The organism is Paenibacillus sp. FSL L8-0502 (assembly GCF_038593055.1).
In the GTDB taxonomy this organism is placed as follows: Bacteria; Bacillota; Bacilli; order Paenibacillales; family Paenibacillaceae; genus Paenibacillus; species Paenibacillus polymyxa_D.
Window position 1 is genome coordinate 5,295,858 of record NZ_CP151958.1, and the last position, 57,671, is coordinate 5,353,528.

The window sequence follows — 57,671 nt, forward strand, 5'->3', positions numbered from 1 at the left end:
GCAAAATCCAGGACATCGTAGTGGAGGGATTACGATTCTCCGTAAAAATAATCAGACTGATGGAGATCACTGTCAGGGTGGAAAAAATACTGATGACAGTTCCTTCATTTTTGCCGATGTAATTAAACAAGCCAAAATAATAAATAATAAACACCATAGCCGCGATCAATACGGCTAGTAAGCTTCGCCTCATAACTAACCTCACTTCCAGTGGACTGCATTCGACAAGTATTCTTCATTATATTGTACATGAGCCCCTTATTTCTTCCCACTTTTTTATTAAAATGTTGATAAAAAAATCCAAAGAAAAGCTTTATACAAAACACAATGATGCTGGGTTGACACTTACTTTTTTTCGTGCAAGAATAAACTAACGAACGTTAGGTAGGTGACAATAATGGGAATGGAAGAGATTCGAAAGGCCGCTCTTTTTCAATTTGCCACCAATGGGTATGAAGGAGCATCCTTGAGCAGTATTGCCGCTGAGGTCGGTATCCGAAAACCGTCTATATACGCGCATTTCCAAGGCAAAGAGGATCTGTTCCTACAGGTAGCGAGGTATGCTTTTCAAGAGCAGAATCTACGTATTTTCGAGTACTTTACGGAACGTAAAGATCAGCCGCTTAAGCATACCCTGCATGACTTCTTGTTTTGGATGGGACAGGAATATGAGAGCAACGACTCAGCCAAGTTTATGCTTCGCTTTTCCTTCTTTCCGCCTGTATCGTTGTATAACGAGGTGCTGGATATTGTTAATCCTTTTCTGGACAAAATGGAGCGAAAATTAACTCGTCACCTCCGTAATGCACGGGATCGGGAACCCTTTGGGCATATGGAGCCAGTGGATGTGGCTTTAGCCTTTATGACACTGGTGGACGGAGTCATGGTGGAGCTCCTGTACAGTGGAAGCGTCAACTACCACCGAAGACTGGACGCTGCATGGCCTATTTTTTGGCGTGGGATTACGTTAACCTCACCTCATGAAGCATGAAGCCGTCGAACTTATAAAATTTATTTTTGAGGAGAATATTCATCATGAATCGCAGTTGGATTTACGTCTTTGTTGGCGGCCTGATTGAGGTCGTATGGGTATCGGGTTTGAAGCATGCGGATTCTATACTCGCCTGGGCTGTAACCGTGCTGGCTGTGGTGGCCAGCTTTTATTTGATCATGAAGGCCGCGAAGCGTTTGCCTGTAGGCACGGTATATGCTGTATTTACTGGACTAGGGACAGGGGGAACGGTCGTAGGCGAAATGCTGCTATTCGGGGAACCGTTTCAATGGTCCAAAACGCTGTTAATCGCCCTTTTGCTGGCAGGTGTGGTCGGCCTGAAGTTAGTTACCGACCGTGATGTTCAGGAAGGGAGTGGCGCATAATGGCTTGGATTGCTTTGGTTATCGCGGGATGCTCGGAAGTATTAGGAGTCATTGGTATGAAGGGAGTTACGGTGGGCAAAGGCTGGAAGTCCTTAGTGCTTATGGTCTTATCCTTTGTTCTTAGCTTTTCCCTGCTCAGCTATGCCATGAAAAGTTTGCCTATGGGAACTTCCTATGCCGTATGGACAGGCATCGGAACGGTTGGCAGCACGATTACAGGCATGTTCTTGTACGGTGAGCAAAAAAGCGTACTGCGTGTTTTATTCATCGCCATGATTCTTGCCGCAGCATTGGGATTAAAGCTGATATCTTAACATAAACGAATGGCATCAAATGTTGCAAATTGCTGATCTTAAAGGAGTGATGCCTTGTGATTACCACCGTAACGCTTAACGCGGCTGTGGATAAAATCTACACGGTTGCAGGCTTCGGTTTGAATGCCGTCCACCGCATTGAAGGCGGCCTGACGGTACCGGGCGGCAAAGGCGTGAATGCCGCCCGCGTCATCCGCTCGCTAGGCGAGCCAGTACGAGCAACCGGGTTTGCTGCCGGACACACCGGACGGCTGCTCATTGACGGGTTGAGCGCGGAAGGCGTAAGCGCCGATTTCATTGAAACGGCACATGGGGAGACCCGTCTCGCCATTACCGTGCTCGACCCGTCCGCGCGCACGCAGACCGAGCTGATTGAGAGCGGACCGACCGTTGGGCCGCTTGAATTAGCCGCACTGCGGCGCAAAATCGAGACCCTTGCCGAGGATTCGGCTTGGGTCGTATTCTCCGGCAGCCTGCCACCCGGCTGCCCGCCCGATCTATACGCCGAGCTGTGCACGCTAGCGAAGGCGCGCGGCGCGCGGGTGGCGCTGGACGCGAGCGGTGAGGCGCTGCGCTTGGGGATGCGCGGAAAGCCCGACCTCGTGAAGCCTAACGAGGACGAGGCCGCCCACTTTGCGGGAATCGACGCAGCGCGCCCGGATGCCGCTGAAGCGGCGGCAGCGAAGCTGCTGGACGCCGGAGCGCAGCTGGCCGTTATCTCGCTCGGCGCGCGCGGGGCGCTGGCGGTAACGCATGATGCGCGCTACCGCGTGAGCCTGCCAGACGCGGACATTGTCAGCGCGCTCGGCAGCGGTGACGCCATGGTCGCCGGCCTGGTCACCGGCGCGGCGACGGGGCTGGATCTCCCTGCCATGCTACGGCAGGGAGCGGCCTGCGGCACAGCGGCAGCTCTGCACGCCATGGCCGGGAAGATTGAGCTCCAGGACGTGAAGCGTCTGGAGCAAGGCATTACGGTGACGCTGTTGTAATTCAGCGTCACTTTTTTATTTCATCTACACATTCGCTCATTTTCATACCACAAACACAGTTGTTCCGATTCCGAATGTTCTATATTCCAACTATGCGCTTTTCCGATTTACAATCCATCCAACCCTCGGGACGCCCGAATTGCAGGCGGTATAAATGGTGCAGGCTGTCTGGCCTTTATGCTATTTTTGATCGGTGTTCCCTTTGCTTTGAGCGGGGTGTTCGCTGTATTGAAGTATTTCCTCTAACAAGGATTGGGTCACATACTGGTAATGAAATTTATCGCCATATAAATGGCCAAGCCTAAAATAATCAGTGCCGATATTTTATTGAGCACAGTCCCAAACTTCCCTTCTGAATCCATACGTCCCACGAGACGCCCCGCCGTTGCCAGACCAATAAACCATATCCAAGATACGGACACGGCGGCTAGACCAAAGGCCCAGCGTTCCCCACCGTCATATTGAAGGGAGCTGCTTCCAATTACGCCAACCGTGTCAAGTATGGCATGTGGATTCAATAGCGATACGGAAGCAGCAAAAATCATCTGTTGTTTCGGCCGCATTGGCTGACTTTCTTCCGAGGAAGCTGCCTTCGATCTCCATAAAGTCCAGGCCATATACAGCAGAAACAAACAGCCCGCCGCATAGAGTACGTTCGTGAGCCATAGAAATTGCTGCAAAATAAGAGATACGCCCCCAACCGCAAGCGTAATCAGGATTGTGTCACAGACACCCGCTGTTATGACAGCAGGCAATGCATTGCGAAACCGCGACTGGCACGCCCCTTGATTAAACACAAATACATTTTGTACCCCCAAAGGCAAAATCAAACCCAGCGCCAATAAAACAGCATGGATACTAGCTTCCAGCATGTTATGTACTCCCCTCAAAACCATTACACTTCTTCTCTCTCATCTTTCGTTATTTCTTTCCGTTTTTGAGGTGGTTATCGTTCTGGATTTTCCATACTCTGTGCACGTTCGATACCTTTTTGTATACCCCTTAATTGCTCCACTGTAGTCTGATAATCTTGCGGGTAGTTCATATTAAACACAGCTTGCCGCCACATCTCTAAGCTCGCACCTGGCCAATCTCCCGCTGTCTCATAACGAACGTTCAATGAATCTAGCCAGTCAATCAGACGAAGACGGTCACTACGCAGACATTGCTCGGCAGACGGCAACACACTTTGATGATATACACCTAGCAGCGGATGTATACGTCCATCCACAGAGGCGATCACTGCCTGTAATGCTGGTTCTGCTGGCTGGGGCAATGAGCCTTTTCCTGTCAAGGTTGCATGATCTCCTTGTACTTGTTGTTTTCCTTGTTCACTGCTTGTCTCTTGCGCCGCTGTCCAGTTCGTTACGCGAGTAAGCAAAGCGCACAATATCTCTGGCTGCACGAAGGGCATATCGCAGGCAACGACAATGCCCCACTCTGTTCTGGAAGCAGAAAGTCCCGCATGAATGCCGCTCAAGGGGCCTAAGCCAGGATACAGGTCTTTTGTCGTTTCCAGATCAAGCTCCCTATACTGCTGCGTATCCCGAGTCACTACAATAACCCGTTTTGCTACCTGCCCTAGCACAGCTGCTATTCTCTCCAGTACCGTAACGCCTCCCAGCTGAAGCAGCGCCTTGTCCTGTCCCATTCTGTTAGAGCGTCCGCCTGCCACGATAATTCCAGTCACCTCCACCATCACCATCGCACCTCCTTTTTGCTAGACAAATTCTATCATTAAACACGGATACATCTAATAATATCATCTATCTAAAGTATAAAAAAATGGCGATCCACCTGGATCGCCAAAAAAGAGGGAGCCTATTCGTCTAGTTCATTACTTTTAATTCGTGAACTTAATAAGTTGCAAAAATCGTTTTATTATGGAAGTAGCCTCCGCCCGGGCCGCCTGCTGTTTGGGCGCAAGCAAGTCGGGAGAGACACCCTTAATTAAGCCTTGCTCTGTAGCATGCGCCATAGCATCTTGAGCCCAAGGAGAAACAGCGGATGCATCGCTGTAAATCTCTTTATATTTCTCATTAGTAGGATCAGCATTCAGTGTTTGAGCGTAATGTGCAGCCTTTTCGGTAATAACCACGATTTCTTCACGCGTAATTAATCTTTCTGGCCCAAATGACTGATTCCCGTAACCACGGATCAAACCAGCTTCTACCGCAGCTCCAACACTACCAGCATACCAGGCATTTTCTTTCACATCTGTAAAGGGCTCTGTTAGCGGCTTCTCCTGCATACCAAGCCCGCGCACAAGCATTGCCACAAATTCAGCTCTTGTCACCGCCCGATTCGGTTCAAAAATATCAGGCTGAACACCTTGGACAATCAGCTTGTTTGCCAGCATCTCTACATCTTTTTGCGCCCAGTGATTTTCTAGATCCTTAAACTTTTTATCTGCTGAGACTACTGCATAAATGCTGTTATGATTTGATTTGATGATTGCCTCCAATTTCCCATCCACATTCTGAATCAACACGGGAACAGACGACAATACACCTGTCTTAGGATCGAACCAAACGGCCGCTATATGCTTAGGATCCACTTCACGATCGAGAATGAATTTCCGTTCCACGTAATGCCCGAAAAATTCAGTGATCTCTTGATCTCCAGCCATAAGCTTAAAATCAATCGGTTTTACCACAACATTCACTAAACCCGTGTCAGCAATAGCTTGTCGCACTTGTGCACCGTTTTCGCCTGACAACGCTGAAATTTCGATGATAAGGTTATCTCCAGGATATAATGAGACCAATTTGTTAACCAATTCAGCAGATAGAGTAAACTGGGCTACTGCTGTGTGAATGCTAATCGGCACCTTTGTATTTTCTTTCTCATATTTCTTTAAAAAGTCAGAAGGTATACTCACTTTTGCTGCTTTGCTGTATTCCGAGGCATCAACTACCAGTTCTTTCTGGTCAACATTTGTAACATTCAGGGCTTGGCTGGCGTCTCCATCATTTAAATCGATAAACTGAATAGTACCGCACTTACCTGATGCTGTCTTAGCGTCTGTTAATTTGGCACCAGTCTTTGTCTCCGTTTGTGAAGCCGCAGACGAAGTATCCTGAGCTGACGTTTCTTTATGCTTAGAACGATGTGAGCGCTCATCTCGTACGCGGAACGCCCATTCCTCTGGCGTATGCATCCCCGCATACGGATTCATCGCTATATCCGTCAGCGCTCCTGAGGTGATTTCAAGATAGTACGGCTTTCCTTCTTCCAACCCGCCTGATAGCTCAATGTACGCTATATTTTCCTCGCCTTTTAACGTAAAGTTCGATTTCCCTGCACCCGATATCCGAAGTTCGCGAACCACTGCCCCACCTGAGGCTTCGTGGAGCCTTACATAACCTTGGTTCCACTTCATGGGCTCATTAAACTCCAGCATAAAACCGGCATACTGGCCTACTCCACTGAGTTCCAAGCCTTCAGGCGTTCTTCTCTTCACCAGTTTCGGCGCGGTGGTGTCTGCTGTCCGAAAGCTCCACATATTCTCGTCCCAAATCGCATTTGTCCCCTGACCCGCACGGTCTACAAACATACCCGAGCTAACCTCTACATAATACTGGGTACTGTCTTCCAGTGGATGATCCAGTTCCATCCGCACATGCTGACCACTGATATGTACCGTGCCACCTACGACCGTACCTCCGCTCACGTTAATCCGACCTGCTTCACTTCCATCCTTCTGGTGCACCACCAGATGGCCTGTACCTAGCTGCACCTCTTCGCTGAATGCCATGCCCAACTCCGGTGCGAGCGTCCACACATTGCCGTGAGGGGACATATAGGTATAATAGGGCCTCTCATCTTGTACGCGGAACGTCCATTCCTCTCGAGTACGCGTACCCACATACGGATTCATCGCCAAGTCCGTCAATGCTCCCGAGGTGATTTCCAGATAGTACGACTTTCCTTCTTCTAGCCCACCTGACAGCAAGAATTCGGCTACATTGTCTTGTCCTTCTAACGTACTGTTTAAATTTCCTACACCGGATACTCGCAGTTCACGAACCACTGCCCCACCTGAGGCTTCGTGGAGCCTTACATAACCTTGGTTCCACTTCATCGGCTCATTGAACTCCAATATAAAGCCTGCATACTGGCCTGCACCACTGAGTTCCAAGCCTTCAGGCGTTCTTCTCTTCACCAGTTTCGGCGCGGTGGTGTCTGCTGTCCGAAAGCTCCACATATTCTCGTCCCAAATCGCATTTGTCCCCTGACCCGCACGGTCTACAAACATACCCGAGCTAACCTCTACATAATACTGGGTACTGTCTTCCAGTGGATGATCCAGTTCCATCCGCACATGCTGACCACTGATATGTACCGTGCCACCTACGACCGTACCTCCGCTCACGTTAATCCGACCTGCTTCACTTCCATCCTTCTGGTGCACCACCAGATGGCCTGTACCTAGCTGCACCTCTTCACTGAAGCTCATATGCAGGTTCGGGGTGAGCGTTTGACCGCTCCCCTCTGGATACAGATGCGTATAACGTGGTTTCTCATCTCGTGTGCGGAACGTCCAGTCCTCCGAAGTATGCATCCCTACATATGGATTCATCGCCAAATCGGTTAGGGCTCCCGAAGTAATTTCCAGATAGTAAGACTTTCCTTCTTCCAGCCCACCCGAAAAGGAAAAGTAGGCTGTATTTTCCCAGACTGATAGGGATTTCCCCGTTCCCCACTGACCCGATATCGGTAACTCACGAACCACGGCTCCTCCCGAAGCTTCGTGCAGCCTTACGTAACCGTGCTCCCATCTCACTGGCTCATTAAACTCCAGCATAAAGTTCGCATCGTAGGGACTCACGCCGCTCATGTCCGGGCCCTCCGGTCCCTTCCTCACCAGCTTTGGTGCGATGGTATCTGCTGTCCGGAAGCTCCACGTGTTCTTATCCCAAATGGCATTTGTTCCCTGTCCAGCGCTATCTACAAACATTCCTGAGCTGACCTCTACATAATACTGGGCACTGTCCTCCAGTGGATGATCCAGTTTCATCACCACATTATGACCACTAAAGTGGATATCTCCCCCTGTGACCGTTCCCCCACTTATGTTTATTCTTCCCACTTCACTTCCATCTTCTTGATGCACCACCAGATGGCCTGCTCCCAGTTGCACCTCTTCACTGAATGCCATATACAGATTTTCATAAAAAGAAACGCCGCTTGCGTGAGGTGAAAGCCATGTATAGTATGGGGGCTCGTCCATTTGCGCCCGCATATAGACCGATGAAACCACGCTGGATGAAGAAGTGTCTTGTATGAATCCGTCCGACACTGATACATTCTCCATCGTATTACTTACGCTATCCGATGCAAATGCAGCTGAAATATATGGGTTCGCCAGGTTGAGTACCTGTGTTGTCAGTACACTTGCCTTAATCATTCGATTTACACGATTTTTACTTCTATTCTTATTTCTATTCTTCTTGCTCATATATGTGCTCCTTTTTATCTAGGTGTATGGAACGGTGAAATTCATGGATCTCATTCTTGATTTCCATATAATCCTGCTGGCATTTCCATATGAAATCCCCGAAGTACAGCAGAATTTGCTCCCCTCTGATTAGAGGATTCCTACTTTTCTGAATGGCGTCCATTTTACTGTACAAAAACTCATACCGCATACGATGGCGAGGCAGAACATATATTTTAAAAAAACAATTACCTAATAGTGAGGCAAATAAGTCATCAAACTGTCCAAAGGACGCGTTCAGCATATTGGCCTGCTTCAGACTGAGCTTATGTTTAATGCCGAGTAAAGCATGGTGAATCTGTTCCATAGTGGTTTGAAAAACCTCTTCGTCCCGCTGAAGCTCTTCAATGCGTGACCTCAGAAACAAGAGATCGTATTCCGAATTGTTGCTGGTTTGCAGCCACGCGTCGTCAATAACACTTTTTAACCGCGTCTGGATTACCTCTTCCAAGTTCTGAAAAGATGTTCCTTTGATAACAGCGCCTTCACGCGTTGTGTTTATAATTTCAGTTCCCTTCACTGTACTAATGTAAAACTCCATCTCTGTTTTCATTTTAATAAATGAATGTCGTGTAACCACCTGTTGGCCATGAACGCCCTGTACACGCGGCAAATCTGCACTAGCTGGAACACCTTGGGCATGAGTAATCCCCTCAGCATAATATTGTTCATCCCGATAAGCTAAATTTTGCCCCACCAACACAATAGGGTCTGCTTTCATCTCGATCAGACATTGGAGTGCAATGACCGCTACAGAAGGAGCATCGTTAATAATCGTTGGTTTATTTCCCTCAGGTGTCCGTAATACGTGCTTGGAGAGTTCATCCTGAGAGATAATGATATGCATAAGACGACCTGGATAATGATCAAGGGTGTGTTTACCGACCGTACTGCCGAAAATAAGTGGAATTGAATCAATTCGCTTGTCGATCACCTTTTGAATTACATTTACGTTATATTCGTTCGGGTCATAACTGAACGTGCCGTGCGGATAAATGTCATGCTCCACCAGCGTGTTCACTGCCGATCCTACTGTAAACAGATAAGCAAGATTGTTCTCACGAATATGTCGCAGGTGCTCAATTTCGTCGTTAAGCGAAGGACCAGCAGATATTACTAAGACTTGCTTGTCCCTAATATGCTCTGAGCCCGCGTGCAGAAAATTCGAACTATGTAAAATATAAGGGAAATTATGAATACTGTTTAACGCCCATTTTTTTTCGTACACGCTATTGATAGCCATTTTGTCCTTTTTGTTTGAGACCATTTTGTACAATATTTCATTAAACTTCTTCAGTTCTGCAGCAAATAAGGGGCGATACGGGAGCCATGGAACAACTAGGACCCCAGATACACGGTCAATCAACCTATGCAGTATATTGATTGTTTCTCCAGTCATTCCTCCTACCATAACCTCTTCGATCATCTTATCAGCCAGCCAGTCGTTTTCATTCAGATACTGCAAAAAAATATTCATCACACCAATGTCCGGCTCGACGATGGAGAAGCTGGCATTTGGGTGTCTACGCAGAAATTCACGAATATGATACCCAAGTCCTACACCAAAAAAGATCACGTGCGTTTGAGGTTTAACTTCGTTAAAACCTGAAACAAATAATTCTGCTTCCCGCCCAGGTTGCTCTGGATCATGCAAATAATATGATTTTCCCTCACGAGTCAGTACTACGTTGGGCTTGTTGGTTTCAGAAGTCACCAACTCACCTCCTCCTCCTGCTTGAAGCAAAAGAAGCCGAGGAAATCGGTGGTACAAGGAATTGCCTCTACGATGCTGTAATGCCATTTTCCGTTCCTTTCCACCCGATATTTCATAAAACCAACTATATAGGCCAGTCGATTAAACCTATGTAGTTTCTCATGAAGCATAATATTCTGATTTTATGTAATATCTGCGACAAGTATTTTTATTCAGAAAAAAATAATCCTAAATTCTCCTGATTATGGATTAAGTATCGGTTATTCTATGTATAAACTTTAGGTCTTAAGAACCTATTTATAAATAAAGATTTTGTAACTAACCAAGCATTTACTTGGACTAACCATATATAGTCTTAAATGCTGTAGTTCGTCTACATGTCGCCCCTTGGAACAACAAAAACAATAACTAGTAAAATAGCGAAATAATTTTTAAGTTTACTTAGATCAATATCAAATTAGTATCTTCTAATAATTATTACATAATTGTTAATTAATTGGTTTGTTAACCCTTTCAACACATGATACATTGGAATAAAGAACCTCCCACAGATCGGCATCGATGCGCAGTTCTCTATCGGGCTAAGAAAGGAATGGCTTGTCTTGCAAAAGAGAGAAATTCAAGAGACTCCTCTATATTCCTTAAAACTGTATAATTTTTTTCTATATGGAGCTATGGTCATTTTCTCCAGCTTCTTCCCGTTGTATCTGCAAGATATCGGCATGGACAAGCTGGAGATCGGGAGTCTGATGGCCATCGGGCCTTTTGTATCCGTATTTGCGAACCCTTTTTGGGGCTATACAAGCGACCGGAGCCGTAACCTCCGACGTATTCTGCTATTTATGATTATAGGTACCTTGTTATTGCTGCAAGCTTTATTTCATGTCCATACGTATATCATGATTTATGTGTCGATGATTGGTTTTTATTTTTTCCAAAGCCCTTTATTTGCGCAAAGCAACAGCCTGATTCTCAGCTATATTGAGGGCACAGACCGGAAATTTGGTGCATTCCGTATATGGGGCTCTTTCGGTTGGGCAGTGACAGCAGCAGTTGCCGGCATCGTTATTGACCAAACGGGGATATCCAGCATATCCACCATCTTTACGGTACTTCTTCTGGCTGCATTGATCTGCACCTTGTCGATCCCACCACTAAAAAGCACTGTGGAGACAGCAACTATTCATTTGCGTGGCTTTGGCAGCGTTTTAATGAACGGATACTTTATATCTTTTATTTTATTGGGCATCCTTGTATCCATCCCAAATTCGATCAACAGCGCCTTTATGTCCCTGTACATCACCGAGCTGGGTGGGTCCAAACAGATGCTTGGTTTTGCTGTTTTTATGTCATCGGTATTCGAAATTATTGTATTTTTGCTGTTTGATCGCTTCTTGAAGAAAAAGATGACCGTGATGGTAGGTTGTTTGGCACTCGTCAGTTTGCTGTTTGCCTTACGGTGGGAACTGATGGCTCTGGCCACAGACCCGATTCAGATCGTGTTTATTCAGGCACTTCATTGCGTCACCTTCGGTGGATACTTCTATGTAGGCACCCAGTTGACCGTCCTATTTACCCCTGCAGCATACCGATCATCCGGACAGGCCGTATATACCTTGACCTGGAGTGGTATATCCGGTATCGTAGCAGGTTTTGCGGGAGGTTGGCTATTCCAGAACTTTGGTGGAGAAATGATGTACCATGCAGGGGTCTTTTTCGCCCTACTTGGCTCTGCGGGATTTTCCATTATGTGGTACATGCTGTACAAGAACGGTTATCAGCCAGGACTGCCAGCGGGCACAAACGAATAGAAAGTGCCCCTTAACAACACTAGAGGAATGAGGTATCCCCTCTTCCCTTCTGGCTTGTTAGCAAGTATCGCCAAATGTATAAAGAGCGTGCATGCGTAAAATAAAGGAGTCTGCCAACGGCAGACTCCTTTTCAACTGGTCGCACGAAGCTACCATCTCTCCCACGCTTTCCAACAGCCTATTGCTTAGGCAATTGGAAAGAGCTCTTCAACGATACAACACGGTTAAATACAGGCTGACCCGGTTTGGAAAGCTTCGGATCGACACTGAAATAACCATGTCGGAAAAATTGGAACTTGTCCTGTGATTGAGCTTCTTTCATGTTCGGCTCGACATAGCCATGAGCAATTTCCAATGAGTTCGGATTCAATTGGTCAAGGAATGTTTTTTCTGTTGCATCCTCTTCAATCTCATCCGTGTCCTCTGCGTTAATCAAAGGCTCATACAAACGGAATTCGGCAGGAACCGCTTGAGTAGCCTCTACCCAGTGAATCGTGCCTTTCACTTTACGTCCCGTAAAGCCTGATCCGCTCTTGGTTTCTACATCATAGGTACAGTGGATTTCCGTTACATTTCCGTCTGCGTCCTTAATCACATCGTTGCATTTAATGAAGTAAGCATGCTTGAGACGTACTTCATTACCAGGGAACAAACGGAAGTATTTGCTCGGCGGATTCTCCATGAAGTCCTCACGCTCGATATAAATTTCCCGGGAAAACGGAATTTGGCGTGTACCGAGTTCCGGATTTTCCGTATTATTTTCCGCCTCCAGCATTTCAACTTGTCCTTCAGGATAGTTTGTGATAACCACCTTCAACGGATCTATGACTGCCATGGTGCGAGGTGCCTTAAGCTTCAAATCCTCACGTACAAAATGCTCCAGCACCTGCAAATCAATGACTCCGTAGGCTTTGGAAATACCTGTCTCATATACGAAGCTGCGGATGGCCTCCGGTGTATAGCCGCGACGACGTAAACCGGAAATCGTCGGCATACGAGGATCATCCCAACCATCTACGTGCTTTTCATCGACCAGAAGCTTGAGCTTACGTTTGCTGGTTACGGTTTGAGCCAGGTTCAGCCGTCCAAATTCGTATTGGTGCGGTACCTTTTCCATTTCACATTCAGCTACAACCCAATCATACAGCGGGCGCTGATCTTCGAATTCCAGCGAACAGAGCGAGTGCGTTACTCCCTCAATCGCATCTTCCAGCGGATGAGCATAGGAGTACATTGGATAGATACACCATGTGTCGCCTGTATTGTGATGTGCTGTGTGTGAAATACGGTAAATAATTGGATCACGTAAATTAATGTTTCCCGAAGCCATATCAATTTTGGCACGCAGCACCTTTTCACCATTTTGGTATTTGCCTGCACGCATCTCTTCAAACAGCTTCAGATTATCTTCCACACTGCGATCCCGATAAGGACTATTTTGCCCCGGTTCGGTCAGTGTGCCACGAGTTTCACGGATTTGGTCCGCGCTTTGATCATCCACATAAGCTTTACCCTTTTGGATCAGCAGGATGGCACGCTTGTACATTTCTTCGAAATAATTGGAGGCAAAATGTTTTTCCTCCCATTCATAACCGAGCCACTTCACGTCCTCCTGAATGGAGTTCACGTATTCCGTGTCTTCCTTCGCCGGATTGGTGTCGTCAAAACGCAGATTGGTGCGTCCTCCGAATTCATCTCCCAACGAGAAATTGATCCAGATAGCTTTGGCATGTCCAATATGCAAATATCCGTTAGGTTCAGGCGGAAATCGTGTAACAACCTCCTTTACCTTACCCGTACGTAGATCCTCTTCAATAACATTTTTAATAAAATTGGGGGGAGTGATCGGCTTCTCCACGCTAATCAACCTTTCTTCCGTATAATCTGTGTAAAACATGTTCCCTTAAATATACCCTTTCACACCGCATAACTCAATAAAATGAAAATCCTTATGCTCTCTTCAGCAAAAAAAGTGACAAGTTATGAAAAAGAGTTAACATTTTCGGCAAATAAATTCGTTATAGTGTATATATCTTTTATTTTGCCCGGAAAAGGAGACCCACCCGTGTTTAAGCTGCTCATTGTGATCCTGCTGTCTATGCTTTTGTCCTCTTCCGTCATGACTTCCGGCCATCCTTCACCGGACCCGGTGAACGGAACTGTACAATCTCGTCCACTAGCCAGCGCTTCAGAAGACTCATCCGTCCGCTTATATGCTGTTAGTCCGTCACAGGGATTATTCCATTCAGCTGTATTGGAAATCGGCCAACAACGCCACACATTCCGATGGTCGGGCTCGGCAGATATCTCCACCGCACCACAATTATATTATAGGGATGTGAATGGGGATGGTGTGCGTGAAGCCGTCGTGGTCCTCACGCGTGCCTCGGGAACGGGTGTCGAATTGCAGGAGTTGCATATTGTTAACGCACGGACGATGGAAGAATATGCAGTCGAATCGGCAGCAGATGCTGTGTCCCAGCGCGTTCACAGCTCAGTGGAGCCACGTGACCACAACCGCCAGGTTCATATTGCTGTCACGATTGACGGTGTCACACACACGATGGACCCTAAAGCATCAGTATTTTACGATGATCCAGCCCAATTTACAAAGCATCTCGATTTTAGCTCTGTCGTAATGTATGATGCCGAACAGCTTCCTCTGCAAGCCACTGTATCTGGCAGTGTATCCCCAACCGAATTTGTAGGGGATTTGGATCTGAGATATGTATACGAGCATGAACGGTTCCGGGTGGGACCTATTGAATTTGAAGCTTCCTCTCCCTTTTGACGACTCTCGCAGAATAAGGTAGCATGGGATTAAATGCTAGACTGGCTGGTTTAGCGATTTTCCGAGTGAAAGAGGGGATCAATCATGTTTACATATGCGTTGGACGAACGCACAGTCCTTCGGCCGCTCACCAAGGAGCATGTGCAGCCTCTGTTTGAGCTGATCGAAATGTCCCGTGACCGCCTGCGTCAATGGCTTCCATGGGTAGACTCTACCACGGAAATCAGCCACACAGAGCAGTTCGTGCAGGGCGCCTTGAAACAAGCCGCAGAGAACGGTAGTCTGACCGCCGGAATTTGGATAGACAACGAGCTTGCTGGCATCATCAGCTACCATGAGATCAATTGGACTCACCGCTCCGTTAGCATCGGATACTGGCTTGGACACGGGTACGAAGGACAAGGTCTAATGACCAGCGCCTGCCGCGTATTCGTTGAATATGCTTTGATGGAGCTGGACTTGCATCGGGTCGAAATCCGCTCTGCAACGACGAACCGCCGTAGCCGCGGTATTCCGGAACGTTTGGGCTTTGTGCTCGAAGGCATTGTACGCGAAGCGGAATTGCTGCCCGACGGCTACATGAACCACGCAGTGTACGGTATGCTCCAAAATGAATGGAAGCAACTTCGGTAATATTGTATTGTACAACAACGCCGCAGACCTGAGCAGGTCTGCGGCGTTGTTGGTTTAGGCCGGGCATACAACCGAATTGCTGTCTGTAGCCTCCCGCCTATTTTAAGAAATAGGCCATTAACACATCATCTACGAATTGGCCTGCTATGTAAAACTCCTCATGCAAACGTCCTTCAATCGCGAAACCACTTTTTTCATAAAACATAAGGGCTTCCGTGTTGCATGAGAGTACACGCAAACTCAACTTACGTATGCCCTCCGCAGCTGCAATATCCTTCATGGAGTTCATGAGCGCCGTCCCAATGCCTTTGCGATGATAAGCTGGATGTACAGCTATATTTATTTCGAGTACATGACAATTACTAGCCAACAGCGTTGGAGGACGAAATCCAATATACCCGCAGAGTACTTCCTGTTCGATGGCGACCAGTTGAGAGCCTGGAGGCGTATTACGCAGAAACTCCCCGCGCGACTTCCAGGACAGCGAGGCGGGAGCCGTGCGTTCATTCCATACCAATTCATCCAGCGCAATCAGATCAGGAGCATCCTTCATCTCCGAATGACGTATCGTCAAGAGTTGACTTGTAAACAATTCCTTTCAATCCTTCCTGTGAAGGCTTTCCTGAAGCAATAACTACAATCATCCGTCACTTATTGTACCATAATTACAGCATAATACTGCATTTTTATTAGGACTTAAGAACTGGGAACATCCGCCTTGGACGTCATAGTATTCAAAGTATCCGAATGATGCCGGAAACGGTTCAACCAGCTGTGCAGGACGAAAAACAGGATCGACAACACCGCTACGCCTGATGCAAGCCAAAGTGTAGGCGGTAACCCACCGCCATCATACAACTTCCCCATAATATAAGGCCCCATTACCCGTCCGGCTGCGCCAATGCCCCCCACAAGCCCAATGTAAAAGGGTGCACCCCGACCTCCATGATCAGACAGGAATGCTGGAACCGCAGGTGCAATCAGCATTTCTCCCAGGGTCGCCAGAACCATAGCGAATATCATTCCAGTATAGTTCTGTGTGCCCAGCATGACAATATAAGCCGCCAAATAAAATCCTCCGGCCCATGTCATTTGCGCTGAAGCGTGATGAGCGTACAGTCGTTTTATCCAAAAAATAATGGGTTGTGCGGCAAAAATAAGGATACCATTCAGTGTCCATAGTAACCCATACATCGTTTTAGGCAAGCCCTGCTCAATAATATGGGGAGACACTCCTGTATTCCAGATCGAATTGCCGAACCATAAAAAAAGTGAGCCTAACCCCACAAAGAGATACAATCTGGTATCACGAAACAGCAAACGAGCTGGGATTTCCTCTCTTTTCTTCACAGACTTGCTGAGCTGTACTTCTCCCTCTTCCCGATCCACCCTGCTTAGATAAGACCAGAAGAATCCGGCAAATACCGCAGAAGTCACTCCGTTCATCACAAAGCTGAGCTGATAGGAGAGGTCAGCCAGAACGCCACTCAATCCCGTACCCACTGCAACCCCAATATTGTTAGCGACATAAATAATATTAAATAGCTCTCCACGACGGTCAGCGAAACGAAAACCTACAAACGCCTGAATCGCAGGTACAGATACGACATTAAAAAAGCCGATAAAGCCCATCATGATGACAAACGCTACCCAATGACCGCTGGTAAATGGAAGCGCGAGAAGTCCCAGCGCGTTCATCGCGAGTGAGCCAACAATCAGCTTCTTGGCTCCAATACGGTGATAGAGGGCTCCGCCCAACACTTGACCAAAAATTCCGCCCAGAGACTGCACTAAAATCGCAATTCCTGCATCTCCCATACTACGGTTTAGCTCGTCAAACACATACATGCTAACCAACGGCCACATCAGGGAACTTCCAGCAGAATTAATCAGGCTGGCAATGAGAAACACTTTCACTTCTTTCGGATAAGACTCCAACCATTTCATATCTTTTGTTTCTCCTTTTGCATCTGACGCCATAAAAGGCATAATCTCATTGGCGCTTCACATTCACCACCGTTGAGAAGAAAGTAGCCCCCTGTCCCATATCCGACAGCCGATCAGAGGTTAACACATTGACACGCTGTCTGCGTCCTTTGCCTTCCCACCATAATCCCTGACTAATCACTGTACCGGGCAGCATCAGATCGGTGACTTTGGCTTTCAGCTCATACGTCCCCCGATCATTCCATACGGTAACCGGCTCCCCGTCCGCGATGCCTCTTGTCTGAGCATCCTCCGGGTGAATTTGTAGCAAAGGCTCCCGCTCCAGTCGCTGATGCTTGGGCAAGTTAGCGAAAGTAGAATTCAGAAAATTATGGTTTGGCGGTGAAATAAACATTAATGGATACCGCTCGTCCGCTTGCGGTCGGTGCTCTCCGTCGTACCCTTCAATCAGCGGCACATAAGAAGGCATCGCGGGCAGACCTGCTTGTTTCATTTTTTCCGAATATAGCTCAATCTTGCCTGAAGGCGTGGTTAAACGATCCAAATAAGTGGCCTTTGGCGTCATATCAAGCTTTACAAAAGGTGACTTCTTTAAGGCTTCCAAGGTCACACCGTTGAGATAAGGGTTCGTTGGATTATCAAGCGCGCCTGCGATCATCTCCTCTTCACTTTCCGTAAAGGCAGCTTCATCAAAGCCCATTGCCCGTCCGAGCAGGCTAAACAGCTCATAATTGCTTTTGCTTTCCCCAAGCGGATCAATGACGGGCTGCTGCATTTGGATATAGTGGTGCCAGTACGATTTGTATAGATCTGTTCCTTCAAAAGAAGACGCGGCAGGCAGCACAATATCTGCATAGCGGGCCGTATCGGTTAGGAATAGGTCATGAACGACTGTGAACAAATCCTCTCGTTCAAATCCTTTAGTCACCCGTTCCGAATCGGGGGCTACAACTACCGGATTACTGCAATATACGAATAACGCCTTAATCGGCTGTTCCTTCTGTAGCAGCGCTTCTCCGATCCGGTTCATGTTAATCATCCGGGCATCCGGGTTCTGTCGCAGATCAGGACGCTCCAGATGGGCGCTGTTAATCTTGGCATAAGCGCCGTTGGAGCGTGACGCTCCCCCGCCGTGCTTCAGCCATTGTCCAGTGAGCGCAGGCAAGCATGTAACCGCACGTACGTTCATACCGCCATTATCATGATGCTGAAGCCCATTACCGATATTGATATACGCTGCTCTTGCAGTTCCGTACATTTCCGCCAAACGGATAATATCCGCTTCCGGCACGCCGGTAATCCGCGAAACTCGCTCTGGTGTATATGTCTTAACATGCTCGCGCAGTTCCTCATGACCTACTGTGTAGCGATGTAAAAATTCGTCGTCCGTCAGTCCTTGAGCGAACAGTACATTCATAACACCCAGCGCGAGCGCTGTATCCGTCCCCGGATATAACGGAATGAACCAATCCCCCCATTGCGCCGTCCGGTTACGATGAACGTCAATAACGACCACCTTAGCACCTTTTTTACGTGCTTTCTCAGCCAAAACGACCTGATGCATGTTGGTGCTAATGACATTACCACCCCACACAATAATGAGGTCTGCATCCTCCGTGTCCTCCGGGCTGGTGCCGCCCTTAAAACCCATAACGGACGCCCAGCCTTCATTCCCAGCCACGCTGCAAATCGTCTGATCCAGTTGGCTTGAACCCAGCGCATTAAAAAATCGGCGATCCATTCCATCCACACTCAATACGCCCATATTGCCATAAAAGCTGTAGGGGAGAATAGATTCCGGTCCGTCCGTACGGATCAGCTCCTTGAACCGACCTGTAATGGTATTGACCGCCTCCTCCCAGCTAATTCGTTCAAACTTCCCTTCTCCTTTGGGGCCTATACGCTTCAACGGATAGAGCACCCGATCAGGATCATATACCCGCTCCGTCATATTGCGAACTTTGTTACAAATAGCCCCTTTGGTAATGGGATGATCTGGGTTTCCAGTCACCTTGATTATCTTTCCTTTTTCCTTGTGAAGCAGGAGCCCACACGTATCCGGGCAATCTAACGGGCATACAGCCGGAAAAATACCGTCCTGCTGCTCCGTCATCCGCTGTCCCCCTTGTAAGTCTTGTTGAAGCGTGGCCTCACGAGGCGCGCTATTGCGATGATCCATAGTGTTGATGCTCCTTTCCGTTACCGTTTCCAAAAATTACACTGATCTTATCATATCCACAGCTTTGGCCTATGGCAAGAGAAGGATTTTCCCACACAGCCGCTCTCCAAAATATTAAAAAAATCCGTCTGCTGCATAGAGCAAAACGGATTTTTTAAGAATTATAATTTTTTTCAACATCCTGTTTCATCATATCTTACTGAGGGTAAAAAAGATCAAGGCATCATGGACGAGAGCACACTCATCCTCCATGCCAAATCATGGACCACTCCCAAAAAAATCCGCCATGACAGGTTTCGTTCCCCCGGGCCTGTCATGGCGGATTTGCTTTGTTCATTGCTGTTTAAAGTACTGTGATTAGGTAGGATCAATCAACGGATTGGATGTGCAACCGAAGAAGTAGTTGGAGATTCATTCACTGGATGTGCGTTGGCTTGAGGCTTTTTCAGATAGGCCAACCAGTAGGCTCCAGCCACAAACAGGCTACCTCCTACCAAATTCCCCAGCCAGACCGGAATGAAGTTCATAACATAATCTGCCCATGAAAAGTGGCCTGCAAAAATAGCCGCCGGAATGAGAAACATATTGGCAACAACGTGCTGAAATCCAATAGCCACAAAGGCCATGGTCGGGAACCAAATCCCCATAATTTTGCCGCCAATGGAGTCTGTGCTATATGCCAACCATACAGCCAGTGCTACGAGCCAGTTACATCCTATACCCGATATAAAAGACTGCAAAAAGCTTTCGTGTAGCTTATGTCCTGCCATATCCACCACTTTGTCCAGATAAGGGCCCATTTCTGTCAAACCCAGCACATGCCCAAAGAAAAATGCAACGAATAACGCACCTGCAAAATTACTGAGCGTAATAATCGCCAAATTACGAAACATGACTCCTGTCTTAATCCGTCCTGCCCATCTCGCCAAAGGGACCGCCATCATATTGCCGGTCAGCAATTCTCCGCCTGCGATCAAAACTAATACCAGACCAATAGGGAACACCGCAGCTCCAATAAAGGTGGCAATGCTTCCCCATTCTTTAGGCGCACTTGCAATAACACGTATATCCAGCAAAAACCCGAGTGCAATAAATGCACCTGCCAAAAACCCCAGTACCACCGCCACAGTCCACGGGTTGTTCGCCTTGGCCACTCCTGTTTCCACCGTCTTTTCAGCAATTTGCCCCGGTTTATAGCTCGCCATATATCCCCGCTCCTTTAATATCTATTCACTAAAATATTCTTCTTTCATATTTTATTTAAAATCAGTGATTAAGTTTGTGAAAAAAATCACTTTCGTAACTATAAAAAAAACAGCCCCTGAAAAAAGGACTGTTTTTCTGTATTATTACATCTACTGCGCTACTACGCGCTTTACATTTAATTGTATTCTTCCTTTTCAACTGCTCTTAAGAACCAAAGAACTCCACCAAGGCCTACCATGGCCACGACTACAAGAAAAAGGATATAAAACAAACCCATAAGTTACTTCCCCCCTGATCCTTATGCTACTCTATATTGTACTATAAGGATTCATCCGTACGCCTCAGATTGTTGACAAACTTATGAACAATGTCACAGACAAATCTAATTATACAGTAACTGGGTTCCGTTCAGATATTGTAGGCAATGCTTGTAAACCTGCCGCGTTCAAGAAATTCCAAGGCTTGTTATAGTGCGGCTGGAAGAAGAAATCGACAAAGGCCAACTGGTCAATGGTCATATGGTTTTGAATGGCTACGGATAGCGTGTTAATGGATTGCGTCAAATCCACCTTCGACATAATTTGAGCACCCAGAATTCTCCGCGTCCCCTGTTCATATACCACTTTCAGTAACACTTTTTCGGAGGTTGGCATAAATTCAGGTCGGTAGCTGTCCTCAATGGTTACAGCTTCTACAGTCATGCCTTCATCTGTTGCCGCAGCTTCCGTCATGCCTGTTCCTGCGATATTGTCTTCGTAAATTTTGATACCCGAAGTTCCTTGGGTTCCCATGTAGGCAATGGTTGGTTGCACCAGATTACGTGCCACCAGCGTACCCATACGAACTGCGTTGGTTGCCAAAGGGATATAAGCCGTTTTGCCGGTCGGATTATAGCGAATTGCACAACTGTCGCCTGCTGCAAACACGTCCGGGCAACTACTTTGCATATAGTTATCCACAATGATCGCACCGTTAGGCAACATATCTACCTGACCTTTGAGCAGATCCGTTTGAGGTCGGAAACCGATGCAGAGAATAACAAGCTCTGTTTCATATTCTCCTTTAGAGGTCACGACTTTACTTACCTTACCGTTCGTACCCTCAAAACGACTCACCGTCTCGCCAAGTACCAGCTTAATGCCATGTTCCTTCAGGGAACTTTCAATCCGGTCTGTATACTCATGGTCCAAATACTTATTCAATATACGATCAGCACTGTCGATCAGCGTTACATTTTTACCATTCATTTGGAAAGCTTCTACCAATTCAACACCAATGTATCCAGCTCCCACGACTGTAATGTTCTGTACGTGCTGGGCTTTCTCAATGATATCATTGGAATGATTATAGTTTTTACAGAGCAAAATATGATCAAGTTCAATGCCTTCCAGCTTTGGAATAATGGGCCATGATCCCGTGGTCACAATTAGTTTATCAAATGTGTCTGTAAATTCTTCACCTGTTTGGAGATTACGGGCATGCAGCGACTTGCCAGCCGTATCCACACTCGTTACCTCATGAAGCATCTTGGTCACTACACCCAAGTCAGACAGTTGATCTGGAGACGAATAAAACAGGCCGTGCGGATCTTTGACGACACCACCTACGTACAGCGCAATACCACAAGATAAAAATGAAATATTATCATTACGCTCGTAAACGGTAATTTCTGCATCTGGATAACATTTAGCTGTGTTAACGATAGCTGCTGTGCCTGCGTGTGTACATCCGATAACTGCTACTTTCATGTTGAATTCCTCCTTGGTGTGTGGGCATAAACTGTATAATAATTGTGAATAGTTTCACGTAAACAGCTCGTTAGTGTTTGTGATTTATTTCACTTCATGCACTTATTATAGTGTGATATTTTTCACATTACAATAGCTTTTTGTGATATTCACAATTTGTCCACATTTAAAAAAGAAAGGATATAAGAGATCAACTGTTTGCTGAAATGTTTTTTTGCTCCATTCAGTTTCCCCTGTAGGCGGCCTGATTATGCCCATGGAATCGACTTTCACATGATGCTCCCACCTTAGACAAATGCACATGTAGAGAACAAAAAAAGGTCCGCTTCCCGGAGACATGCCGGAAATCAGACCTTTTTAAACATATATTTTGGAATGAAGGCAAAGCTACTATAGCAATTGCTCAATGGCTGCTTTCATCGCTTCTGGTGACTCCTTCGGTTCAAAACGACCCACAGGTACACCTCCACGATTCACAATGAATTTCGTAAAATTCCACTGAATTGTCCCATTTTCCTGTTCTCCAGGCTGTTGCTTTTTCAAATATTCAAACAGAGGCGCTGTACCCGGTCCATTGACGTCCACTTTGGCGAATACCGGGAAATTAACCCCGTAATTCAGTTGGCAAAATTCAGCCGCTTCCTCGCTGCTGCCCGGCTCCTGACCGCCAAATTGGTTGCAAGGAAAGCCTAATACAACTAATCCCCGATCCTTATATTCGTCATAAAGCTTTTGCAAATCCCCATATTGCGGGGTAAGTCCGCATTTACTGGCGGTATTCGCAATAACCAGCACCTTACCAGCGTAAGTATTCAGAGAAACCTCCTGATTCGCTGGTGTTACGGCATTATGTGAATAGACAGACATACAGCATCCTCCTTCGTGTCGCTTGGTTTAGGTTACATAACCTATTTTAACCAAAAGGTGACGGACATGCCAACATCCACAGAGACTTTACCGTGATGCCACCACTTCGAGTCTGCGTTCTTCGCGTTCGGAAGCGGACATTTTGGGGCAAGTATAACAATACCGCTGACCTCCACCTGTCTTGTAATATTGGCAACAGGACGGTTTCATGTAGGTATTTTCACCAAGGCGGTAAGGATTGTCCAATTCAACGAGACGAACCGTAAACGGATTTCTTTTACGCCCGAATATCTCTCCCTCAAGTTCACGTGTCACATACATATAATCTTGTTCAAAGCGCTCCACATCCTGAGGATCAGTCAACGATGGCTGTACTCTATCCTTAAAATACAGCAATGCCAACGGAAACTGTCCCCACATTTGGCCGATAGATGCGCTCCCCACTGTAGCAATTGCTTCCAATAGGGGCCGCATCTGCAAACTGTAAAAGTCTCGTAACACTTGCTGGGCCTGTTCGGAAGAACGGTGATCCCCATTGTTCCACGTATTGTCCAGCTCTGTTAAGTCGATGACCTGAAGACTAATAGAGGGATATTGACCTTCATAACAAATATGAAATCTGAGATTAGAAACGGACAGGTCCCAACGGCGTTCACACAGGGATACCATAAAATGCTGCGCAAACACGAGGCCACGCAACTGGTTCACAAAATAAACGGCTGCGGTTAAAACGTCTTCAGCACGCAGAAGATCGCCGTAATACTCCATCACAGAGCGGATCTTATCTGGTTCAAGCCATTCGGCCACTGGCCCGGAATATACTGCATCCTCCGGCGTGACTCTCACTATGTTTGCTAGTTGCTCAAGCTGATCGTAATCCAGTGGTTTCATGGTATGTCCCCTTTAACCTCTTGCCGCTACTTGTGCTCTAGCATCACGTCGCTCAGCAACAGAACCCACAGGTTGCTTATCTTCCACATTCATTTCTTTTATGGCTTGGCTTACCGCAGGCTGTCCAGCCAAAGCATACGGAAGACAGAGCGGTACACCTGTACGAGGATCTGTTACAATATCAGCCTCAATCCCGAACACTTCACGCAGCACATCAGGGGACATAACCTCAGTTGGAGTTCCTACCGCCTCAGCTTTCCCTTTTTTGATTGCAATCATATGCTGAGCATACCGGGCCGCATGGTTCAAATCATGCACGACCATAACAATGGTGCGCTCCTCCGAAGTATTTAGATACTCCAGCAAATGCAGCACTTCCAGTTGATGCGCCATATCTAAAAATGTCGTCGGCTCATCCAGAAACAAAATATCCGTATCCTGCGCAAGTGCCATAGCAATCCAGGCACGCTGACGCTGACCGCCAGAAAGCTGATCAATCGGACGATCGTGGAACTCGCTCATTCCCGTTACTTGAATGGCCCACTCTACCATTTTGCGATCTTCCGCTTTCATGGAACCAAAACCTTTTTGATAAGGAAAACGTCCGTAAGATACCAGTTCCGTCACGGTTAATCCTTCCGGTGCAGTCGGATTTTGCGGCAAAATAGCCAGCTGCTTAGCTACTTCCCGGGTGGATTGCTTATGAATGGATTTACCGTCAAGCAGAACACTGCCGCCCTTAGGATTCATGATGCGAGCCATCGTCTTCAGAATAGTGGACTTGCCAGAACCATTTGCGCCCACCAAGGCTGTGATTTTCCCTTGCGGTATTTCTACGTTCAGATCTTCTACAATCAATCGATCTTCATAAGCAATATCCAGATTTGCCGTTTTCAGACGAAACATGTGGAATCATCCCTTTCCCTTATCCAATATATATAGTCACGGGCTTAACGCACGACTTTCATCAAAACTTCATTCTATCTTTATATAATAAAGATATTGATAATCATTATCAAGTGTTAACTGGTTTATTTCCTATATCATACAGTGCATATCATCCAATATTTCCTCAAAAAATTCAAAAAAAGATCACAGCTCCTCGAAGCTGTGATCTTTCAAATCCGGCGAATTGCATTATGACTGTACAGAAGACAGTCCAAATGCTTCGGCCATGAGACGTATAGATTTCATTTTGGCATCAAAGTCATGAATAATGCTCGCAACCATGATCTCCTGTGCATTATAGTCCTTACTTAATTGCTCAATCTGACGCTTCACCTGTTCGGGCGAACCGACCACCATACGTTTGCGATTCTCACGTATCCGCATCCGGTCAAACGGCGTATACGGATACGCCAGTGCCTTTTCCACGGAAGGTGTTCCAGCGGAGCGCATTCCCTGCTCTAATAGTACAAGAGACAAGTCCATGCTGGAAGCCAAGCGATTGGCCTCCTCTTCGGTATCCGCACAGATCGCAAATACGGCAACAAGCGAACGTGGTTGGTCACTATGCTGGGAAGGCTGGAAGCTTTCCTGGTATTCCTTCATAGCCCCTGTGCCGCCTTCACCATTAATGAACTGTGCAAACGCAAAGCCCACGCCACGCTCGGCTGCCAGACCTGCGCTATCACCACTGGAGCCGAGCAACCACATTTCCGGTACAGTTTCTATAAGCGGCATCGCCTGTAGCGAACCGAAACGGTGATTATTGCCTGTGCTGTCATGTAAATAAGCTAACAGGTCATCCAACTGCTCAGGGTATAGATCTACACCCCCTCGCATTTTGCCTTCTTGCAGGGCTCTGGTAGCAATGGGCATTCCTCCAGGCGCCCGTCCCAGACCTAAATCAATGCGTCCCGGATACAATCCCTCCAACACACGAAAGTTTTCCGCTACTTTATAAGCGCTGTAATGAGGCAGCATCACCCCACCCGACCCCACTCGAATGGCCCGAGTACGGGCGGCCAGATGTGAAATCAGTACCTCCGGGCTGGACCCAGCGAGATTTGCTGCAGAATGATGCTCTGATACCCAAAAGCGATGATAACCCAAGCGTTCCGCCTCTATAGCAAGCTCAGCGGTCTTTTGTAATGCCTGCGCATGCGTCATGCCTTCCGATACCGGAGATTGGTCAAGAATGCTGAGTTTTATCATAAAAGTCTGACCTTTCTATTTGGGAATAAGGATAGGCATTAATTATAGCACGCGTAGCCACAGTTACCCAAGAGGGGCCCATATCAATTTTATAGTGGAAAAGTTTATTTTTCGTAAAGACTTGCGTTCCCTTTATCCGCCTCATAGAGATGCGAACGCTTTTTAAAGAAACTATACAAATGTGTAACGATTACTTTCAAGACAGCATACCCCGGAACCGCCAGTACAATTCCCACCACACCAAACAAATTGCCTGCGGTCAGAATAACGAAGATAATCGTGATCGGATGTACCCGAAGAGATTTGCCCATAATTTGTGGAGAAATTAATTTACCCTCAATGAGCTGTACGACTGTCCACACGATAACCATCTTGAGCAGCATAATCGGTGAGGTAACCAAGGCTACAATTAACGCAGGTGTAATGGCAATGACGGGACCTAAGTAGGGGACAACGCTCGTAAAGGATGCAATGACTGCAAGCGTCAAAGAGTAGTCTAATCCAATGATTAGGTAACCAATATACAACAGCGCCCCAATACAGAAGCTGACAATAATCTGCCCACGAATATAGGAACTGACCTGATGATTCATCTCGGTCATAATGCGATCTGTTTCTTTACGAAACATAGGCGGGAGCATTTTCAGGATAAACTGTGGTAGCTTGTGTCCATCTTTTAGCAAGTAGAACAGAATAAATGGAACCGTGGCAATCGCAAGTACCGTTTCTGTAACCACGCCCAAAAAGCTGCCCACACCCGTCCATGCATTATTAATAAAGCTAGATAACTTTTCAGAAGCTTTGGAGGCCAGCTCTGATGGATTAATTTGAATCGTGTTCTGGAACTGGTTTACAAAATCGCTGCCGATCAGTTTCTCGAATTGTCGTTGTACTTGCTCGCTATAGGCAGGGAAATTTTGAATAAGCCCCTGTATTTGATCACGGATCACAGGCACCACCGATGTAACCACAATCGCAATAACCCCTATAATAAGCAAAAACAATACAACAATGGAGTATACTCGTTTCACCTTGTTACGCTCCAGTACATCAACCAACGGGTTGAACAGATAGTACAACACGCCGGATAATATGACAGGGAGAATGATCGTTTTTAACAGCACTATGACAGGTGTGAATATGTATGAAATTTTGGTAAGAACCAAGATATTCAAGCCGATCAGCAGCAGTACCAGCAGGAATAACACAAACTTGTTGTTCAGAAAAAACTTCTTGAATCGGTCTTTCCATGCCGGAGTTATTTCCACACCACATTCCCCTTCTCTTTACACAAATGAGTATACGTTCTTCATAGATACGATATATTTTTGGAACAAAATATACAAGGTTATACCCAAATAAACACAAAAGCAAACAAAGTTGTACGTCATCGTACGAACTTCGCTTGCTTTCGAGGGTTATGGAGTATCATTTATCGTGGTTGCAGCATCCACCGTCGTGGTCACAGGTTTGTTCTCCTGTTCAAAAAGATTCTGTATGAAGCGCTTGAGCTTTCTTTCGTCTACACCCAATACCTGCGCACCCTTAATGGTTTCCCCGCGCACCAATTCATTCGGCGGGATTTGCTGCTTCGCTACTGTTGTTGCATCGATATTAAAGCCCAATGAAGCCAATTGCAGCATTTCCGTAGTACTCAGATTCGTTTCAATATAAGGAGAAATGCTATTTAAAATACTCGGCAGTTTGATTAGAGATGAGGTTGACTGAATTTTACCGCCAAGCTCAGTAATGAATTTGCGTTGCCGCTCCGTACGCGTAAAATCGGAAGTCGCATCATGACGGAAGCGTACATATTGCAAGGCTGTTTTACCGTCCATGTGCTGCATTCCCTTTTTCAAATCAATATCAAACTGGTGTTTATCCGCCTTGGAGGTATAATGCATATCTTTTTCGACATCCAGGTCAATACCACCCACAGAATCAACCAGCGCAATAAAACCATTGAAATCAGTATATACATAATATTGAATTGGTATGCCCAGCAGGTCGCTCACGGTCTGTCTGGTCAAATCCGGTCCCCCGTAGGAAAAGGCAGCATTCAATCGACTTTGCCCATGACCTGGGATATTGACGTAGGTATCACGAAGAATCGACATCAGTGTAGCCTTTTTCGTAACCGGATCAATAGAAGCAACCATAACGGAGTCAGAACGCCCTGAATCCTCTCCACGGGAGTCGCCGCCTAGCAGCAGAATATTCACTCTTTCTGTCCCATCCCATTCCGGTGGGAGCGATACCTCTACAGGTTGTACATTGGTTTGAGTTTGTGCCTGCGGTTTGAATTTCGAATCCTGTCCGGAAGCAACTGAAATTTGATTCGTAAAATGATATATAGAATACGTATAATATCCGCCCACTAAAAGAACCGCCGCAGTCACAGAAATGCCTAACCATTTTAAAAATTTTCGCATATTTTCGGGTAACCTCGCTTTTATTCATCATCGTTCGGCTTTTAAAAGCATACCCTTCCTGCAAGTTATCTGTCAATTCGCGCCGTCTGTTCTAGTGGTCGTCCGCATACCATGGATTCAAATGGACAAGCACCTCATAAACCCGCGGTTCCCGCTTCATGACAGCCCCCTTAATCAGTCGAATAATATCGTGTCCCTGCTGAATCGTCAAAGAGGCATCCACTGAAGCGCGGATATCCACGATAATATAATGGCCGTGCTCACGGGCACGGATACGGTCAATACGTTGAACCTCGGCTACACTCAGTGCGGCTGCGGCGTAGCTCTCAATTTCCTCCGTTGCAATCGCCTTTTCCATAAGCACATCTATGGATTCACGGCCCATTTCCCACGCCAATTTCAGAACTAGCAATGCCACTACGAATCCCGCAATAGGGTCACCGTAAGATAAGATTGAAATGCCCCAGTGCTCCCCAATCAGCCCCAATCCGATACCCAGTACAGCAGCCCCAGAGGCGTACACATCAGCGAGATGATCTTTTGCCGTTGCAATAAGACCCTGACTATTGGCCGCTCTCCCGATACGAATCGTGTAGATATACAGCCACTGTTTCCAGAGCAAGGAAATAATGGCGGCCACCAATGCCAGTATATGCTCCTGTGGCATCGGTTCGAACAGTGCTGCAATCGAATGATAGCCGATGAATATACCCGCTCCAAACAATATGACCGCCACCACGCTTGCACCGATCACTTCTGCCTTGCCGTGACCATAAGGATGGTCCTCATCCGGCGGCTGGCTAGATATGCGCATCGCCCCCAGTGCCGTTGCAGAGGCAATCACGTCCCCAGCATTATGCACACCATCGGCTACCAGCACCTTGCTGTTGAACATAAGTCCTGTAATAATCTTAATGCCGGTTAATAGGATGTTGCTAATCAGGCTGATCCATGCTGAGACCATGGCGCGCTTGCCCATATCCTGTTCCTGCATGATGTATAACCCCTCCAAATTTATCTTTTGAATTTATCTTATGGCGCTGCTCTTTCAGCGGTATGGATGAAGATTACAATAGCCCCGGAAGATGAGCCTCCCCGGGGCTATTATGATAACCATAGTGGAGCATTCTATGAGAATACTCCTATTTTATCTATCTGGACCGTCCGCGACGGCCTCCTTGTCCTTGACCACCACGCGGGCCGCCTTTGGCTTGTCCACCGCGGCCACCTTGGCCTCCGCGCGCAGAACCACTGCTGCTGCGGTCATACCCACCGCGCTCGCTGCTTTGTCCTGCCGAGCGACCTTGGCCTCCTCGTGCGGAACCGCCGCTGCTGCGGTCATACTCGCTGCTTTGCCCTGCCGAGCGACCTTGGCCTCCACGTGCAGAACCGCCGCTACTACGGTCATACCCGCCACGCTCGCTGCTTTGTCCCGCCGAGCGACCTTGGCCTCCGCGTGCGGAACCGCTGCTGCGGTCATATCCGCTGCGCTCGTTACTGCCGCGGCTAGAGCGACGTTCGCCGCCTGCACTGTCACGACGGCCCGCCTGTTCGCGGCCGCTGCCCCGGCGTCCACCGCCGGAGTCGTTGCCACCGTAGGAACGGCGGTCGTTTCTGCCCGAACGGCGTTCTCGACCCTGCCGATCAGCCGTATCGGAAGCAGGTCTACGCTGTCCGCCGCCCTCACTGCTGGTGAATGTGACACCAGCAACTTTCTGGATGTTCCGAAGCTCTGGAATATCCCTTGGCGTAGCGAGCGTCACCGCCACGCCTTTGCCTCCGGCACGGCCGGTACGCCCGATGCGGTGGATGTAGCTTTCGGCATCCTGCGGCATGTCGTAGTTGAAGACATGCGTGACGCCTTCTACATCCAGGCCGCGTGCAGCTACATCAGTCGCTACGAGCAATTGGAGTTTCGCTTCACGAAACGCCTTCATCACTTGCTCCCGCTTGTTCTGGGACAAATCCCCGTGAAGCTCACCGCTCTGAAAGCCCATTTCTTGCAGCTCTTCGTTCAGTTTGGCAGCCCGGCGCTTCGTACGGCAGAAAATAACAGCCAAGTACGGACGATCCGTATTCAGCATATCCACCAATGCCTGTTGCTTACCACGGTCTGTTGTTTGCACAACGACCTGACGGATTTGACTCACCGGAACGGAAGAAGCGGATTTCACTTTGACATCTACAGGTTCGTTCATATATACACGAGCCAGTTTGCGAATACCGGCTGGCATCGTAGCGGAGAACAGCATCGTCTGTCTCCGGTAAGGAACTTCCTGAAGAATCGTCTCCACATCGTTCAAAAAGCCCATGTGTAACATTTGATCGGCTTCATCCAGGACCAGCATTTTAATGCCGCCTAGATCCAGCGTGCCACGTCTCAGGTGATCCAGCAGTCGCCCAGGTGTCCCAATAATCAGTTGTGCGCCACCTTTCAGTTTACGAAGCTGACGCTCCACGTCCTGTCCTCCGTAAACAGCTAGTAGAGATAAACTCGGCTCCGCAGCAGCCAAGCATTTAGCTTCCTCTGTAATCTGGAGTGCCAATTCACGCGTAGGTGCAATCACAAGCGCCTGCGGGTGCCGCTTGTCCAAATTCAGCTTTTGTAAAATCGGCAGTAAAAACGCAAGCGTCTTCCCTGTCCCCGTATGTGCCTCGGCAATCACATCCTGACCTTCCATCAACAGTGGAATGGACTCCTGCTGTACAGGTGTTGGCGCTGAGATACCCTGCTCTTTCAAGGCTTCTACCCAATGTTGCTCCACACCTAATGCTGTAAAATTCTTCAAGTTGTATTCACTTCCCTTATCTGTATTCAATATGTGTCACGTAAAATAGGTTCATGTGCCATATGACATCTATCGTTCCATAGTTCAGAATTCCCATTTTTGTATCGGTTCTCATTCTCCCCTTTTCAGGAAGGGAGCATATCCGTTATCGTTGAATCTGTTCATGTAACTCAACATACGGCCGCAAGGCGGCTCAGGCCGTTCCATATATGACTTTCCTAGTATACGCGAAGTTGAACTGGTTTCCAAACGATTTTAATGAACAGGACCACAGTCTATATAAAAGGTGAATTCGATCTTCATGTCATATATTATGGTATAAGAATTGGTAATTCATGAATAAAGGATGGATGCTTGTGGTTAACAACTTGCATTATAATTTTATAATGGCCGGTTCCTTGTCGGAGAAGCACACTTTGTTTGCTGAAGAGTGCTTTACTAACCTGTTCGATTGTTTTGAAACGCTCCTGAATATATCAGGAATCCGCAATACCCGTGTGTCTATCTATCAATCCAAGAAAGCCAAACACGGTAAGATCCGCTGGGACAAGCAGGAACTGCTCCGCATTGTGACCGATGATGAATTGACTCCTTTGATGCTGGTTATAGAGGCGCCTAGTATCAAATCGTCCTATAACAAAGGGACGACGCCGGAAGTGTACATTCTTTTGTCCAATGGCCCTATGGGTCAATCTCCCAACAATTGCGGGATGCTTGTTTCGATCCGTCAGGACGTTTATAAACGTATTGACCGAACAAGCGTGGAAGACGTTATGCTGCGGCTCAGCCAGTTAATAAAGGCAAACAAACTGTTACATAGCTCGCGCAACTTTTATGCTGGCAGTAAAGCACGCGCCATTATGGATATTCTTCCATTTATGCTCGAACACGATACCCCGGATATGAAGTATGTTTTTCAATCGTGGACTCCGTTCCCTTTACCACACACTTAAACAATCCGTCATACTATTAACCCCAGGAGGCTGCAATTTATGCAAATTCAAGTTCAAAAGGTTGAAAAAAAAGAGAACGAATATCTCATTCATTATCAAGCCGGGGGAGCGTTGCCGTTCGTTCCGCATGATATTGTTCTGATCCATGGCAAACAGTATTTTATAGGCACGATTTTGAAAGTAGAGCCGGAACAGGCCCTTGTCCGTATTAATCCGGAATATGAAGACCAACTGGCAGGGTCCATCGGACTGGAGCTGGCTTTCTCTCCAACTGTTTCTATTCAAGGTGCAGACAGCATTGTCGAAAAGCTTGGCTATTTCCCTCCCTTTCATTATGACCGAATTACAGCTGCTAATATGACGAAAGACCAGATTACGCTGACGATTGAGCTATCCTACGCTAGCGTGCTTGTCCCTAAATCACCGGATCTGGAGCCTTCAACTGAGGCACCTGTAATCCCTGAAGCTCCAGCAAAAGACGTCCCACGCTATGCAGTGACTTTTACATTTCTGGAAACTAAAGAGCATGTATTAAGCCCTGTAGAAACAGAAAATATCATTTTGCAACTTGACTTCCGTTATGAAGAGGCTGATATGGTCGTTGACATCGATGCCTTGTCAGGGCTGTCAGGCAGCTTTCTGTGCAGAGGTATCCGCGCAGAGATTACGGAACTGAATGAATAAACAGGAGGCTCGCGAGCTGTTACGCTGTCATTCTTTTATTCACGATGATCTGGAGCATCCCAAAATGCGAAGCGGATTTCTAGGGATGCTTCGCCCCTTTCAAGGCGAACTGATTGAGGATAATTTTCATGAGCTCATGACTATCATTGAAGTTCTGGCAGATGAGTTGGAGAAACCGTCCGTAGAACGGGAGCTTATATCCGCTCTGTGGGGGATTTGCCAGTATACACGGGCATGGGCGTTGCATCCTGATGGTATGCTGCAGCGAAATCACCTGCTGACCGTAGAGCAGATTAGTACGCTTGACGATTGGATTGATACGATCTCCTATGCGGTTATGGTACTGCTGGAGGGTGGCGGACCAGAAGAAGCTTTATCGAACTACAGACACGAGAGTTGATCCGCAGTGATACATATATCTTAGTCAAGGGGGCCGCTTTTGCATTGCTTCGCGTACATAAAAGCATGCCTTTCGCACAACATGCTCTGAAACAATTAGTTGAGCATGAAGAATTCCGTGCATCTGCCAAACGGGAGCTTTCCACATAATCGACAACCAAAGGAGAATCACTCTACTTATGCGTGTAAGAATATTTATATTCATATTTATTATCGGAATTATATGTGTGCCTGCGTATTTTATTATGAGCAGCTTTGGATTATTTCAAAATGAAAAGGTGCTTGTACATTACAAGCTTGCCATTGAGGTAAAGGATAAAAAGTATGATGCCTGGCCTTTAATCAGTAGCTATGCCGCTATAGATAAAAGAGGGGACAGTCGTCAGCTCTACTACCAGGCGGAGGGCTCAGGCTTAGAGTATCTGTTTCAGCTAGCCTATGGACAATATGAACTCCGACCCTCCAAGGAAAATCCTTTTCTGGACGGAGGAGTCCACTATACCATGGATCATCCCGAGTATGTGCGTGAGGAAAAGGAGTATGAGAATGCTAACGACTACACGGAATTAACCCATTTTTATAATCAGCAGGAACGGATGATTTATACCTATAATCCCGAAGCCAAGCTCGATAAAACATACGTCCGTTCCATCATCACCGCTGGGATGACTCGCACAACTGGTAATTCAAGCCGTCCGGTTAAGGATGACTATATCAATATCAGTAAGCTGTTTAAGGATAAGCTAGGAGTGAATGTGAAGGTAGATGTGGATGAGGACAACAAAATCGTCACCCTATCGATGACATGATTTCACATACGATGTACCGCTGCGTCGTCTCATTTCCAAAAAAGAGATTTATGGTTTACTAGAATCAAGGGGGCTGGTTGTTGATGTCATTCGCAATTGAATCAGGGCTTTTGCCTGCCCAGATCGCAGCATTGGAGGAACAGATACAGCATATATTGCCCGCTGGCTATAAACGTTTTCTTTCACAATATAACGGATTTTATGTAGCCGCCCCTTTTTATTGCAATGTGCCCTTCGATCGAGTGGATAACGGAGACATTGATTTGACTTGTTTTTTCGGATATGAGGTATCCAACAAAAATCATGACCTTCTAGCGATTAATGATGAATTTCTGGATGAAATCAATCATGTCGAGAGCGCTTTGTTGATTGGTGCAGATGCGGGCGACAATTTTTACGTTCTGACATGTAAGGACTACACCCCGTATGTGTACTACTGGGACCGCACACATCTTCATGCCTATGATGACAAACTGAACTATGATATTGCAGAGCAGGACGAATGCGGACATTTGTATCTGGTGGCAACAGACTTTACAACGTTTTTTAATCAGGTAATTGAACGACTCAACGAGCAGAAAGGAAGGCCTAATGATGACAGAAATACATAATGCTAAGCAGGGACCGGCTTATTTGGAGGGTTGGGTTGTACCCGAAAACCCCGAGGCATGGGTCGAGCAGGAGTGGACAGGTACGCTTCGTTCACAGGCAGGACATACGAAATTCCACATTTTTTATTACGGAGAACTTATGGACGAGCTGATCACTGGTACTGAATTTGCACCCCAACTCATTATTGCAGAAGATGCAGTCACAGGTGAACAGATCGTGATTTTTGACGGAACCCGCCATGGTTACGATGCTCTGCTATGCGAAGTTTATACCAAGGAGCAGCAGAACAATCGCACTCCCCTGCTGCCCTATCTGGACGAAGATGGTGAAGATACTTTCGAGGTAAGCGTAACTGCCTTTTATAATGTGGATTGGGATGACGAGTTTGCAGACGATGTAGATGAGAATGGGCAGTTAGAGCTGATCAATGGCGAACGATGCGATTTTGAAGATGCGAAGCGGAACGGCTATGATGCGATCAGCATTACGATTACCAGCGCTAAAGGTCTAAAAACAGAGATCCTTCAGGAAGAGCTGGCCTGACGATGGTGTTCAAAAGAATCAAACATCAGGAAGGCGATATTTTTGTTATCCCCCTGCATGACGGCCGATTTGCGGTATGTCAGGTGATCTGCGCACTGTATGGTAGATTCAAAAAAGCGTTCTCCTTCGGGGTTCTATCCATAGGCCAGAATCAAGCGTACGGAGGTGAAACGACATATCTTCCGTTTACAAATTATCGCGGCCGATTTGAAGTTATATTCACCGCCACCCAAAATCTGACGAAAGGAGTATGGCCCATTATCGATCATCGCCCTCTTTCCGAGGAACAACAGCAGCTAAAATATTTTAATTGCGCGGGCCATCTATACTGTGGGGATGAATATATACGCAATCTGGAACTGGAAGAATATAATCAATATACGGTAATGGGCGTGGCTGGATATGAGTTGGTACAGCAATATTTAGCCCAATATGATGACCGCTAGGAAGAATAGCAGCACAAATAACCACCTTGAAGTTTGAATGCCAAGGTGGTTATTTGACCTGTTAAAAGGGTTCAAACGTATATGGGAATGATGTACGCTCTGTCCCCAATACCGACTTCACGCGCTCTTCATCCACCAACGCTTCGACGAGGCTATACAAATCCGAGGCTGCATACCGAAAATTGCCCCATGTGCGCAGATTCAAAGCATAGATTGGGAATTCCCCCCGTTCACCAGGCGATTGAATATCCCAGATCAGCAAGTCATCCTCTCCACTGGAAGCGAAAGGGACCGCATGCTCCAAAAGCTCCGGAAAACCATCTGGCTCCAGCGCCGCTTCTTGTAAAACCTCTTCTGATTCCAGTACATCATCAAACCAGGCCCGCCAGTTATGACAACGATGAAGCCATGAATCCGGGTGATCGCCAAGAGGAATATGAATGTTCCATAAGCCGCATAGTCGCCCGTAACCAAGAGTTTTGACATAATCTATATAAGAAGGCGGAAAGCCCATACCATTTTCAAAACGATGCTCTATTAGAAAAGCCTCATCATAGTAAGCCTGGAATTGCGGACGCTGTAGTCCTGTAAAAATGCTCATGCTCGCCCTCTCCTTTCGCGCATCTTTATTCACCTTTTCGCTCTTAGGCACATTGAAAAGGTCTTTTTCAAGTGTTAAAATGGGAATAAGATGTATATTCTAAAAAAGAGTGAAGATGCGTCAACATCCTCACTCTTTGGCAACAGCCGCTTTTAAGGGCGGTGGCTGCAAGTTCACGGTATTCGAAATAGACCGGTTCCTACCACGGGCGGTCTATTTCTTTTTATGGAAGGAAAGAATCAGAATCACCAACGTTGCGAATTGAATCATCAACATTAAGGTGTCTTTAACCTCCACAGGCCTCACCTCCCTCACAGGAGACTAGCCGACCGCCCATCTAAGCCATTCTGTTGTTAAGGAATATTATAACATATGAAATATAAAAAGTACGTTTTTACGATCTTTCCGAAAAGGAGGAACGAACATGGAGCAAAAACGCTTCAAAGATGAATATGGATACAAATATGACTTTAGCGCCGTGATTAGAAGAGGAGAACAGGTAACTGTTCACTGCCCCCGTTGTCAGGGCCAAGCTTTTATTTCCATATCCAAAAAAGACTGTTATTACGTCGTTCGATGTTCTCATTGTTACTACACATATCAGCAGCCCGAATCTTATACATTCTATGCACGCGGCGTATGCAACCATTGCGAACGGTATTTTAATATCGAAATCCATGATGACCGAACGAAACTCCATAAAAATACAAATATAAACTGTCCGCACTGTGAGACACGCAATCAGGTTCCGGTGCATCGTGTGCAATCACGCGAATGGCATACGAACGTGATCCAAAACGGAAAAGACCCTATTTTCCAGCTCCAGCTGTACTTCCTAGATTACTATCGGGGGAAACCTGTCTGGGCTCTTAACCGGATACACCTGAATTACCTGCTCTCCTATATCTCTGCCGAGTTGCGAGAAAAGCCTGCATCCGGTATGATGCGTACGGCTTCCCACTCCATTCCCAGGTACATTAAGGATGCGAAGAATCGCCAGTCCATCTTAAAGATATTACAAAAGCTACAGCATAAGCCAGCGGCTAAGAGAGGAGTCTCCATACATGAGCATACAAACTTTTGACAGCCTTGAAGCACTGGTCCATGCCGTTGACCAAACAGAAATCAATGAATGGGTATTTGCCAATCTGAAACATGTTCAAAGTAATCCGCTCAATTCTACCTATTACATCATTCCCGAGGAAGAATTGTGGGAACTGGAGGATGCCGGTCTCACCGTCACCAATCATCGTGATGAAAGTATACCTGCATCTCTGCCAGACCATCAGGTGCAATCTTGGCTGGAGGTGGCGACTGTACAGGATGTCATTGAAGTGTTACGCCACAGCGGAAGCGAGCCGGATATTGAACGCATTGCGCAAGGACTGCGATATTATCATGAATATGATGCTTTTATGGAATAAGCGTTTCCAGCAGCTCTTTTACCTCAGGGACAGCCTGCTTCAGGCTGTTTTTTAGTTTCTTCGCGCCACCCCATATACGATAAACAAGCACCTCTTGTTCGTAGTTCTCCAGCTTCTTAAGCTCCTCCACCAATACCTGTGCCTGCTCTACGGTTTCAATTCCGGATGACTTCAGTGGTTTGGCAGACTCGTTGCCTGCCAGTAGAACCCTCGTCCAAACGGGTATCGTGTCCGGTGTCAGTCCGTGTGCGTCAGCAAATACAGCGGCGTAACCGTCCTGTACGGACTGATGTTCACTGTCCACCAGCTTCATATAACGATTCACTAATGGGAAATAGTTCTTTCCTTTTAGGCCCAGTCCCATCACCGCATAGGTTCCCGGCATTGCCGACTTTTCACCGGGCTCTACATCGTTATACCACTTGAACTCTTCCATCACGACCTCAGCATATTCAGCCAGCAACGGATGCAGCGCAGGATATTCAAGTGCATTGGCGAAGAAACGATGCAACGTAGATTTAGCCAACTTGGGTACAGGCAGGTAGTTTTTCACCTTGCTTTTGAACTTCATCCGATATTCCTTGGTAAAGCCCTTTCTTAAAATATCGCATAAATATACGAGTGCTTCTCTATAGCTCTCTTCTTCCTCTGAACGAATCTGAACCTCCAGCGTTTGCAAAATATCATTGGCTTGGCAGATGACTCGCTCACTTGTATATAACGCTGGGATGCTTCCTGATCCGTTCTTAAGCCACTGGGCTGCCTGATCCGAACCCAACTGTGCAGCAATCTCCAAATACTTCTGCCGTGCATCGGCATCGGTCGAGCCCACCCGCATCGCGGTAAGCAGGAACATCTCCATGGCTGGCGCGGGAATTTCCGAAGGGAGAATATCGGGCTTCACTTTATAATCCAGTCCATAGCTTTTTTCCCGATCCGCATACTTCAGCAGAAATTCATCCTCAGCCCAATGCTTTAAGCCACTGCTGAGCTGATACCTCCATGCTTCCTCACGCTTGCGGCTGACCTTCACTTTGGCATCCATTCGATTCAGCAACTCATTCATCCGCTGGGCGTTTACAGGGTACAAATGAGGATCAAGCAAGTGTCTCACTAAGAAGAAATCGTCCTCTTCCTTCGGGATAGCTTTACTGGAGGGGTTGAGCTTCTGCTCTACAAACTGTTGGATAGTGGCTAACAGTTGCTGCCGTTTATCTTCATTTAGGAGTGAGAATGTAAAATGATTGGCCTTATTCTCCAAGACCACTTCCAGATGAAAATCCAGTCGATAACGAAAGAACATGGAGCTGAATTCTTCCGAATTAAATAGCGCCTCTATCTTTTCCTTGAACATAGGCATCCATTCGTCCTGCACCTGCTGCAATGTTACCCCATCTGTAAACCCAGAAATTTCCGCATCCGGTCTACGACGATCCCAATCAAACGGTTCGTGGGTATCCACCCACAGCCCATCCTTCTTACAAGTAACTTTTAAGTATTCATGAATCCCTTCGTGAAGGACGCTTTTGATTTGGAATTCGGCGATGCGCTTTTGCTCAGAAGCGTATGTCTGGTCAATCTCCTCAAAAATTGGACCGATGTAGGCTTGTACCCCTGATGTCATAAGATGTGTTCCTCCTTCGTCCCCTCACAAATTGTAGTTCCTACGGAATTAAGATAGACTAATCTATAACTATTTTATTTCCTGATTATAGCATATCTCTCATTTACTTTTGGACTCTACCCCTATAGATAGAGTGCCGGAAAGCAGGTGTATTCATATGTATTGGGTTTCCACACAACATACGACGGTGGCTGCCGAAGAACTGACAACTTTCGAACATACCTATGGATTAACTTTACCACCTCCCTATGTAGCATTCCTCACCCGCTATGGGCCTGGTACCTTTTGCGGACTGCTGGTGATTGAACCGCCTGATGCTCAACTATTACAATCCTATGCGGATTACGAACTGTGGAGGCATGATGATAACTGTCCGATCACCGTGCAACAGCTAGGCGAGTGCGTGGTCATCGGTAGCTCCATAGATGGGGATTTCCTAGCGGTGCACCCTCAGGTCGAAGGTTTGCTTTGGCTACCGCGACATTCGGAGGTCATTACTAAGAAGCCATTAGATGTTCAGGTTCCATTTACAGATACACTGGAGCATATACTACAGGATGAATTCGGAAGAATAGAGCCATTCCCCCGTTATTTCGAACCTGTCAGTCTGGATAGAGCAGCAACATTTCTACTATTTAATCCACCCGAGACGGAGGAAGCTTGCGGTTCAGCCCATCCGAACGATCAAGCCTTGCAAATAGCTCCAGCATCTATACAGGTATTGGCTCAGCGTTTTAAACAGCATTTTGACTCAAATCTATGGATTGAAAACGAGCATATCTGCATGGCTTTTCTTCAGACTCTAGGCGGATATGTGCGTTTTAACTATGCATATGGACGCGAAGTGGCGATCATTTATGAACCCACAGCGATAGCACTTCGTGATGAAATTCTAGCATTCTTGCAAAAAGAGCATTGCCAGGTTGTAGAGTAAGAGGAGGACAAATACGAATGACAGTACATTTTGAACGAACCTTAGAAAAGCTGGGACAGATCGCCGATCGTCTGAGACAAGGTGGGATGTCTGACGTGGTATACCAATGGTCGAAGGGGATTTCTACAAGTGAACTAACTGAGCTGGAGGAACGGCTGCAGATGCCTTTGCCTGCCTCCCTGTCTGAGTTGATAAAGCGGTGTGGCAGCTTACATTTGCTATGGTGCCTCCCTCAACACTGTATTGTAGCCGATGAACCGGCTTGTTCATATGAAAGCAGTAATGGCCTTGAACAAGAACCGAATATCCTCGACGATATCACAGGAGAATTTGGCTGGAATCATGAGTATATTGGCTATTTTACATCTTATGGGGAAGATACCGACTCAGCAGCGGACGAGCAACGATATCTGATCCTTAATTATAATGGTGCGGGTGATCCGATACTGCTTGATATGGCGACATCCGCAACAGAGCCAGCGGTGTTCTGTTATGATCATGAGTTGGATCAGTTTACGCTGCTCGCGGAAAATCTACCTGCCTATATAGAAACCATGCTCACCTTGCACGGACTATGGCTGTGGGATTGGTCTAATGTGTCAGACGAGCATGGCATTCAGCTAAACAGTCCACCACTACAACTGTGGCAACGCTGGTTGGACATGTTTTGTACGATGAAGCTGGAGGATGCGCAGTCGTTGGAGACGCTGATCCATTACACCACCATGCATGGCGTAGATCATCCTGCTGTGGTGCAGGCTTTTCAAGCCTATGATCCAAAGGATATTTTTCTTGCCTGGGAGCAGCACTGGCAGAACATTCAACATAGCCAGGTTCCATTCTCTACATGGGCCGTTTGGGTAGGGGAGACCGCAGGGGTTGGGGCTGCTGATTGGGTCCGCTCCTTGTGGGAACCGGAAACCGCGCAAGTATGGACATCTTTAGCACAAAACAATACCCTACATGCTAAGGGTGCATTTGCGTCCACACGCGCCTATCTGAGCGCCCGCTGCCTACCCGGGCAGGAAGGCTTGGTATGTGTTTGCAATCACCTGCTACAGCATTCGGTTGCAGATGGCAAATTAGAAGGATACACCGCTAATGGGCAGCTACAGCATTTTCATTCACCGCAGGTCATTAACTGGATACGGGATAAGGTCAATCATCCGGTCGATGGCTGGGCAGTACTTTTCGCCTACTCTTGTCCTACAGCTGAGCAGGTGATTGAATGGCTATCCAGTAGTGAGCTTCATCAGAAGATTGCAACGGAGGGGCTAGATATTATGATTCATCGGGATCTTCTGCCCGCTCTGGAAGCAGACGCTTGGGCCAATATCTCAGATCTGCTTCTTGCTTCTTTGCAGCTCGTGATGCTCAAAAAAGATAAACGTCGTATTGAAGCCGTGCTTAAGCAGCTTTCAGATTTGGAACTTCGTTAATCTTTCGGAAGGGTCGTATGCGGATTCACATGTACAGTGATGTGAGGTAAAGAAAGTTAGCCGCTGCATCAGCGGCTTAACCCCTTGAGGAAAGTATCTATAGTAAATGAAATCAATTCATCATTTGATTGTGCCATAGGAAAATCAAAATTCAGGAGCAAAGAAGTCAAGCCGTGCAGCATACTCCATACAGAGCTGGCGAACAAGCGCTCATCTCCTTGAATGATGGAACCCTCCTCCATAACGGCTTTGAGCCCAGCTTCAAGAAGCTCAAAGCCTTTAAGGCTCCCACTGTCTATAAGACTAACCAAGCTTACAGATTCCAGGTTGCTGATAAACAAAATGTTGTAATATTCCGGGTTAGCCGTTCCAAAACGAACATACGCATCAGACACCGCCTTCAGTGTGTCCAGAGCGTTCAATCCCGCTGCCTGTGCTTCATCCGCACGTTGCTGAAGAGCCTGCAGAAACAAGGCATTTCCTTCTAGCAGGAGTTCAATTACAATTGCTTCCTTATTGGCGAAATAATGATAAATAGTTGTTGGTGAATATTCGATCTGATCCGCAATTTTGCGCATGGAGACTTCAGCATACCCTTGATTCAGAAAAAGCGATCGGGCGGCCTCAATGATTTTCCGGCGGATCTCATTGCTTTCACGTTCTCGGCGTTTGATATGTTTCATGAGTAGATGTACTTGCCCTTTCTGCCTACCCCAATTTGGCGGCGATACGATCAGCTTCCATTATACCCGATTCCATAACCCCTTGAAACCCGCCCCCAGGCTGTGTCCAGGCCCCTACCAATGATAGACGCTTTACTGCTGATTTGTGCTTGAGCCTTTTTATACCGGACTGCCGAACCGTTTGTGCGTAGCCATAAACAGCCCCGTCGGGATTAGCGGTATAACGCTGCATCGTGCGTGGTGTGCCCAATTCGGCTACCATCACTTTGCTGCTAAAACCCGGATACAGCTGTTCAAGGCATCCCAATATCTGCTGTGTCACGGCTTCTTTTTTGGCTTTGTATTCGGGACGTGCGGCAGGCCAGTTCTCCAATCTGTCCAAAAATGTAATTGCGATGACACCCTTTCCCGGTTCATTGAGCTTAGGGTCCATGGCGTTATAATTCGTGAGCATCCAGTTGCCTTTCGTATACTGGCCGCTCATCATTACTTCATAATCTGTCTCCGAATCCGGCTCATTACGCAGGATTAAGTCTTCTTCGGTGATGCCAAGCTCATGAGGTTCACATGATAATCCCAGATATAGCTGGGTGAGAGACGTGCCAGTCTCCAAACTGCTGACAGCTTCCAGCTCACGACGGGCAGCATCATGGTTTTCCAGTAGACGGCCATAGGTATGATGGGGACTGATACCAGACACAATCCAGTTGGCTTTATATACATCCCCTTTTTTCAGACGGACACCAGCAGCTTTACCACGTTCGAGTATAATCTCAGATACCTGACTGCGCAGGTGAACTTCTCCTCCCGCTGACTTAATAGCGTCAACCAGTGCATTGGATAAAGCCTGTGCGCCTCCCTCAATGTAATACGTCCCCTCCATGTGGTAGCCGATCCAGGGAATAAAAAAATACAGGGCCGCAAGTCGCTTTGGAGGCAATCCGTAATAGGCCCACAGCGCGGTGAAAAATTCCGTGAAGCGGTCAGATAACCCAAACTGGCTTACAGCTTCCCAGGTGGTCATTTGCGTCCAGCGGAAAAAGGTCCCAGCTTTGAGCAGGCCAACCGCCTTGCGCCAGGAAGTGAGAGTAGAAAAAGCAGAAAAGCCTGTTTCAAAACGACGAATGCCCGCGAATAGACTGTCAATGGCTTTCACCTCAGTAGGAAACATGTTCTTGAGGAGCTGCACATACTCCTGAACATCGGACGGAATATCAATGTTCTGGCCTTCCCAACGAATGGAGTAAGGGTGCTTTTTGCGGAGAGGAACAATTCGCTGGTCCGCATTACAGGCCTTCAGCATCTGACCAAAGCTTCCTTCCTCGAGTCCGCCGACACCATGCAAGGAGACATCAAAGGTATATCCCTTTCTTGTAAATTCAGTTGCGAAACCGCCGGGCAGAGTATGGCTCTCAAAAACAGCTGTTCGGTAACCGAGCGCAGAGAGTCTTGCTGCACAGGATAAGCCACCCAATCCTGCACCGATGACAATAACATCATATTGGTTCATGATTTCATCCCCTTTTTTTAACATCGTTATATAAGTTAACAGTGTTAAGTTAAGGAGATTATATACCATAATATTACCGTTGCCAAAGTAAAACTTTTTTAATAAAACATCAAAAATGTAGCGCTTTCACTTGTCAGATTCCAATGAAGGTGCTATCCTTCAAGTGGGATTGTTACTGAAAAGGCAAAACCCGAGTACACTTGTGTACCCGGAGTTTGCCTTTTTTTTTAATTTGTATGGATTCCACAGCATACAGTTAACCATCCCGAACATGTAGTAAGCGCTTTAAAAAAATGACACCAAAGGAGATTAATCTCATGCAAAGAAGACGTTTTGCCCCTGTTTTATTATCTTTTGTGTTCCTGCTAACGATCTTTTTCCCATCCGCCAGCTCTGCCGCAGCAGCAACAGATGTCCCAGCGCCACAGGCTACCTTGCTTACACAGGTACAGCCTTTGGGTGAAGTCGTTTCTGCTGTTGTACTGAAATACAGCACCAATATTGACGGGGCATCTTTATCCACGTCTAGCTTTCAGGTTCAATCTGTACTCAATGATGTATATACAGATAGAACCGTGACCGGTGTATATACCAATGATACTGGAGCCATCACCAACCGCAGCACTCATGGTAAATATGTCGTGATTGAGCTGGATACACAAGATAAAAATGCAAGTACCCTTACTTACGATGCAACAAGCGCAGTTAACCGCATCAACACGTTGAATTATATTATTAGTCAAAAGAAAGATATTGCAACTTCAAAGAAAACAGTCATCCCAGCCTCTGCACAGACTGTAAAAGCAACAGATAAAATTACACCGATCGTAGACGATTTCCAAAAAAGCATCTTTGAAAATAAAGAAGGCTTCAAGCTGAACTACTTTACGTTTGAGCCTAAAGTTGAGCCCGGCAAAACCTACCCTCTGGTTGTATTCCTGCACGGAAACGGCGAACGTGGTGACGGAAACGGAGTAAATTTGCTGGCAAACGCCGGAGCTGTTACTTGGGCTTCTCCTGAGCAGCAAGCCAAACACCCATCCTTCGTAATCGCACCACAAAGCCCGATTGACTTGGAACATAAATTCATTTGGGCGGATGAACCACGCAACAGCGCTGTAGCCGATTTGGTACGTGAAACAGCGTTAAAATACCCAATCGACACCGACCGAATCTATATTGTTGGTATTTCTCAAGGAGCTATGGGTACGTGGAGACTGCTGGAAAAGAATCTTGACTTGTTCGCCGCAGGTGTACCCATTGCCGGTTTGACCAACTATGAAAAAGCCGTTAACATGTATGCACCTGTCGATCCTAAACACGTTGAAGTACTGAAAAACGTTCCGATTTGGGCCTTCCATGCTGCAGACGACACCACAGTTAGTCCTAAAAACTCGCAAGAAATGGTAGCTGCCATAAAAGCACAAAACGGTAACCTCATTCATTTTACTGAATACGAAGCAGGGATTATCAAACCTACAGGACACTTCTCCTGGGTACCGGCTCTGCAAAATCAGGATATGATTGAATGGCTGTTTGCACAAAAGAAATAAATGTACAGGCCTGTTGATTAACCACTAAATGGTAAAAGTAAAGTCGCCCACCTTTTAGTTGGTTTGTACCCTTACAAACCAACTGAAAGGTGGGCGACTCCATGAAAAAGTCTATTACGATCCCAACGATTCTTCAATCCATTCCGCTAGCCTGTGGGGTGGTTCATACGTATTCAGTCCTGCGCAAACAGCTTTATAGTCTAAGGCACTACCTCTGCTTCTTTTACTTCCTCTAGGCTATATTAACTTTACTGCTTTCATTGCCTGCATTACACACATCATTACGCTTCATTTGCTCAAGTCTTCCTTCTCGCAACAAGCAGCATAATAAATGAAATTAAGACAATGGCAATCGTCCACGCCCAGGCCATCGTCTGATTCCCTGCATCGACAGCTACATAGATCGCCGTAGGTACCGTCTGCGTCTTATTCGGAATGTTCCCGGCAATCATCAGCGTCGCTCCAAACTCGCCAAGCGACCGTGCGAAGCCCAGTATCGCGGCAGTCAGCAGTGAAGGATAGGACAGCGGCAGCGTAATGTAGCGAAACATCTGCCATTCGCCAGCCCCTGCCGATCTGGCCGAGTCCTCCAGTGAACGGTCCACCGCATCGAATGCCGTCTTCATTGTCTGATAGACGAGCGGGAATGCCACCACGATAGACGCCAGCACCGCCGCCCACCAGGAGAAGATGACTGACGCGTGGAACAGCCATTCGATCCATTGTCCTAACCAGCTTCGACGTCCCAGAATGACCAGGAGCAGGAACCCGACTACCGTCGGAGGCAGCACCAATGGAAGCATGAAAATGGTCTCCAGCACCAGCTTACCACGTATGCGGCTTCGCCTTATCCAGCGGGCCGCCAGTACTCCTAGGACCAGCACGATCACACAGGACAGAGAAGCGACCTGCAGGGATAGCTGTACCGGAGGCCAAAATTCCGCCCAATTCACAGCAGTCAACAACTATTCCGCCTTACGGAAGCCGTACTTTTCCATCACCTGGAGCGCAGACTCGGTTTGCAAATAATCGTAGAATTGACGTGCATCCTCCTCATGACTTGTGGCAGCTACCAAACCGAGCGGATAGGTAATCGGAGAATGAAGCTTGGAGTCCACTGTTAACGCAATGCTTGTATCCTTCGTGGAAAGTGCATCCGTCTTGTATACGAAGCCCGCATCCGCGTTACCTGTTGCTACGTACTGCAGCACCTGTCGCACATCCTTGGCTTGTACCAGCTTCGGCTCCAATTCACTCCACAGCTTTTGATTCGTTAACGCTTCCTGTGCATATTTCCCCGCAGGCACACTGTCAGGAATGCCAATCGCGACTGTCTTGATGTCTTGTCCCTTCAGGTCATCCAGTTTCTTGAGCGCCACTCCATCCTTAGCAGGAACGACTAATACCAGATCATTCGCGAGCAACGTGCTGCTCTTCTTGACAAGGGCTTTTCCCTCAAGCGCCTTCATGCTGGAGGTAGAGGCAGAGATAAAGACGTCTGCAGGCGCTCCTTGCTCAATCTGACGCTGAAGTGCACCGGAGGCGCCGAAGTTAAAGTTCAGCTTCACATTCGGGTGCTCCCGCTCATATCCGGTCTTAATCTCATTCAGGGCGTCCGTCAGGCTTGCCGCTGCAGAGATCGTCAACTCCACCTGTTGCTGGTCCGGTGCCTTCGTGCCTGCTGTATTCTCCGTTGTTGTTTGTGCTGCTGTTGCCGCCGGCTCTACAGGAGCTGCGGGCGCAGCACTCTGGGAACCGCAAGCAACTAACACCACTAGTGCCCATATAGCTACTAGACTTCCAATCGTAGACTTGATTCTTCTCAAATTCCATCCCCCGTTCAATCATGTTTAGTTATAATTAGATATAACTAGTATAAATTCATATCTCATTATAGCTATGAAGGTAATCCTTGTAAACCACCAAAGAGCAGTTGGCAAGTATCACTTATGCCTGTTTAGAAGCTTGATGTTCCTGACTTTTTCGCCAGCCTCTGTTATGCCAGATGATTTGGTGTACAATATATGAGACACTGTGCATGATACATCACAGAAATTGATACATTTCAATCATACTGTTATTAATGGAGGTCTACTATGAATTCTCCTGTATCCTATACGACTGAGGAAATAGCCAAGCTACTGAAGATATCCAAGCTGACCGTCTATGATCTGATCAAAAAAGGAGAGATCCCCTCGTACCGGGTAGGTAAGCAAATGCGGGTGGATGCCAGTGATCTCGAAGCTTACAAGCAGCGCTCCAAAAGCCAACTGCTGAAGCACGACCCATCACCCACACCCATATCCATGATGATCCCGCCGCATTCGCTATCCGGCGGTTCGACGCAGAATTCCAGTACAGCAGTCATTACTGGCCAGGATATCAGCCTCGACATTCTCGTCAAGCATCTTGAGAGCCAACAGACGTCCATTCGCCCGCTCCGCTCATATGGGGGTAGTCTGGACAGTCTCATCTCTATGTACCAGGGCAAAGCAGACATCGTCAGTACGCATCTGTGGGACGGCGACAGCGGTGAGTATAATTTGCCTTATATTCGCAAAATTCTGAACGGCTTCTCGTACCTCGTCATCCGTCTGTTATCCCGGCAAGCAGGGCTGTATGTCCAGACAGGGAATCCTTATGGTTTGCAGGGCTGGAAGGACTTGGCGCTTCCGGGGCTGCGTTTGGCGAATCGCGAGAAGGGCTCCGGCGCGCGCATCCTGCTCGACGAGCAGCTTCGTCTTCATCACATAGACCGCACTGCCTTGCTCGGATATGAAGACGAATCGACGCATCATATGGCTGTAGCAGGCAAGGTCGCCTCCGGCGAAGCCGATGTTGGTATCGGAATCGAGAAGGCCGCCAGTATTGTGGGGTCCGTGCAGTTTATTCCACTCATTCAGGAGCAGTACGATATCGTCATGCTGCGCACACCAGAGCGACAGGAATGGATTGATCTTATATTGCAGATTCTTCATTCGGACAGCTTCCGGCGGGAACTGGGAGCCATTCAGGGATATGACCTTTCTGAGACAGGAAAGACCTTGCTAGAGACATAGTCCTAAGTACAAAACAACGTTCAGGAACAGTCTTCCTGAGCGTTGGAGTCTATTATGGAACTAAATGTCGCTGTTAATGCTGAACGACTATAATGAAAATCAATGTAGCTTAGCAGGAGTAAGCCTCGGGAGCAGGCTTGCCAAGCGCAGGGAAAATCTCGTCCAACTACTTCAATAGCAAATTGCACATGATATAAAAAGAATATATGAGTTTGGCTCATACAGTTCTAAAAATAAAAGCGCCAGAACGGTTCGAAACCCGCCTGGCGCTATATTTATTGCATCAAAAAAAGGCACCTGCCTTCCTGTGTCCACCATCAGGAGAGCAAGTGCAAAATAAAACGAGGAGACTAAAAAATTTGACACTGATATTGCCATTTGCAGTTAACTTGGAACCTCTAACTCGCGCGCTTCGCAGCTTTGAGCGTTCTCAAAGCTCGTCTACGCGTTACCTTATGAGGACAGCTGGGCTGTCTTCGGGCAGTTGCCACATCTTCTCTCGCCATGTGTACATACCCCACCCTATTCACTTAGGCTCATATTGGGAGTCTGTGCCTAAAGACTTAAATGATTATGATTCTCATTATCATTTAAGATTATATAATTAAATCTACTAGAATGCAAAAGCATTTGGGGAAATATGTACCTTTATTACGGCAGTGTTCATTTCACCCTTTTACGCTTCTGTGTTACATTATATAAATAAGACGAGAACAAAAATTCGAAGCTGAATTTATGTTCGCCATTTTTCCATAGTTCTTTATTCCGAACTAAATCAAAGTCTATATCTTCTCGACATGTGTTCCATAACAACTCGTCTGTAAGAAAACTTAATGCATCCATGTTGCGCAACCGTTCGACTAACTCGGTAATCACATCTATGTCCTCACGTTGTACATATCTGGCAAGAGTGATGCTGCCTGTATCGCCATCAACATATAGATGTGAATGATGTCTTCCCTTTTTTACATGTCGAAGAGTAAGCACGCTATTGTCGATCATCATGACGCCCTCAAAAAGCTCATACATATGCGGAAGATCACAGGGACCAAGAATGACACTTACTTTTTCAAAATTACCTTTGTTCATTTAGATTAGCTCCCTTCACATCTATTAAATCGGTCTTTACTAAAGATTAGATTTGTAAATTTTATAACCTTTTAAGATTAACCTTTGTAGTTATTTTATATCCTTTGAAGATAAACTTAAATAGTTAATGCTATTTCTATTTAAATTTCTATAATGAGGTGTATGTATGGGAATTGTTTTTAAACTTGAAGAATTACTTCGAGAAATCGGGATTACTAAAAATGCTCTCGCTCGTGAGGCAAAAATCAGACCTAATACCATCTATGAGATGTGTAACAATACATCCAAGCGAATCGAATTTAAAACATTTAATACCGTGATGGAAACACTGATTCGGCTCTCTGGTCGTCCATTAACCCTACATGATGTTCTCGAATATATACCTGAGAATGAATCAGAGAAACACTGATACATTCACAGAATAGTCCGCTGCATCTTATATCTCTGCCCCTGGCAGGGATATTTTTTTCCTTGTTATTTAGCATAATTGTTATCATTATTTCAGAGTACGTGTGGCTAGAATCTATACTGATAAAGGAGTATTTTCCATCATGAATGTTCATGAGAGATATCATTTTAAACTTGGCGATATTTTAGAAGAACTTGATATTTCCCGAAATAAACTAGCCGTAGAAGCAAAAATACGTCCGGCTACTGTAATAGATATGGTAAATGGCAAAACCAAAAGACTTGAATTAGAAACACTTGTCCATATACTTGATGCTTTGAACAGAATTGCCCATCAACGAAGATTTTCAAGGACTATTACTCTTGCTGATATTATAGAATACATCCCCGAAGATGAAATGGAGAGACAGTGAGACTATAATATGAGAATGAGGATTACTATTAGCCAAGAGGGCATTTCCATGACGAAATAAAAGGTTGCTAAAGCCCTCTTTTCCCCATATTAAAGAAGCGTTGGGACAGCAAGCCCAACGCTTCTTTATGCTTAATAAGTACCTTATATGATGATTAATCCACTTTGCCGCCCTCTACGACCAATTGATCTGTAAAACCTTCTCCATAAACGGAGGTCAGTGTGTCCTTGTAGGCTTGATGGACAAAATTTTCCTTACCCAACGTTGCCAACTCATTGTTGATCCAGTCTAACAACTCCTTATTTCCCTTTGCTACTGCGGGTGCAATCGTATCTTGACCACCAAAGGCCGGGATGGTTACGGTAAAGCCGGGGTTGGCCTTTGCCCAGGCGATCAGCTCTGTATTATCGTTGGCAATGGCAACGCCGCGTTTGTCTTTGAGGGCTGAGAAAATCTCTGTGTATTGATCGAATTTGAGCAGCTTGATGTCAGGATAATTTTTCGTAAAATAGGTTTCAGCCGTCGTTCCTTTTGCGACAATCAGCTTTTGATCCGAACCCTTCAATTGGTCAATCGTGGTGATTGGAGCACTATCAGGTGACACAATGCCAAAGGATAATTTCATATACGGATTGGCAAAATCAACTTTTTCTTTACGCTCATCGGTCACCGTAAAGTTAGCCATGATGATATCTACCTTGTTGGATTCCAAATAGGCAACCCGGCTGGCAGCATCCACCAGAACAAATTCCACCTTGGACTCGTCACCCAAGAGATCTTTGGCAAACCGCTTCGCAATATAGACGTCAAAGCCTTGATTTTTCCCTTCCGAATCCACGTAGCCAAAAGGCGGCTTATCTGCAAATACACCGATTCGAATCTTGCCATTCTTTTTAATATCCTCAATCGAAGCAAATTTAGCCGAGCCTGAACTACCGTTGGTATTACCAGCCCCTGCACATCCCACCAAACCAACAAGCAGCAAGCTCAAAGCCAGTAATAACGTCGTGAACTTCATTCCTTTTCTCATCTGTATTCCTCCCCCTGTTTGTCAGCATTTTGCATCATTCGGTTTCTTTCGCTTCTGGGTGCAATATAGAGACCAATAGAAACATGTCGATCTCTATATTGTGATTGGAAGTCGCTCATGGAATTGATGCAAAATGCTCATATCGTTTCGTACTGAAATATATCCAGAAAGTGCTGGGCACGCTCTGTTTCCGGTTGGGTAAAAAATTGCTGCGGCGTAGTCATTTCGCATATCTGTCCTTGATCCATAAAAACGATACGATCTCCTACCGACTTGGCAAATCCCATTTCATGCGTCACGATAATCATGGTCATGCCCTGTTGGGCCAGCTCTCGCATGACATCCAGCACCTCTCTGACCATTTCCGGGTCCAAGGATGCGGTGACTTCATCAAAGAGCATAATTTCCGGATTCATACACAGGGCGCGCACAATCGCAATCCGTTGCTTTTGCCCACCTGATAATTGTCTCGGATACGCATCTTTGCGATCCAGCAGACCCACTCGCTCCAATAGCTGCTCCGCTTGCTCAAGTGCCTCCTGCTTATTTCTCCGCTGAACTTTAAGCGGGCCGAGCAATATATTTTCTAAGACCGTCATATGCGGAAACAGCTCGTAGTTCTGGAACACCATTCCAATATGCTGACGCACCTCACGCCAATTCACTTTCTTGTCCGTCAGGTCTTGCCCTCTATAACGGATATCTCCGCTCTGAACTGGTTCCAGACCATTGAGACATCGGAGGAGTGTGCTTTTTCCACATCCCGAAGGACCGAGAACGACCACGACTTCCCCTTTCGTTACGTCCAGATTAATCTGTTGTAATACTTTTCGGTCTTCGAAGCTTTTGTGCAGCCCTCGAATTTCGAGTAAAACCTCCACAGCCTCTCCCATGACACCCACCCCATCCTGCTAATTTTGCCATCTGCGTTCAAATCTTTTGGAAAGTCTGGATAACGGATAGCATACGAGAAAATATAATATGAAAATAAAGCCATACACCCAAAAGGATGCCGAGGGCGCTTTGATTACACCAAGCTCAATAATCTGCTGTCCGACCTTGACCACTTCTACTACACCGATCAGCACTACTAATGAAGTGGTTTTGATCATCCGTGTCGCCAAATTAATAGAACCGGGAAGCATTCGGCGCACCGCCTGGGGAATGAGTACATGGCGGTATAACTGCCCATATGTCAGTCCCAGTGCCTGCCCGGATTCCACCTGATGCTTGGGCAGTGATTCCAATGCACCCCGAACAAGGTCACCAATCTCGGCTGCTCCCCACAGGCTGAATACGATAATTGCTGTCAATTCTCCGCTGATATTCACATTTAACAAAGGCGTAAATCCAAAATATACAACATACAACCACACCAAAATCGGAATAATGCGGAATGTCTCCAAATATAATCTCAGCACAAACCGAATCGGTCTTGATTGTAAGGTGCGCAGCAATCCCATCAGAATGCCTAATAGAGTACCGATAATAATGGAAAGTAACGCAATCTCCAGCGTAACGAGTAATCCCCCTAATAGACGCTCGAAATTGGAACCTTCAAAGAGCACATTAATCCCCGAATTCAGCATATCGCACCTTCCTTTCCACCCAAGTCAGCAGTATCGACAAAGGTAAAAGCAGGACGAGATATGCCAATACCAGCAGAATTAGCGATTCTGTCGTTTTGTAGTACATACCGATTAGGTCTTTTGCCACATTCATCAAATCTAATAAAGCAATGGCGCCAACAATGGAGGTCTCCTTGAGTAGAAAAATCGCATTCGCTCCCAGAGACGGAACACTGATGGTAAAAGCCTGTGGCAAAATAACATATCTCGCCAGTTGTATCTTGGACAGTCCGAGACTCAGCCCGGATTCCGTTTGCGTTTTACTTACGGCTTCGATTCCACCACGGAACGCCTCAGCCATATAACCCCCGCCCAAAAAGGTCATGCCCACAATGGCACACGTCATTTCGCTCATATGCAGACCTATTTTCGTAAACCCGTAATACAGAAAATATAACTGAACAAGCAGCGGCGTATTTCGGGAAAGCTCAATATAGGCAACAATGATGCCGCTAATTCCCTTCACCTTGTAATACAGTACTATACTGCATAGCAAACCGACGACTAGTGAAAACAGAATAGCAAAAAAGGCGATCTTCAACGTCAGCCACATGGCTTCTCCATATAGCGGCAAGCTCTCTACAATAAAGTCCCAGTCTAAGTTCATATGTGCATACCTTTCAATTTTCAATTATTCCTATGTATTTGCTTTGCTTAATAACAATGATTGTATTCCTGCCCAATTATTACGTCAATACTTTGATGAAAATTTGTCATATTTATCTATGGTTTAGGAAAGAAAAGTGTTGTTTTATTTCAGAAATAAATAAAAAAGCTTGAAATGAATAAATTTCACTTCAAGCTTTGATTTATGCTATACGATTCATCACACGAGTGGCTCTGTAACTACAGGACCGCCGAGCTTCTCTACAATTAAACGGCTTTCCTCATTTAACCCTTGTAGGGTAATAGTTTTACCTGAGTTTCTGTATTTTTGAAGCACCTTGCCAATAGCAGTAACCGCCGAGTGATCCCAAACATGCGAATGGCTAAAGTCCACTACAACGCGGTCCGGGTCATCCGAAGGTTCAAAATGATCAACAAAATGAGACGTTGACGCGAAAAACATCGGCCCCCTGACATGGTACACCTTTTCTTCATGATCCTCAGTCGTACTGATACGGATTTTAGCCATTTTCCAGCCAAAATGCAGAGCACTTAGCAGTACGCCCACGATTACGCCCTTGGACAAATCATGCGTAGCCACCACGATGATCACCGTGACCACCATAATCAACGTATCTGCTTTGGGAACCTTGGCAATGTTTCGCAGCGATTTCCAATCCACAGTTCCAATACACACCATGAACATAACTCCCACTAATGCGCCCATGGGTACTTCCTTCACAACTCCACCAAGTACGAGCAGCAGAAAGGCCAAGAATACTCCTGCCGTAAAAGTGGACAAACGCCCTCTTCCACCTGAGCTGACATTAATGACGGATTGTCCGATCATGGCACAGCCACCCATACCCCCAAAAAAGCCATTTACAAAGTTGGCAATCCCTTGCCCACGGGCTTCCCGGTTTTTATTGCTTTTCGTTTCGGTCATTTCATCCAAAATGCTGGCTGTCAGCAGCGATTCCAGCAGTCCAACCAGTGCCATCGTAAAGGAATACGGCAGCAAGATCCGCAAAGTATGCCACGACCACTCAATTTGCGGCAAGTGGAATGAAGGCAGCGAACTGGTCAGCGTCCCGATATCTCCTACCGTTTTCACATTCAATCCAAATATATACGTAATGATCGTCATGATGATGATTGCCGTCAATGGAGCGGGGATGCTTTTCACAAATCTCGGTAATATATACACAATGAGCAGCGTACCTGCTACCATCGCGTACATGATCCAATTGGCTCCATGAAAATGAGTAAGCTGAGCCATAAAGACGAGGATCGCCAACGCATTCACAAACCCGGTCATGACTGGCTGTGAAATAAAGCTTATAAAGCGACCTATTTTCAGAACACCCAGCACCACTTGAATGATTCCTGCCAAAATGGTAGCTGCAAACAGATATTCCACGCCATGATCCTTCACCAGACCAACGACCAGTACAGCTACGGCCCCGGTTGCTGCCGAGATCATCGCCGGACGTCCACCTGCAAAAGAGATGACAATAGCCATCGAGATGGAGGCATACAGTCCGACCATGGGATTGACCCCCGCAATGATCGAGAAGGCAATCGCCTCGGGAATTAGTGCTAGCGCCACGGTCATGCCCGCAAGTATATCGGCCCGGATATTACCGAACCATTGTTGTCTAAGATTCATACTGTCTCGTTCCAGCCTCCTATATTTACAGAGAGTAGCGTGTTGACTCGCAACCCGTGTGGTTTCGGGCATCCGTCCAGCTGCCAATCGCCAAGGCTCTCCTATCATTCAGTTCGTCTCTCTCAAACGACCCGGTCCGTTACATTCAGTCCATCATTATAACGTAAGGGGTTCGCAGAGACGAATGAGTTAAAAGGCTGTTTATAGAAAGAAATCATCTATTCTCTTGAAATATCGATCATTATCTTCATCTTATTCGTTTTCTTATATTTAAAATTTTCGCAATTCCTGTACAAGCTCCGATAGGGCTTCAGCAATCTCAGAGTCTGCATGGTGCTGGAGTAAACTCTCAAAGTCAGGCAGTGCTTGCTTCAATAATCGATAGCTATAGTCATAATAACTCCAAAAAGCTACCGGATCATAACCACGTGCTTCTTCCTCTTCCCATTCCAGTTCATCTTCTTCTGGATCGCTGTCTGCTGACCATAGATATTTTTCGTCCAGCAGCATGGTTAGGGATTCAACAGACTTCTGTGAATCCTCTTGTGCATTTTCCATGTCCAATGCTCCAACAACCGCATGGTACAGTTCCAACTCACTCGGCGTGATATCATCCGAATTTCTCGTATGCAAATTACGCAATAAGAAGAGTAACACCCACGGCGTAACCTGCCACAGTGTGCCTTGATGCTCTATCAGATCAGCAATGGCTGCGTACTCCCCATTGGATATCAATTGTGGCAACTCCGTGCCTCTACCATAAGGAGTAGTCAGGCGGTGCCAAGGCACCTCTGCAATTTGGAGACCATCCATTAGGGCAGTGTTCATCTTATGAGTATCCATAACTCTCCTTTCTGGTCGGTATCTAAAACCTTCCCGATTTAAAAATGGAATACAGTAAAAAGGCAACCATTAAGAGAGCGACAACAAAGCCGATTTCAATAGCAGGTACATTCCACAGCATGGTCGCCTGATGATTCAGCGATGAACCGATAATCAGTCCGACCATAATAATGCTGAACGCTAACAGCACGATACTGAATGACAGGCGGTTGCTGATCTGATCCAGCCTGCGCAGAAGCATTTCCAGCTCCGGCACAGTAACCTCCAGCTTAAGCTTGCCCTTGCCGATAATCGAGGCTAAATGCCTCGCCTGTCCTGGCAGTTCCATCAGCGCTTCCACCAGCTCAGTCGCACCGCCGAGCAGCTTGCCTCGGATACGACGACCGCTGAAGCGTTCCTTCAGCAGCCTGTTACCAAAGGGCTCAGCCAAAGCGATAATACTGAGATCAGGGTCCAGATGCTCCACGACCCCCTCCAGTGTCAGCAACGCCTTGCCTAGCAACAGGACGTCCGACGGCAAACCAATCCGATGGCGCTGCGCTGCGCCAAACAGGTCGTTCAAAGCATCACCAATACTGACCTGTGAAAAAGGAACGTCTGAGTAATCTTCGCGTATCTTGTCCAGATCGGCACGTAGCGCATTCAGGTTGGTATCCGGTTCGACCAGCCCCAAACGTGCGATAGACCGAACCATGGCATCGGTATTTTTGCGCATCAGGGCAATAATGAGGGAAGCGAGATGATTCTTCATCTCTTCGCTCAGCCTTCCCGTCATGCCAAAGTCCAAATAAGCGAGACTACCATTTTTCAGAACGAGTAAATTCCCCGGATGGGGATCGGCATGAAAAAATCCCTCTATAAAAATTTGATGCAACATGCTGTTCACCAGCCGCTGCGCCAGTTCTTTCAAGTTATATCCACGGCGTAATAGCTCTTCACGACTACCCAAGTGAGTTCCGTCTAGAAACTCCATGGTCAGTATACGGGAAGAGGTATGATCCCAGTATATTTTCGGAATATAGATATGTGGGTCCTGCTCAAATTGGAGCGCAATCTTCTCTGTATTACGGGCTTCGTGGTTGTAATCCAACTCCTGAATGAGCGATCTCCCCAGCTCCTCTACCATCTGGCGAAGCTGATACCGCTCTACCCATTCCCAGCGCTTGGCTGCCATTGCGGTCAGTTCCCGCAAAATGTCCAAATCTCGCCGAATGATGCGATTAACGCCAGGACGCTGGATTTTAATGGCGACCATTTCGCCGCTGTGCAGCTTGCCCAAATGCACTTGCCCGATCGAAGCAGCGGCCAGCGGAACATCGTCAAAACGAACCAGTATGTCCTCTAATGACGTGTCCAGCTCCTGCTCC

The 57,671-nt window shown here is 46.7% G+C and carries 55 protein-coding genes and 1 pseudogene (2 of these 56 cut by a window edge); 22 read left to right on the top strand and 34 right to left on the bottom strand.

The window, feature by feature from the left end:
- A protein-coding gene (cls, locus tag NSQ57_RS23110) for a cardiolipin synthase (protein WP_029518528.1) crosses the window boundary here: on the bottom strand, nucleotides 1-193 show its 5' end (the start). The gene continues 1,319 nt to the left of window position 1, outside the view; only the first 193 of its 1,512 coding nucleotides appear in the window; it begins with the start codon at nucleotides 191-193; its stop codon lies beyond the left edge, outside the window.
- Between the two features lie 204 nt (nucleotides 194-397).
- On the opposite strand from cls, the gene NSQ57_RS23115 reads away from it, so the two are divergent.
- The 4 genes from NSQ57_RS23115 to NSQ57_RS23130 are packed head-to-tail and all read left to right on the top strand — an operon-like array spanning nucleotide 398 to nucleotide 2,680.
- Nucleotides 398-991: a TetR/AcrR family transcriptional regulator gene (locus NSQ57_RS23115; RefSeq protein WP_069010026.1), complete on the top strand. Its 594-nt coding sequence runs from the start codon at nucleotides 398-400 to the stop codon at nucleotides 989-991.
- Nucleotides 992-1,035: 44 nt separating this feature from the next.
- On the top strand, nucleotides 1,036-1,377 hold the full coding sequence (locus NSQ57_RS23120) for a multidrug efflux SMR transporter (RefSeq protein WP_013312354.1): 342 nt from the start codon (nucleotides 1,036-1,038) through the stop codon (nucleotides 1,375-1,377).
- Nucleotides 1,377-1,691, top strand: a complete 315-nt coding sequence (locus NSQ57_RS23125) for a multidrug efflux SMR transporter (protein WP_013312355.1) — start codon at nucleotides 1,377-1,379, stop codon at nucleotides 1,689-1,691. Before NSQ57_RS23120 ends, NSQ57_RS23125 begins: the two co-directional genes overlap by 1 nt.
- Nucleotides 1,692-1,747: 56 nt before the next feature.
- The gene (locus tag NSQ57_RS23130; protein ID WP_342425357.1) at nucleotides 1,748-2,680 is read left to right on the top strand and encodes a 1-phosphofructokinase family hexose kinase; all 933 of its coding nucleotides are present in this window, start codon (nucleotides 1,748-1,750) and stop codon (nucleotides 2,678-2,680) included.
- A gap of 257 nt (nucleotides 2,681-2,937) precedes the next feature.
- Here NSQ57_RS23130 and NSQ57_RS23135 read toward each other — a convergent pair whose 3' ends face one another.
- The 4 genes from NSQ57_RS23135 to NSQ57_RS23150 form a co-directional block, all read right to left on the bottom strand.
- Nucleotides 2,938-3,552, bottom strand: coding sequence for a LysE/ArgO family amino acid transporter (locus NSQ57_RS23135; RefSeq protein ID WP_342425358.1), 615 nt, complete (start codon nucleotides 3,550-3,552; stop codon nucleotides 2,938-2,940).
- A gap of 74 nt (nucleotides 3,553-3,626) precedes the next feature.
- A complete protein-coding gene (locus NSQ57_RS23140; protein WP_342425359.1) occupies nucleotides 3,627-4,379 on the bottom strand; it encodes a molybdenum cofactor guanylyltransferase in 753 nt (250 codons plus the stop codon).
- A 144-nt stretch (nucleotides 4,380-4,523) separates the two neighbouring features.
- Nucleotides 4,524-8,141 (bottom strand): S-layer homology domain-containing protein, encoded by a 3,618-nt coding sequence (locus tag NSQ57_RS23145; RefSeq protein WP_342425360.1) that lies wholly within the window; start codon nucleotides 8,139-8,141, stop codon nucleotides 4,524-4,526.
- A complete protein-coding gene (locus tag NSQ57_RS23150; protein WP_342425361.1) occupies nucleotides 8,125-9,894 on the bottom strand; it encodes a 6-hydroxymethylpterin diphosphokinase MptE-like protein in 1,770 nt (589 codons plus the stop codon). Before NSQ57_RS23150 ends, NSQ57_RS23145 begins: the two co-directional genes overlap by 17 nt.
- A gap of 602 nt (nucleotides 9,895-10,496) precedes the next feature.
- Here NSQ57_RS23150 and NSQ57_RS23155 point away from each other — a divergent pair.
- Nucleotides 10,497-11,705 carry an MFS transporter gene (locus tag NSQ57_RS23155; protein ID WP_342425362.1) on the top strand — a complete coding sequence of 403 codons (1,209 nt, stop codon included), beginning with the start codon at nucleotides 10,497-10,499 and terminating at the stop codon, nucleotides 11,703-11,705.
- Between the two features lie 178 nt (nucleotides 11,706-11,883).
- Here NSQ57_RS23155 and NSQ57_RS23160 read toward each other — a convergent pair whose 3' ends face one another.
- Nucleotides 11,884-13,602: a glutamine--tRNA ligase/YqeY domain fusion protein gene (locus NSQ57_RS23160; protein ID WP_342425363.1), complete on the bottom strand. Its 1,719-nt coding sequence runs from the start codon at nucleotides 13,600-13,602 to the stop codon at nucleotides 11,884-11,886.
- Between the two features lie 168 nt (nucleotides 13,603-13,770).
- Here NSQ57_RS23160 and NSQ57_RS23165 point away from each other — a divergent pair, with 168 nt between their 5' ends.
- Together NSQ57_RS23165 and NSQ57_RS23170 are read left to right on the top strand one after the other, a co-directional pair.
- Complete coding sequence (locus tag NSQ57_RS23165) at nucleotides 13,771-14,496, top strand: copper amine oxidase (protein ID WP_069010030.1); 726 nt, start codon at nucleotides 13,771-13,773, stop codon at nucleotides 14,494-14,496.
- A gap of 84 nt (nucleotides 14,497-14,580) precedes the next feature.
- Nucleotides 14,581-15,129, top strand: coding sequence for a GNAT family protein (locus tag NSQ57_RS23170; protein WP_029518539.1), 549 nt, complete (start codon nucleotides 14,581-14,583; stop codon nucleotides 15,127-15,129).
- 97 nt (nucleotides 15,130-15,226) lie between these two features.
- Here NSQ57_RS23170 and NSQ57_RS23175 read toward each other — a convergent pair whose 3' ends face one another.
- The 13 genes from NSQ57_RS23175 to NSQ57_RS23235 all read right to left on the bottom strand — a co-directional run bounded on the left by NSQ57_RS23175 (nucleotide 15,227) and on the right by NSQ57_RS23235 (nucleotide 31,345).
- Nucleotides 15,227-15,721: a GNAT family N-acetyltransferase gene (locus NSQ57_RS23175; protein WP_069010031.1), complete on the bottom strand. Its 495-nt coding sequence runs from the start codon at nucleotides 15,719-15,721 to the stop codon at nucleotides 15,227-15,229.
- A gap of 104 nt (nucleotides 15,722-15,825) precedes the next feature.
- Nucleotides 15,826-17,076 (bottom strand): MFS transporter, encoded by a 1,251-nt coding sequence (locus tag NSQ57_RS23180; RefSeq protein WP_340933469.1) that lies wholly within the window; start codon nucleotides 17,074-17,076, stop codon nucleotides 15,826-15,828.
- A gap of 46 nt (nucleotides 17,077-17,122) precedes the next feature.
- Nucleotides 17,123-19,255, bottom strand: a complete 2,133-nt coding sequence (locus tag NSQ57_RS23185; RefSeq protein WP_341040192.1) for a molybdopterin oxidoreductase family protein — start codon at nucleotides 19,253-19,255, stop codon at nucleotides 17,123-17,125.
- Between the two features lie 371 nt (nucleotides 19,256-19,626).
- Nucleotides 19,627-20,460 (bottom strand): formate/nitrite transporter family protein, encoded by an 834-nt coding sequence (locus NSQ57_RS23190; RefSeq protein ID WP_342425364.1) that lies wholly within the window; start codon nucleotides 20,458-20,460, stop codon nucleotides 19,627-19,629.
- Nucleotides 20,461-20,847: 387 nt separating this feature from the next.
- On the bottom strand, nucleotides 20,848-22,209 hold the full coding sequence (locus NSQ57_RS23195) for an FAD-dependent oxidoreductase (RefSeq protein WP_069010035.1): 1,362 nt from the start codon (nucleotides 22,207-22,209) through the stop codon (nucleotides 20,848-20,850).
- Between the two features lie 390 nt (nucleotides 22,210-22,599).
- Entirely contained in the window at nucleotides 22,600-23,076 is a 477-nt protein-coding gene (locus NSQ57_RS23200) for a glutathione peroxidase (RefSeq protein WP_342425365.1), read from the bottom strand.
- Between the two features lie 87 nt (nucleotides 23,077-23,163).
- Complete coding sequence (locus tag NSQ57_RS23205) at nucleotides 23,164-23,967, bottom strand: (2Fe-2S)-binding protein (protein WP_342425366.1); 804 nt, start codon at nucleotides 23,965-23,967, stop codon at nucleotides 23,164-23,166.
- 12 nt (nucleotides 23,968-23,979) lie between these two features.
- Nucleotides 23,980-24,873, bottom strand: coding sequence for an ABC transporter ATP-binding protein (locus NSQ57_RS23210; protein ID WP_029518547.1), 894 nt, complete (start codon nucleotides 24,871-24,873; stop codon nucleotides 23,980-23,982).
- A 231-nt stretch (nucleotides 24,874-25,104) separates the two neighbouring features.
- Complete coding sequence (locus NSQ57_RS23215) at nucleotides 25,105-26,124, bottom strand: LLM class flavin-dependent oxidoreductase (RefSeq protein WP_029518548.1); 1,020 nt, start codon at nucleotides 26,122-26,124, stop codon at nucleotides 25,105-25,107.
- Nucleotides 26,125-26,228: 104 nt separating this feature from the next.
- Nucleotides 26,229-27,392 (bottom strand): AI-2E family transporter, encoded by a 1,164-nt coding sequence (locus NSQ57_RS23220; protein ID WP_069010039.1) that lies wholly within the window; start codon nucleotides 27,390-27,392, stop codon nucleotides 26,229-26,231.
- A 150-nt stretch (nucleotides 27,393-27,542) separates the two neighbouring features.
- Nucleotides 27,543-28,556 (bottom strand): LCP family protein, encoded by a 1,014-nt coding sequence (locus NSQ57_RS23225; RefSeq protein ID WP_013312376.1) that lies wholly within the window; start codon nucleotides 28,554-28,556, stop codon nucleotides 27,543-27,545.
- Between the two features lie 91 nt (nucleotides 28,557-28,647).
- The gene (locus tag NSQ57_RS23230) at nucleotides 28,648-29,550 is read right to left on the bottom strand and encodes a cation diffusion facilitator family transporter (protein WP_029518550.1); all 903 of its coding nucleotides are present in this window, start codon (nucleotides 29,548-29,550) and stop codon (nucleotides 28,648-28,650) included.
- Nucleotides 29,551-29,707: 157 nt separating this feature from the next.
- Entirely contained in the window at nucleotides 29,708-31,345 is a 1,638-nt protein-coding gene (locus NSQ57_RS23235; RefSeq protein WP_342425367.1) for a DEAD/DEAH box helicase, read from the bottom strand.
- A gap of 350 nt (nucleotides 31,346-31,695) precedes the next feature.
- On the opposite strand from NSQ57_RS23235, the gene NSQ57_RS23240 reads away from it, so the two are divergent.
- The 7 genes from NSQ57_RS23240 to NSQ57_RS23270 all read left to right on the top strand — a co-directional run bounded on the left by NSQ57_RS23240 (nucleotide 31,696) and on the right by NSQ57_RS23270 (nucleotide 35,791).
- Nucleotides 31,696-32,298, top strand: coding sequence for a hypothetical protein (locus NSQ57_RS23240; RefSeq protein ID WP_239645239.1), 603 nt, complete (start codon nucleotides 31,696-31,698; stop codon nucleotides 32,296-32,298).
- A 39-nt stretch (nucleotides 32,299-32,337) separates the two neighbouring features.
- Complete coding sequence (locus tag NSQ57_RS23245) at nucleotides 32,338-32,982, top strand: immunity 50 family protein (protein WP_165146082.1); 645 nt, start codon at nucleotides 32,338-32,340, stop codon at nucleotides 32,980-32,982.
- Nucleotides 32,975-33,382, top strand: a complete 408-nt coding sequence (locus NSQ57_RS23250) for a hypothetical protein (RefSeq protein WP_029518555.1) — start codon at nucleotides 32,975-32,977, stop codon at nucleotides 33,380-33,382. Before NSQ57_RS23245 ends, NSQ57_RS23250 begins: the two co-directional genes overlap by 8 nt.
- A 178-nt stretch (nucleotides 33,383-33,560) precedes the next feature.
- The gene (locus tag NSQ57_RS23255; RefSeq protein ID WP_340957152.1) at nucleotides 33,561-34,190 is read left to right on the top strand and encodes a hypothetical protein; all 630 of its coding nucleotides are present in this window, start codon (nucleotides 33,561-33,563) and stop codon (nucleotides 34,188-34,190) included.
- 83 nt (nucleotides 34,191-34,273) lie between these two features.
- The gene (locus NSQ57_RS23260) at nucleotides 34,274-34,801 is read left to right on the top strand and encodes an SMI1/KNR4 family protein (protein WP_340957153.1); all 528 of its coding nucleotides are present in this window, start codon (nucleotides 34,274-34,276) and stop codon (nucleotides 34,799-34,801) included.
- Nucleotides 34,785-35,345 (top strand): hypothetical protein, encoded by a 561-nt coding sequence (locus NSQ57_RS23265; protein WP_069010045.1) that lies wholly within the window; start codon nucleotides 34,785-34,787, stop codon nucleotides 35,343-35,345. The genes NSQ57_RS23260 and NSQ57_RS23265 overlap by 17 nt, the downstream gene beginning before the upstream one ends.
- Before the next feature lie 2 nt (nucleotides 35,346-35,347).
- Nucleotides 35,348-35,791 carry an immunity 26/phosphotriesterase HocA family protein gene (locus NSQ57_RS23270; RefSeq protein ID WP_029518559.1) on the top strand — a complete coding sequence of 148 codons (444 nt, stop codon included), beginning with the start codon at nucleotides 35,348-35,350 and terminating at the stop codon, nucleotides 35,789-35,791.
- 61 nt (nucleotides 35,792-35,852) lie between these two features.
- Here the strand turns inward: NSQ57_RS23270 and NSQ57_RS23275 are convergent, their stop codons facing one another.
- Entirely contained in the window at nucleotides 35,853-36,392 is a 540-nt protein-coding gene (locus NSQ57_RS23275) for a hypothetical protein (protein ID WP_209947771.1), read from the bottom strand.
- 424 nt (nucleotides 36,393-36,816) lie between these two features.
- Here NSQ57_RS23275 and NSQ57_RS23280 point away from each other — a divergent pair, with 424 nt between their 5' ends.
- A complete protein-coding gene (locus NSQ57_RS23280) occupies nucleotides 36,817-37,476 on the top strand; it encodes a DNA gyrase inhibitor YacG (protein ID WP_069010047.1) in 660 nt (219 codons plus the stop codon).
- Complete coding sequence (locus tag NSQ57_RS23285; protein ID WP_176715670.1) at nucleotides 37,457-37,816, top strand: hypothetical protein; 360 nt, start codon at nucleotides 37,457-37,459, stop codon at nucleotides 37,814-37,816. Before NSQ57_RS23280 ends, NSQ57_RS23285 begins: the two co-directional genes overlap by 20 nt.
- On the opposite strand, the gene NSQ57_RS23290 is transcribed toward NSQ57_RS23285, so the two are convergent.
- Entirely contained in the window at nucleotides 37,806-39,440 is a 1,635-nt protein-coding gene (locus NSQ57_RS23290; RefSeq protein ID WP_069010048.1) for a DUF6138 family protein, read from the bottom strand. The genes NSQ57_RS23285 and NSQ57_RS23290 overlap by 11 nt on opposite strands.
- A 157-nt stretch (nucleotides 39,441-39,597) precedes the next feature.
- Between NSQ57_RS23290 and NSQ57_RS23295 the strand changes: the two genes are divergently transcribed.
- Both NSQ57_RS23295 and NSQ57_RS23300 read left to right on the top strand, forming a co-directional pair.
- Nucleotides 39,598-40,374 (top strand): SMI1/KNR4 family protein, encoded by a 777-nt coding sequence (locus tag NSQ57_RS23295; RefSeq protein WP_342425368.1) that lies wholly within the window; start codon nucleotides 39,598-39,600, stop codon nucleotides 40,372-40,374.
- 17 nt (nucleotides 40,375-40,391) lie between these two features.
- Entirely contained in the window at nucleotides 40,392-41,813 is a 1,422-nt protein-coding gene (locus tag NSQ57_RS23300; protein ID WP_340933496.1) for an SMI1/KNR4 family protein, read from the top strand.
- A gap of 68 nt (nucleotides 41,814-41,881) precedes the next feature.
- Here NSQ57_RS23300 and NSQ57_RS23305 read toward each other — a convergent pair whose 3' ends face one another.
- Together NSQ57_RS23305 and NSQ57_RS23310 are read right to left on the bottom strand one after the other, a co-directional pair.
- Nucleotides 41,882-42,496: a TetR/AcrR family transcriptional regulator gene (locus NSQ57_RS23305; protein ID WP_340886656.1), complete on the bottom strand. Its 615-nt coding sequence runs from the start codon at nucleotides 42,494-42,496 to the stop codon at nucleotides 41,882-41,884.
- A 25-nt stretch (nucleotides 42,497-42,521) separates the two neighbouring features.
- Nucleotides 42,522-44,006 carry an NAD(P)/FAD-dependent oxidoreductase gene (locus tag NSQ57_RS23310; protein WP_209947763.1) on the bottom strand — a complete coding sequence of 495 codons (1,485 nt, stop codon included), beginning with the start codon at nucleotides 44,004-44,006 and terminating at the stop codon, nucleotides 42,522-42,524.
- Between the two features lie 317 nt (nucleotides 44,007-44,323).
- Between NSQ57_RS23310 and NSQ57_RS23315 the strand changes: the two genes are divergently transcribed.
- Nucleotides 44,324-45,559 carry a PHB depolymerase family esterase gene (locus tag NSQ57_RS23315; RefSeq protein ID WP_342425369.1) on the top strand — a complete coding sequence of 412 codons (1,236 nt, stop codon included), beginning with the start codon at nucleotides 44,324-44,326 and terminating at the stop codon, nucleotides 45,557-45,559.
- Nucleotides 45,560-45,855: 296 nt separating this feature from the next.
- Here NSQ57_RS23315 and modB read toward each other — a convergent pair whose 3' ends face one another.
- Both modB and modA read right to left on the bottom strand, forming a co-directional pair.
- Nucleotides 45,856-46,521 (bottom strand): molybdate ABC transporter permease subunit, encoded by a 666-nt coding sequence (modB, locus tag NSQ57_RS23320; protein WP_029518567.1) that lies wholly within the window; start codon nucleotides 46,519-46,521, stop codon nucleotides 45,856-45,858.
- Nucleotides 46,522-46,524: 3 nt separating this feature from the next.
- On the bottom strand, nucleotides 46,525-47,385 hold the full coding sequence (modA, locus tag NSQ57_RS23325; RefSeq protein ID WP_029518568.1) for a molybdate ABC transporter substrate-binding protein: 861 nt from the start codon (nucleotides 47,383-47,385) through the stop codon (nucleotides 46,525-46,527).
- 270 nt (nucleotides 47,386-47,655) lie between these two features.
- Here modA and NSQ57_RS23330 point away from each other — a divergent pair, with 270 nt between their 5' ends.
- Nucleotides 47,656-48,618, top strand: a complete 963-nt coding sequence (locus NSQ57_RS23330) for a helix-turn-helix transcriptional regulator (protein ID WP_340933505.1) — start codon at nucleotides 47,656-47,658, stop codon at nucleotides 48,616-48,618.
- Between the two features lie 398 nt (nucleotides 48,619-49,016).
- Here NSQ57_RS23330 and NSQ57_RS23335 read toward each other — a convergent pair whose 3' ends face one another.
- Both NSQ57_RS23335 and NSQ57_RS23340 read right to left on the bottom strand, forming a co-directional pair.
- Nucleotides 49,017-49,124, bottom strand: coding sequence for a putative metal homeostasis protein (locus tag NSQ57_RS23335; RefSeq protein WP_161627035.1), 108 nt, complete (start codon nucleotides 49,122-49,124; stop codon nucleotides 49,017-49,019).
- A gap of 247 nt (nucleotides 49,125-49,371) precedes the next feature.
- A pseudogene (locus tag NSQ57_RS23340) lies at nucleotides 49,372-49,707 on the bottom strand (hypothetical protein); the annotation flags it as partial.
- A 166-nt stretch (nucleotides 49,708-49,873) separates the two neighbouring features.
- Here NSQ57_RS23340 and NSQ57_RS23345 point away from each other — a divergent pair.
- Both NSQ57_RS23345 and NSQ57_RS23350 read left to right on the top strand, forming a co-directional pair.
- Entirely contained in the window at nucleotides 49,874-50,116 is a 243-nt protein-coding gene (locus tag NSQ57_RS23345; RefSeq protein WP_029518571.1) for a helix-turn-helix transcriptional regulator, read from the top strand.
- A 142-nt stretch (nucleotides 50,117-50,258) separates the two neighbouring features.
- A complete protein-coding gene (locus NSQ57_RS23350) occupies nucleotides 50,259-50,528 on the top strand; it encodes a helix-turn-helix transcriptional regulator (protein ID WP_039271640.1) in 270 nt (89 codons plus the stop codon).
- Between the two features lie 154 nt (nucleotides 50,529-50,682).
- Here NSQ57_RS23350 and NSQ57_RS23355 read toward each other — a convergent pair whose 3' ends face one another.
- The 7 genes from NSQ57_RS23355 to NSQ57_RS23385 all read right to left on the bottom strand — a co-directional run.
- On the bottom strand, nucleotides 50,683-51,558 hold the full coding sequence (locus NSQ57_RS23355) for a cysteine ABC transporter substrate-binding protein (RefSeq protein WP_029518573.1): 876 nt from the start codon (nucleotides 51,556-51,558) through the stop codon (nucleotides 50,683-50,685).
- 137 nt (nucleotides 51,559-51,695) lie between these two features.
- Entirely contained in the window at nucleotides 51,696-52,451 is a 756-nt protein-coding gene (locus NSQ57_RS23360; protein WP_029518574.1) for an amino acid ABC transporter ATP-binding protein, read from the bottom strand.
- An 18-nt stretch (nucleotides 52,452-52,469) separates the two neighbouring features.
- Nucleotides 52,470-53,147, bottom strand: a complete 678-nt coding sequence (locus NSQ57_RS23365; protein ID WP_029518575.1) for an amino acid ABC transporter permease — start codon at nucleotides 53,145-53,147, stop codon at nucleotides 52,470-52,472.
- A complete protein-coding gene (locus tag NSQ57_RS23370; protein ID WP_029518576.1) occupies nucleotides 53,128-53,793 on the bottom strand; it encodes an amino acid ABC transporter permease in 666 nt (221 codons plus the stop codon). Before NSQ57_RS23370 ends, NSQ57_RS23365 begins: the two co-directional genes overlap by 20 nt.
- 219 nt (nucleotides 53,794-54,012) lie before the next feature.
- Entirely contained in the window at nucleotides 54,013-55,461 is a 1,449-nt protein-coding gene (locus tag NSQ57_RS23375) for a SulP family inorganic anion transporter (protein ID WP_029518577.1), read from the bottom strand.
- 270 nt (nucleotides 55,462-55,731) lie between these two features.
- Complete coding sequence (locus NSQ57_RS23380; protein ID WP_029518579.1) at nucleotides 55,732-56,304, bottom strand: hypothetical protein; 573 nt, start codon at nucleotides 56,302-56,304, stop codon at nucleotides 55,732-55,734.
- Nucleotides 56,305-56,326: 22 nt separating this feature from the next.
- A protein-coding gene (locus tag NSQ57_RS23385; protein ID WP_069010059.1) for an AarF/ABC1/UbiB kinase family protein crosses the window boundary here: on the bottom strand, nucleotides 56,327-57,671 show its 3' portion. Its footprint extends 326 nt past the window's final position; the window shows 1,345 of its 1,671 coding nt (coding positions 327-1,671); its start codon lies off the right edge, out of view — the gene reads right to left on this strand; it ends in the stop codon at nucleotides 56,327-56,329.

Excerpts from the sequence above, each read along its gene's own strand:
- NSQ57_RS23115 (WP_069010026.1), top strand. The coding sequence starts at position 398 with ATGGGAATGGAAGAGATTCGAAAGGCCGCTCTTTTTCAATTTGCCACC.
- NSQ57_RS23120 (WP_013312354.1), top strand. The coding sequence starts at position 1,036 with ATGAATCGCAGTTGGATTTACGTCTTTGTTGGCGGCCTGATTGAGGTC.
- NSQ57_RS23125 (WP_013312355.1), top strand. The coding sequence starts at position 1,377 with ATGGCTTGGATTGCTTTGGTTATCGCGGGATGCTCGGAAGTATTAGGA.
- NSQ57_RS23135 (WP_342425358.1), bottom strand. The coding sequence starts at position 3,552 with ATGCTGGAAGCTAGTATCCATGCTGTTTTATTGGCGCTGGGTTTGATT.
- NSQ57_RS23140 (WP_342425359.1), bottom strand. The coding sequence starts at position 4,379 with ATGGTGGAGGTGACTGGAATTATCGTGGCAGGCGGACGCTCTAACAGA.
- NSQ57_RS23145 (WP_342425360.1), bottom strand. The coding sequence starts at position 8,141 with ATGAGCAAGAAGAATAGAAATAAGAATAGAAGTAAAAATCGTGTAAAT.
- NSQ57_RS23160 (WP_342425363.1), bottom strand. The coding sequence starts at position 13,602 with ATGTTTTACACAGATTATACGGAAGAAAGGTTGATTAGCGTGGAGAAG.
- NSQ57_RS23170 (WP_029518539.1), top strand. The coding sequence starts at position 14,581 with ATGTTTACATATGCGTTGGACGAACGCACAGTCCTTCGGCCGCTCACC.
- NSQ57_RS23180 (WP_340933469.1), bottom strand. The coding sequence starts at position 17,076 with ATGAAATGGTTGGAGTCTTATCCGAAAGAAGTGAAAGTGTTTCTCATT.
- NSQ57_RS23185 (WP_341040192.1), bottom strand. The coding sequence starts at position 19,255 with ATGGATCATCGCAATAGCGCGCCTCGTGAGGCCACGCTTCAACAAGAC.
- NSQ57_RS23190 (WP_342425364.1), bottom strand. The coding sequence starts at position 20,460 with ATGGCGAGCTATAAACCGGGGCAAATTGCTGAAAAGACGGTGGAAACA.
- NSQ57_RS23195 (WP_069010035.1), bottom strand. The coding sequence starts at position 22,209 with ATGAAAGTAGCAGTTATCGGATGTACACACGCAGGCACAGCAGCTATC.
- NSQ57_RS23200 (WP_342425365.1), bottom strand. The coding sequence starts at position 23,076 with ATGTCTGTCTATTCACATAATGCCGTAACACCAGCGAATCAGGAGGTT.
- NSQ57_RS23205 (WP_342425366.1), bottom strand. The coding sequence starts at position 23,967 with ATGAAACCACTGGATTACGATCAGCTTGAGCAACTAGCAAACATAGTG.
- NSQ57_RS23210 (WP_029518547.1), bottom strand. The coding sequence starts at position 24,873 with ATGTTTCGTCTGAAAACGGCAAATCTGGATATTGCTTATGAAGATCGA.
- NSQ57_RS23215 (WP_029518548.1), bottom strand. The coding sequence starts at position 26,124 with ATGATAAAACTCAGCATTCTTGACCAATCTCCGGTATCGGAAGGCATG.
- NSQ57_RS23225 (WP_013312376.1), bottom strand. The coding sequence starts at position 28,556 with ATGCGAAAATTTTTAAAATGGTTAGGCATTTCTGTGACTGCGGCGGTT.
- NSQ57_RS23230 (WP_029518550.1), bottom strand. The coding sequence starts at position 29,550 with ATGCAGGAACAGGATATGGGCAAGCGCGCCATGGTCTCAGCATGGATC.
- NSQ57_RS23240 (WP_239645239.1), top strand. The coding sequence starts at position 31,696 with ATGCTTGTGGTTAACAACTTGCATTATAATTTTATAATGGCCGGTTCC.
- NSQ57_RS23245 (WP_165146082.1), top strand. The coding sequence starts at position 32,338 with ATGCAAATTCAAGTTCAAAAGGTTGAAAAAAAAGAGAACGAATATCTC.
- NSQ57_RS23250 (WP_029518555.1), top strand. The coding sequence starts at position 32,975 with ATGAATAAACAGGAGGCTCGCGAGCTGTTACGCTGTCATTCTTTTATT.
- NSQ57_RS23255 (WP_340957152.1), top strand. The coding sequence starts at position 33,561 with ATGCGTGTAAGAATATTTATATTCATATTTATTATCGGAATTATATGT.
- NSQ57_RS23260 (WP_340957153.1), top strand. The coding sequence starts at position 34,274 with ATGTCATTCGCAATTGAATCAGGGCTTTTGCCTGCCCAGATCGCAGCA.
- NSQ57_RS23265 (WP_069010045.1), top strand. The coding sequence starts at position 34,785 with ATGACAGAAATACATAATGCTAAGCAGGGACCGGCTTATTTGGAGGGT.
- NSQ57_RS23270 (WP_029518559.1), top strand. The coding sequence starts at position 35,348 with ATGGTGTTCAAAAGAATCAAACATCAGGAAGGCGATATTTTTGTTATC.
- NSQ57_RS23275 (WP_209947771.1), bottom strand. The coding sequence starts at position 36,392 with ATGAGCATTTTTACAGGACTACAGCGTCCGCAATTCCAGGCTTACTAT.
- NSQ57_RS23280 (WP_069010047.1), top strand. The coding sequence starts at position 36,817 with ATGGAGCAAAAACGCTTCAAAGATGAATATGGATACAAATATGACTTT.
- NSQ57_RS23285 (WP_176715670.1), top strand. The coding sequence starts at position 37,457 with ATGAGCATACAAACTTTTGACAGCCTTGAAGCACTGGTCCATGCCGTT.
- NSQ57_RS23290 (WP_069010048.1), bottom strand. The coding sequence starts at position 39,440 with ATGACATCAGGGGTACAAGCCTACATCGGTCCAATTTTTGAGGAGATT.
- NSQ57_RS23295 (WP_342425368.1), top strand. The coding sequence starts at position 39,598 with ATGTATTGGGTTTCCACACAACATACGACGGTGGCTGCCGAAGAACTG.
- NSQ57_RS23300 (WP_340933496.1), top strand. The coding sequence starts at position 40,392 with ATGACAGTACATTTTGAACGAACCTTAGAAAAGCTGGGACAGATCGCC.
- NSQ57_RS23305 (WP_340886656.1), bottom strand. The coding sequence starts at position 42,496 with ATGAAACATATCAAACGCCGAGAACGTGAAAGCAATGAGATCCGCCGG.
- NSQ57_RS23310 (WP_209947763.1), bottom strand. The coding sequence starts at position 44,006 with ATGAACCAATATGATGTTATTGTCATCGGTGCAGGATTGGGTGGCTTA.
- NSQ57_RS23315 (WP_342425369.1), top strand. The coding sequence starts at position 44,324 with ATGCAAAGAAGACGTTTTGCCCCTGTTTTATTATCTTTTGTGTTCCTG.
- NSQ57_RS23330 (WP_340933505.1), top strand. The coding sequence starts at position 47,656 with ATGAATTCTCCTGTATCCTATACGACTGAGGAAATAGCCAAGCTACTG.
- NSQ57_RS23335 (WP_161627035.1), bottom strand. The coding sequence starts at position 49,124 with ATGGCGAGAGAAGATGTGGCAACTGCCCGAAGACAGCCCAGCTGTCCT.
- NSQ57_RS23345 (WP_029518571.1), top strand. The coding sequence starts at position 49,874 with ATGGGAATTGTTTTTAAACTTGAAGAATTACTTCGAGAAATCGGGATT.
- NSQ57_RS23350 (WP_039271640.1), top strand. The coding sequence starts at position 50,259 with ATGAATGTTCATGAGAGATATCATTTTAAACTTGGCGATATTTTAGAA.
- NSQ57_RS23355 (WP_029518573.1), bottom strand. The coding sequence starts at position 51,558 with ATGAGAAAAGGAATGAAGTTCACGACGTTATTACTGGCTTTGAGCTTG.
- NSQ57_RS23360 (WP_029518574.1), bottom strand. The coding sequence starts at position 52,451 with ATGGGAGAGGCTGTGGAGGTTTTACTCGAAATTCGAGGGCTGCACAAA.
- NSQ57_RS23365 (WP_029518575.1), bottom strand. The coding sequence starts at position 53,147 with ATGCTGAATTCGGGGATTAATGTGCTCTTTGAAGGTTCCAATTTCGAG.
- NSQ57_RS23370 (WP_029518576.1), bottom strand. The coding sequence starts at position 53,793 with ATGAACTTAGACTGGGACTTTATTGTAGAGAGCTTGCCGCTATATGGA.
- NSQ57_RS23375 (WP_029518577.1), bottom strand. The coding sequence starts at position 55,461 with ATGAATCTTAGACAACAATGGTTCGGTAATATCCGGGCCGATATACTT.
- NSQ57_RS23380 (WP_029518579.1), bottom strand. The coding sequence starts at position 56,304 with ATGGATACTCATAAGATGAACACTGCCCTAATGGATGGTCTCCAAATT.